The organism is Streptomyces sp. NK08204, from assembly GCF_020400585.1.
Lineage (GTDB): Bacteria > Actinomycetota > Actinomycetes > Streptomycetales > Streptomycetaceae > Streptomyces.
This window is the reverse complement of the sequence record NZ_JAINVF010000028.1, coordinates 1-57,671: the sequence shown is the minus strand read 5'-3', so window position 1 is coordinate 57,671 and position 57,671 is coordinate 1. Positions and strand designations below refer to the sequence as shown.

At 71.9% G+C, this 57,671-nt stretch carries 46 protein-coding genes and 2 pseudogenes (1 of these 48 running past the window's edge); 30 read left to right on the top strand and 18 right to left on the bottom strand.

The annotated features are described in order from the left end of the window. Positions 1-251 carry the end of an L-threonylcarbamoyladenylate synthase gene (locus tag K7G59_RS29670; RefSeq protein ID WP_225839610.1) on the top strand. Its footprint begins 727 nt before the window's first position, so only the last 251 of its 978 coding nucleotides appear in the window; its start codon lies beyond the left edge, outside the window; it ends in the stop codon at positions 249-251. Positions 252-473: 222 nt separating this feature from the next. On the opposite strand, the gene K7G59_RS29665 is transcribed toward K7G59_RS29670, so the two are convergent. From K7G59_RS29665 to K7G59_RS29650, 4 genes are all read right to left on the bottom strand, one after another. After that, entirely contained in the window at positions 474-1,115 is a 642-nt protein-coding gene (locus K7G59_RS29665; RefSeq protein ID WP_225839608.1) for a carbonic anhydrase, read from the bottom strand. 9 nt (positions 1,116-1,124) lie between these two features. After that, positions 1,125-1,256, bottom strand: coding sequence for a hypothetical protein (locus K7G59_RS34815; protein WP_263976952.1), 132 nt, complete (start codon positions 1,254-1,256; stop codon positions 1,125-1,127). Between the two features lie 387 nt (positions 1,257-1,643). Beyond that, on the bottom strand, positions 1,644-3,029 hold the full coding sequence (locus K7G59_RS29655) for a pyridoxal-dependent decarboxylase (RefSeq protein WP_225839667.1): 1,386 nt from the start codon (positions 3,027-3,029) through the stop codon (positions 1,644-1,646). Positions 3,030-3,157: 128 nt separating this feature from the next. Further along, positions 3,158-3,745, bottom strand: a complete 588-nt coding sequence (locus K7G59_RS29650) for an ABATE domain-containing protein (protein WP_225839605.1) — start codon at positions 3,743-3,745, stop codon at positions 3,158-3,160. An 83-nt stretch (positions 3,746-3,828) separates the two neighbouring features. Here K7G59_RS29650 and K7G59_RS29645 point away from each other — a divergent pair, with 83 nt between their 5' ends. The 11 genes from K7G59_RS29645 (at position 3,829) to K7G59_RS29595 (ending at position 16,415) form a co-directional block, all read left to right on the top strand. Continuing rightward, positions 3,829-4,722, top strand: a complete 894-nt coding sequence (locus tag K7G59_RS29645) for an alpha/beta fold hydrolase (RefSeq protein ID WP_225839603.1) — start codon at positions 3,829-3,831, stop codon at positions 4,720-4,722. 647 nt (positions 4,723-5,369) lie between these two features. After that, complete coding sequence (locus K7G59_RS29640) at positions 5,370-6,167, top strand: peptidoglycan-binding protein (RefSeq protein WP_225839601.1); 798 nt, start codon at positions 5,370-5,372, stop codon at positions 6,165-6,167. A 472-nt stretch (positions 6,168-6,639) separates the two neighbouring features. Next, positions 6,640-7,845 carry a sensor histidine kinase gene (locus K7G59_RS29635; RefSeq protein ID WP_225839599.1) on the top strand — a complete coding sequence of 402 codons (1,206 nt, stop codon included), beginning with the start codon at positions 6,640-6,642 and terminating at the stop codon, positions 7,843-7,845. 80 nt (positions 7,846-7,925) lie between these two features. Further along, on the top strand, positions 7,926-8,750 hold the full coding sequence (locus K7G59_RS29630; RefSeq protein WP_225839597.1) for a LytTR family DNA-binding domain-containing protein: 825 nt from the start codon (positions 7,926-7,928) through the stop codon (positions 8,748-8,750). Further along, positions 8,743-9,117, top strand: a complete 375-nt coding sequence (locus tag K7G59_RS29625; protein ID WP_225839596.1) for a hypothetical protein — start codon at positions 8,743-8,745, stop codon at positions 9,115-9,117. Before K7G59_RS29630 ends, K7G59_RS29625 begins: the two co-directional genes overlap by 8 nt. A gap of 16 nt (positions 9,118-9,133) precedes the next feature. Next, positions 9,134-10,699: a cation acetate symporter gene (locus K7G59_RS29620; protein ID WP_225839594.1), complete on the top strand. Its 1,566-nt coding sequence runs from the start codon at positions 9,134-9,136 to the stop codon at positions 10,697-10,699. 297 nt (positions 10,700-10,996) lie between these two features. Next, entirely contained in the window at positions 10,997-11,650 is a 654-nt protein-coding gene (locus K7G59_RS29615) for an acetate uptake transporter (RefSeq protein ID WP_225839592.1), read from the top strand. 49 nt (positions 11,651-11,699) lie between these two features. Beyond that, positions 11,700-13,655, top strand: a complete 1,956-nt coding sequence (gene acs, locus K7G59_RS29610; RefSeq protein WP_225839590.1) for an acetate--CoA ligase — start codon at positions 11,700-11,702, stop codon at positions 13,653-13,655. A gap of 131 nt (positions 13,656-13,786) precedes the next feature. Continuing rightward, on the top strand, positions 13,787-14,440 hold the full coding sequence (locus K7G59_RS29605; protein ID WP_225839588.1) for an adenylate kinase: 654 nt from the start codon (positions 13,787-13,789) through the stop codon (positions 14,438-14,440). Then, the gene (locus tag K7G59_RS29600) at positions 14,437-14,826 is read left to right on the top strand and encodes a DUF485 domain-containing protein (RefSeq protein ID WP_225839585.1); all 390 of its coding nucleotides are present in this window, start codon (positions 14,437-14,439) and stop codon (positions 14,824-14,826) included. Before K7G59_RS29605 ends, K7G59_RS29600 begins: the two co-directional genes overlap by 4 nt. Beyond that, complete coding sequence (locus tag K7G59_RS29595) at positions 14,823-16,415, top strand: cation acetate symporter (protein WP_225839583.1); 1,593 nt, start codon at positions 14,823-14,825, stop codon at positions 16,413-16,415. The genes K7G59_RS29600 and K7G59_RS29595 overlap by 4 nt, the downstream gene beginning before the upstream one ends. 53 nt (positions 16,416-16,468) lie before the next feature. Here K7G59_RS29595 and K7G59_RS29590 read toward each other — a convergent pair. The 4 genes and pseudogenes from K7G59_RS29590 to K7G59_RS29575 all read right to left on the bottom strand — a co-directional run. After that, positions 16,469-16,744: pseudogene (locus tag K7G59_RS29590) on the bottom strand (transposase); the annotation flags it as partial. After that, positions 16,731-17,156 carry a pantetheine-phosphate adenylyltransferase gene (gene coaD, locus K7G59_RS29585; protein WP_225839581.1) on the bottom strand — a complete coding sequence of 142 codons (426 nt, stop codon included), beginning with the start codon at positions 17,154-17,156 and terminating at the stop codon, positions 16,731-16,733. The pseudogene K7G59_RS29590 and the gene coaD, both read right to left, overlap by 14 nt. Before the next feature lie 65 nt (positions 17,157-17,221). Continuing rightward, positions 17,222-17,644, bottom strand: coding sequence for a hypothetical protein (locus K7G59_RS29580; protein ID WP_225839579.1), 423 nt, complete (start codon positions 17,642-17,644; stop codon positions 17,222-17,224). 108 nt (positions 17,645-17,752) lie between these two features. After that, entirely contained in the window at positions 17,753-18,058 is a 306-nt protein-coding gene (locus K7G59_RS29575; RefSeq protein ID WP_225839577.1) for a hypothetical protein, read from the bottom strand. 236 nt (positions 18,059-18,294) lie between these two features. Here K7G59_RS29575 and K7G59_RS29570 point away from each other — a divergent pair, with 236 nt between their 5' ends. Then, positions 18,295-18,909 carry a DUF1326 domain-containing protein gene (locus tag K7G59_RS29570; RefSeq protein WP_225839575.1) on the top strand — a complete coding sequence of 205 codons (615 nt, stop codon included), beginning with the start codon at positions 18,295-18,297 and terminating at the stop codon, positions 18,907-18,909. Next, positions 18,906-19,664, top strand: coding sequence for a DUF2182 domain-containing protein (locus K7G59_RS29565; protein WP_225839573.1), 759 nt, complete (start codon positions 18,906-18,908; stop codon positions 19,662-19,664). Before K7G59_RS29570 ends, K7G59_RS29565 begins: the two co-directional genes overlap by 4 nt. A 90-nt stretch (positions 19,665-19,754) precedes the next feature. Here K7G59_RS29565 and K7G59_RS29560 read toward each other — a convergent pair whose 3' ends face one another. After that, complete coding sequence (locus K7G59_RS29560) at positions 19,755-20,102, bottom strand: VOC family protein (protein ID WP_225839571.1); 348 nt, start codon at positions 20,100-20,102, stop codon at positions 19,755-19,757. A 57-nt stretch (positions 20,103-20,159) separates the two neighbouring features. Between K7G59_RS29560 and K7G59_RS29555 the strand changes: the two genes are divergently transcribed. From K7G59_RS29555 to K7G59_RS29545, 3 genes are all read left to right on the top strand, one after another. Beyond that, entirely contained in the window at positions 20,160-20,657 is a 498-nt protein-coding gene (locus K7G59_RS29555; protein WP_225839569.1) for a MarR family winged helix-turn-helix transcriptional regulator, read from the top strand. Further along, positions 20,654-21,433 carry a class I SAM-dependent methyltransferase gene (locus K7G59_RS29550; RefSeq protein ID WP_225839567.1) on the top strand — a complete coding sequence of 260 codons (780 nt, stop codon included), beginning with the start codon at positions 20,654-20,656 and terminating at the stop codon, positions 21,431-21,433. The genes K7G59_RS29555 and K7G59_RS29550 overlap by 4 nt, the downstream gene beginning before the upstream one ends. A 662-nt stretch (positions 21,434-22,095) precedes the next feature. Then, positions 22,096-22,560: an SsgA family sporulation/cell division regulator gene (locus K7G59_RS29545; protein WP_225839566.1), complete on the top strand. Its 465-nt coding sequence runs from the start codon at positions 22,096-22,098 to the stop codon at positions 22,558-22,560. Between the two features lie 215 nt (positions 22,561-22,775). Here the strand turns inward: K7G59_RS29545 and K7G59_RS29540 are convergent, their stop codons facing one another. Continuing rightward, positions 22,776-24,419, bottom strand: coding sequence for a DUF6351 family protein (locus tag K7G59_RS29540; protein WP_225839564.1), 1,644 nt, complete (start codon positions 24,417-24,419; stop codon positions 22,776-22,778). 790 nt (positions 24,420-25,209) lie between these two features. Here K7G59_RS29540 and K7G59_RS29530 point away from each other — a divergent pair. The 3 genes from K7G59_RS29530 to K7G59_RS29520 all read left to right on the top strand — a co-directional run bounded on the left by K7G59_RS29530 (position 25,210) and on the right by K7G59_RS29520 (position 29,218). After that, entirely contained in the window at positions 25,210-26,844 is a 1,635-nt protein-coding gene (locus K7G59_RS29530; protein WP_225839563.1) for an ABC-F family ATP-binding cassette domain-containing protein, read from the top strand. Between the two features lie 79 nt (positions 26,845-26,923). After that, a complete protein-coding gene (locus tag K7G59_RS29525) occupies positions 26,924-28,543 on the top strand; it encodes an ABC-F family ATP-binding cassette domain-containing protein (RefSeq protein ID WP_225839561.1) in 1,620 nt (539 codons plus the stop codon). Positions 28,544-28,654: 111 nt separating this feature from the next. Further along, entirely contained in the window at positions 28,655-29,218 is a 564-nt protein-coding gene (locus tag K7G59_RS29520) for an ABATE domain-containing protein (RefSeq protein WP_225839559.1), read from the top strand. A 244-nt stretch (positions 29,219-29,462) separates the two neighbouring features. On the opposite strand, the gene K7G59_RS29515 is transcribed toward K7G59_RS29520, so the two are convergent. From K7G59_RS29515 to K7G59_RS29505, 3 genes are all read right to left on the bottom strand, one after another. After that, positions 29,463-29,657, bottom strand: a complete 195-nt coding sequence (locus K7G59_RS29515; RefSeq protein WP_225839557.1) for a hypothetical protein — start codon at positions 29,655-29,657, stop codon at positions 29,463-29,465. 109 nt (positions 29,658-29,766) lie between these two features. Continuing rightward, positions 29,767-31,209: an aldehyde dehydrogenase gene (locus K7G59_RS29510; protein WP_225839555.1), complete on the bottom strand. Its 1,443-nt coding sequence runs from the start codon at positions 31,207-31,209 to the stop codon at positions 29,767-29,769. A 32-nt stretch (positions 31,210-31,241) separates the two neighbouring features. Next, complete coding sequence (locus K7G59_RS29505; RefSeq protein ID WP_225839552.1) at positions 31,242-32,318, bottom strand: alpha/beta fold hydrolase; 1,077 nt, start codon at positions 32,316-32,318, stop codon at positions 31,242-31,244. Positions 32,319-32,787: 469 nt separating this feature from the next. Here K7G59_RS29505 and K7G59_RS29500 point away from each other — a divergent pair, with 469 nt between their 5' ends. Then, positions 32,788-33,633 (top strand): alpha/beta fold hydrolase, encoded by an 846-nt coding sequence (locus K7G59_RS29500; RefSeq protein WP_225839550.1) that lies wholly within the window; start codon positions 32,788-32,790, stop codon positions 33,631-33,633. A 605-nt stretch (positions 33,634-34,238) separates the two neighbouring features. Continuing rightward, the gene (locus K7G59_RS29495; RefSeq protein ID WP_225839665.1) at positions 34,239-36,980 is read left to right on the top strand and encodes a LuxR family transcriptional regulator; all 2,742 of its coding nucleotides are present in this window, start codon (positions 34,239-34,241) and stop codon (positions 36,978-36,980) included. A 19-nt stretch (positions 36,981-36,999) separates the two neighbouring features. Here K7G59_RS29495 and K7G59_RS29490 read toward each other — a convergent pair whose 3' ends face one another. Beyond that, positions 37,000-37,797 carry an alpha/beta hydrolase gene (locus tag K7G59_RS29490; RefSeq protein WP_225839548.1) on the bottom strand — a complete coding sequence of 266 codons (798 nt, stop codon included), beginning with the start codon at positions 37,795-37,797 and terminating at the stop codon, positions 37,000-37,002. A gap of 438 nt (positions 37,798-38,235) precedes the next feature. Here K7G59_RS29490 and K7G59_RS29485 point away from each other — a divergent pair, with 438 nt between their 5' ends. The 3 genes from K7G59_RS29485 (at position 38,236) to K7G59_RS29475 (ending at position 40,636) form a co-directional block, all read left to right on the top strand. Beyond that, positions 38,236-38,667: an organic hydroperoxide resistance protein gene (locus tag K7G59_RS29485; protein ID WP_225839546.1), complete on the top strand. Its 432-nt coding sequence runs from the start codon at positions 38,236-38,238 to the stop codon at positions 38,665-38,667. An 88-nt stretch (positions 38,668-38,755) separates the two neighbouring features. After that, positions 38,756-38,947, top strand: a complete 192-nt coding sequence (locus K7G59_RS29480; protein ID WP_225839545.1) for a hypothetical protein — start codon at positions 38,756-38,758, stop codon at positions 38,945-38,947. A gap of 213 nt (positions 38,948-39,160) precedes the next feature. Then, entirely contained in the window at positions 39,161-40,636 is a 1,476-nt protein-coding gene (locus tag K7G59_RS29475) for an FG-GAP and VCBS repeat-containing protein (RefSeq protein WP_225839544.1), read from the top strand. Positions 40,637-40,833: 197 nt separating this feature from the next. On the opposite strand, the gene K7G59_RS29470 is transcribed toward K7G59_RS29475, so the two are convergent. Next, positions 40,834-42,087 carry a cytochrome P450 gene (locus K7G59_RS29470; RefSeq protein WP_225839543.1) on the bottom strand — a complete coding sequence of 418 codons (1,254 nt, stop codon included), beginning with the start codon at positions 42,085-42,087 and terminating at the stop codon, positions 40,834-40,836. A gap of 295 nt (positions 42,088-42,382) precedes the next feature. On the opposite strand from K7G59_RS29470, the gene K7G59_RS35120 reads away from it, so the two are divergent. The 4 genes and pseudogenes from K7G59_RS35120 to K7G59_RS29450 all read left to right on the top strand — a co-directional run. After that, positions 42,383-42,739, top strand: a complete 357-nt coding sequence (locus K7G59_RS35120; RefSeq protein WP_225839542.1) for an integrase core domain-containing protein — start codon at positions 42,383-42,385, stop codon at positions 42,737-42,739. A 197-nt stretch (positions 42,740-42,936) separates the two neighbouring features. Next, the gene (locus K7G59_RS29460) at positions 42,937-43,698 is read left to right on the top strand and encodes a thioesterase II family protein (RefSeq protein ID WP_225839541.1); all 762 of its coding nucleotides are present in this window, start codon (positions 42,937-42,939) and stop codon (positions 43,696-43,698) included. 235 nt (positions 43,699-43,933) lie between these two features. Further along, entirely contained in the window at positions 43,934-46,708 is a 2,775-nt protein-coding gene (locus K7G59_RS29455) for a LuxR family transcriptional regulator (RefSeq protein WP_225839540.1), read from the top strand. 26 nt (positions 46,709-46,734) lie between these two features. Then, positions 46,735-47,258 (top strand): annotated as a pseudogene (locus tag K7G59_RS29450) (alcohol dehydrogenase catalytic domain-containing protein); the annotation flags it as partial. Positions 47,259-47,285: 27 nt separating this feature from the next. On the opposite strand, the gene K7G59_RS29445 reads toward K7G59_RS29450, so the two are convergent. From K7G59_RS29445 to K7G59_RS29435, 3 genes are all read right to left on the bottom strand, one after another. Continuing rightward, positions 47,286-47,531: a hypothetical protein gene (locus K7G59_RS29445; protein ID WP_225839672.1), complete on the bottom strand. Its 246-nt coding sequence runs from the start codon at positions 47,529-47,531 to the stop codon at positions 47,286-47,288. Between the two features lie 191 nt (positions 47,532-47,722). Continuing rightward, positions 47,723-48,178, bottom strand: a complete 456-nt coding sequence (locus tag K7G59_RS29440; protein WP_225839539.1) for a nuclear transport factor 2 family protein — start codon at positions 48,176-48,178, stop codon at positions 47,723-47,725. Between the two features lie 91 nt (positions 48,179-48,269). Beyond that, positions 48,270-49,460, bottom strand: coding sequence for a cytochrome P450 (locus tag K7G59_RS29435; RefSeq protein WP_225839538.1), 1,191 nt, complete (start codon positions 49,458-49,460; stop codon positions 48,270-48,272). 411 nt (positions 49,461-49,871) lie between these two features. Between K7G59_RS29435 and K7G59_RS29430 the strand changes: the two genes are divergently transcribed. Continuing rightward, positions 49,872-57,671: type I polyketide synthase (locus K7G59_RS29430; protein ID WP_225839537.1), on the top strand; the 7,800-nt coding region annotated here is incomplete at its 3' end.

Sequence of the window (57,671 nt, the reverse complement as noted above, 5' to 3'; positions counted from 1 at the left end):
CTCAGGAGCTGGGACACCGAGTGGGCGTCTTCCTGCCTGCCTCCTTCGCCGACGCTCCCGTGAAGGCGCACGCCGTGGTGGCGGTCCCCGCTTCGCCAGCCGCCTACGCGCGCGGGCTGTACGGGTTTCTGCGCGAACTCGACCAGCAGGGGTGCGACCTCATCGTTGCATCCTTGCCATCAGAGGAGGGGCTGGGACTGGCGATCGCCAACCGGCTCCGCCGTGCCGCAGGACCCCGCCCCACCGTGTGACCAGCACCGACGCCGTTCCCTCACTGCTCCAGGAGGACGGGGCCGGGCGGATTCCTGACGGGCTCGGCCGAGCGCCCACCACTCTGGCGAACCGGGCACGGCTCGTGCCGCCGGTCCTCGCTGTCGCCGCTTCCAGCCCCGGCCACTGTCCAGCCTGCGCCCCCCCGCCAGGTCGGCGCGGGGCGGGTGACTGGGCGCATGGTCGGCTCTGTGAGCGGATGGTCAGCACCCGGTAGAAACCGGGGTGTCAAGGCCACGGGCGGCGACGAACTGTGCACTGCCGTCGGCCAGGCGGTAGGAAAGCCCCACCACGCCGAGGCGGCCGGCGGCCACCCGCTCGGTCAGTACGCGGGAGCGTTCCAGCAGCAGGTCCACGGTGTGCTCGATGTGCTCGGCCAGGATCTCCTCGGCCGTGTCGCGTCCGGCGGCGCGGGCTGCCAGCACGCTCGGGGTCACCCGTTCGACGACGTCACGGACGAAGCCGCCCGGCGTCTGCCCGTCCTTCAGGGCGGAGCAGGCCGCGGCGACGGCGCCGCACGAGTCATGGCCGAGAACGACGACCAGCGGCGCGTTGAGGACGCTCACGCCGAACTCGATGCTTCCGAGCACCTCGGTACCAGCGACGTGCCCGGCGGTGCGCACCACGAACAGGTCGCCCAGGCCGCGGTCGAAGATGATCTCGGCGGCCAGCCGGGAGTCGGAGCACCCGAACAGCACGGCGAAGGGCTGCTGGGACGGTGCGATCTCGGTGCGGCGGGTGGCGTCCTGGTTCGGGTGCTCGGGGGTGCCGGAGACGAAGCGCTGGTTACCGGCCATGAGCAGCTCGAAGGCGTCGCGGGGCGTTGGGGCGTGGATCTCCGTCATGGTGGCAGCTTACGAGGCGACACCGGCTGTCGCACTGGCCAGGGCGATGTCGTCGCGGCCCTCGCCGGCTACCGCGAGCCGGGCCGGCACCGTGTCCGCGACCTGCCAGGCGGCTGGGGCCTGTGTGATGTCGTGATCCATCGGCTGCTGGCAGGAGATGTCCGAACCGGATCATCGAGGCGCGAGTTCGAGGCCAGCGAGGTAGCTCTCGGGCGCCTTGCCGAAGCGGGTGGCGAGGCCGCGCCAGTCCTTCAGCCGGTTGATCAGTCGCTCGACGGTGTTGCGATCACGGTGAAGAACGGAGTGGAGACACGCTGGTGAACCGCTTCCAGTGCGTCGCGGACCACCAGCGCCTCTTCGGCGTGAAGCGGCTGAGCACCATCCCCGACGTGGCCTGCAACAAGCCGGCGCGGGTCGCGTCAGCGGCAACGACGCGAACCCGGCGTGACCGAGCGCACCGGGAGCCGACCGGCACACGTCCGAGAACCCGTGACGGGCGGCTCCTGCCTCGAGTTCTCGGGCTCTCCGTCAGCGAGCCGTCGACACTGCCTTGTTCAGCGAGTCGACGGCTCGCTGGACGTCCTCGGGCTCGGTCCGCCAGTTGCTGAACGCCGCCCGCAACGCCGGGACGCCTCGGTAGACAGTCGGGGTGAAGAAGACCTCGTCACTGACCTCCCGGATGACCGCGGCGAGGCGGTCGGGCCGCGGATCCTCCGCGAGGGTGAAGCACACGACGTTCAACCGGACCGGGGCCAGCAGCCGCAGCGCCGGGTTCGCCGTCACCGCCGCCCCGAACACCCGAGCACCGTTGACGCAGCGCTCCACGATCTCGCGGTGGCCGTCGCGACCATAGGCGCGCAGCGTGAACCAGGTCGCCAAGGCCCGCAGCCGGTGCGAGTTCTCCGGCGTGAGGTGCACGAGATCCGGGGTCTCGCCGAGCGGGCCGAGGTAGGCCGCCGCGTTCTGGAAAACCCGGGTCTGCAGGTCCCGACGCCGCGTGAACTGGACGGCGCTGTCGTAAGGGACGTTGAGCCACTTGTGCAGATCCACGCACACCGAGTCGGCGGCATCCAGTGCCTGCACCAGATGCGCGTGCTCGGGCGAGAGCGCGGCGAAGGCGCCGAAAGCAGCGTCCACATGCAGCCAGAAGTCGTAACGCCCGCGGAGTCGCGCGATGGCGCCGAGGTCATCGAAATCGACGGTGTTGACCGTGCCGGCGTTGGCGACCACGATGCACGGCCCGCCGGCCTCAGACAGTTCACGCTCGAGCGCCGCGACGTCCACCGCCTCCCGGCCGTCCAAGGTCGGCACGGAGACCAAGGCGTCACGGCCCAGCCCGAGCACCGACAGCGCCTTGGACACGCTGGAGTGCGCCGCGCCCGACAGCACCGTCACCGGCCCCAGCGCGGCGAGCCCCTGCTCGGAAACCGAGACGCCGCGCCGCTCACCGACCCACTCCCGGGCGATGGCCAACCCCACGGTGTTCGACATGGTCGCGCCGCTGACGAACGCCCCGTCCTGCGCCGTGCTCAGGCCGAACAGCTCCCGCAGCCAGGCGACCGTCTGCCGCTCCAGCTCCTGGCCGGTGTTCTCGAACGACGAGTTCGCGTTCTGATCGGCGGCCGAGGTCAGCCAGTCCCCAGCCAGCGCCGCCGGGGTCGCGCCCCCGGTGACGAAGCCGAGATAGCGCGGTCCGGCACTCGCTGACAACCCCGGTTCCCACTTCTCGGTGAACTCCGCGAGCGCCGCCTCCAGGCCGCAGCCTCGGTCGGGCAACGCAGAAGGCTGCACAAGCCAGTCCGGCCGGATCACCGGCCGCTCGGCCAGCCCTCCGAGGACGGCCAGCGAACGTTCGCGGGTCAGGTCGAGCAGGCGCGACAGGTCTGTCAGGTCGGCGGCGAGACGATCATGCATGGACGGCAGGCTAACGAGCGGACGGACGCCGACGGCAGAGCCAAACGGCGACAAGTGGACCGCAAACGGCTCCCGGCAGGGCACCACGCGGACGATTCCACGCAGCTCGTGTCCTTCTGCGACGGCTGTCAGGCTCCCGGTGGCTCGGCAGACTTGTGGCGCTGGTAGTACCGCGCGACGCGGGCGCGATTGCCGCACCGGGTCGGCGAACACCAGCGGCGCCGGGGATGCGAGGGCAGGAACACCATGACACAGTCGTCGGCCTCGCACTTCCTGAGCCTGCTGACGGCGGGGTCGGTCAGCAGGTCGGCCGCGGCCTCCGCCAGCACGGCGGCGAGGCGGACTCCCAACGGCCCGGTCCGGCAGTCGGATGCCGTGACTCGGCTCCCGTCCCATCCCAGTTCCCGTACGGCCGGCGCGGCGCGCTGTGCCTCGGTGAGCCCGCGCAGAGCGGCGGCCGGGGGCGCGACGCCGTCGAGCAGCGCGCGAACGACGGCTTCGGTGTACGCCCTGACAGTGTGGACGGCGGCGAGGTCGCCGGGCGCCGGCGCCAGGTCGCACAGCGCCCGCGGGAGGCGGTCGGCCTCCAGTGCGAGCCAGTCGGCCAGCTGTCCCGGGGTGCCGAGCAGGTCGGTCCGGCCACCGGGACCTGCCGGGCGGGTGTTGACCAGGTCCAAAGCCAGGGGCTCGCCGGTCAGTGTCGCACTGTCACGCATGCTCTAATGCTACATCTTCCGCTGGACGCGTTAGATGTGCGAGCATGAGACTAATGCGAATTCCAACCAAAGAGGGATGTGAGATGGGCTCCTCAACCACGGCTCGCGTGACCGGCCCGGCCCGCACCGCCCACCGGTCCGTCGATGTGGACGGTGTGCAGGTCTTCTACCGTGAGTCCCTGCCGGAACGGGCCGACGCCCCGGTCGTGCTGCTGCTGCACGGCTTCCCCTCCGCCTCGCACCAGTTCCGCCGCCTCATCGACGTCCTGGGCGCGCACTACCGGCTCATCGCCCCCGACTATCCGGGGTTCGGGCACACCCGCGCCCCGGAAGGATTCACCTACTCCTTCGAGCGGCTCGCCGACATTGTCGAGGGCTTCGTCGAGCGACTCGGGCTCAACCGGTTCGCCATGTACCTCTTCGACTTCGGCGCACCCGTCGGGTTCCGTCTCGCCCTGCGTCGCCCGGACTCGGTCACCGGCCTGATCGTCCAGAACGGCAACGCCTACGAGGAAGGACTCTCCGATGCCGCCCGGGACTTCATCGCCCTCAGACCGGACACTCCGGGCAGCGTGGAGACCATCTCCGGCCTGCTCACCCTGGAGAGCACCCGGGCGCAGTACGAAGGCGGCAGCACCGATCCCGAACTGGTGGCGCCGGAGGGATGGCTGCTGGACCAACACTTCCTGGAACAGCCCGGCCGCAAGCAGGCCCAGCTCGCTCTCGCTTACGACTACCACAGCAATGTCGAGGCCTATCCGACGTGGCAGGGATGGCTCCGCGAGCACCAACCGCCGACACTGATCACCTGGGGCACCGGCGATCCGTTCTTCCTCGTATCCGGGGCCCACGCCTACCTGCGCGACCTGCCCGACGCCGAACTGCACCTCATCGAGGCCGGGCACTTCGCGCTGGAGGACCGCCTGCCGCAGATCGCCCAGCTCATCGCCGACTTCCTCGACCGCCTCCGATCCTGAACCCGGCTCCCGGGACGCCCGGCCGACACCTGCGCCGGGCGCCCTCCTCGATGCTCCCGGAAAGCCGCAGCGGTGCCTCTGGTTTGCACAACACCCCTCATGGGCCCGCACCCGGCCACCCGGCACCGGGCCATCGCCGACAGCCTCCGCACCACCCACGTGGACGCCGCCGGGATCCCCGGCGCGCCGAGCGGGCGGTGAGCGGCGCCGTGATCGAGAAGGCAGACATCTCGCTCGGCCCCGAGACCCGTAACCGCCTGCACCAGGCCCGCGCGGTCAAGCAGCAGAGGACGGAGGGAGGTCCGCCGTCCCGTGTGCGCCGACTACGGCACCCGGTACACCGACGAACGGTGGAAGGCCGTCGAACCCGCTGGATGGGACGCCCCTCGAGAGACCCGCCCACACCTGTGCGACGACTGTCGGCAACTGGTCGCCATCGCGCAGCGTTCGGTAGCTCCTCCGTGTCCTGCGCCCGGCTTTTCCCGGACACGACTCGACAATTGATCTGCTCGCGTCAAGAATGACGCGACGCGAATCGCATCACGGCACCAGCACCACAAGGCACCTCTGAGCCCGACTCCGCACTTGCTCGCGCTACGGAACCGGACTGCACTGCGATCCTTCCCGACGACCATCAGGAGCCCACCATGTGCGACCCGACAGACGCGATCCCCGCCGCTTCCACCACCCCCGGCCTCAGCCGCCGCGGCCTGCTGCGCTACGGCGCAGGCGCGCTCTTCGGCGCCGGCCTCGTCGCCGCATCCGGCCTTGCTCTGGCCACGCCTGCCTCGGCGTACTCCTGGAGCCGCACCCTCCAGCAGGGCATGACGGGCTCCGACGTCAAGGAGCTCCAGATCCGCGTCGCGGGCTGGGCCGCCGACTCCGCCTCCAACACCTACGTCGCCCTCGACGGCGACTTCGGGCCGGGCACCTACGACGCGGTCAGGCGTTTCCAGTCCGCCTACGGCCTCAGCGCCGACGGCATCGTCGGTCCACAGACCCAGTCGGTTCTCAACTCGCTGGAAAGCAGCGACGGTTCGACCGCCCACTTCGACTGGAGCGAGTTCTACAGCCACGACGGCTCCGGGTTCTCCGGCGGCAAGGTGGACGCCACCACCGTCAAGGAGAACGTCCGCCGCCTGATGTACAAGCTGGAGGCGGTCCGCAAGAAGGAGGGCAACAACTCGGTCACCATCAACTCCGGATTCCGCAGCGTGGCCTACAACACCAGCATCTACGGCTACCCCACCAACTCCATGCACCAGTACGGCATCGCCGCCGACATCGTCGTCTCCGGCGTCTCCACCAAGACCCTCTACCAGATCGGCGAACGCAGCGGCTTCTCCGGCCTGGAGTCCTACAGCCACTCCTGGCAGCACATGGACAGCCGAGTCGAGTACCCCTACGGCGCCCAGTCCTGGTGGTGGGAGGACGGCACGGTCTGAGCAACCCTGCGCACCGTACCGCGTAGCGGTGGTGCCCAGGGGAGGGGGCCGGCCGTGCTGACCTGTCCGTACCCCAGGCCGGGCGCAGCCGCCTCGGAGTGTCCGCCTCCCACACTGCACTGTCCCACCTGGGTTGAGAGGCCGGTGCTGGTGCGGGCACCGCCGTCGCGGGCCTCCTGCCACCCCGACGGACACGGCCATCGCCTCCGCGGTGGCCGCAGCGGAGGCCGCGGCAGCCGGTGGACCGATCATACGGATGCCTGATCCACTCCAGCGGGAGACTGCCGAAAGCGACGGCTCCCGGCGACGGCACCGACCCGAAGGCGCCTTCGGTACGGACACCGAGTGGCGGTCGTGGCGGCTGACCTCACGCCCCTCCCGGCCGCCGAGCCCTTTCGCACCCCGAGGGATCGAGCCCTTTCGCACCCCCCGAGGGATGATGTCACCGCCATGGAGGGCTACCGTGTCCGGCATGGCGGGCATATTCCGGCACCGGAGGTGGCTGCGTCGGCACGCCGGTTTCGACGGGCGGGCCGGGCAGGCGGCCTTCGAGGCGCTGCACCAGGCGTCCCTCGCGGCGCCGGCGCTGCGCGGCGGGCTGACCGAGGCGTCGGCCGGTGTGGCCGCGCGCCATCTGCGGGAGTTGCTGGGCGTTCCGGCGTTGGCCGTCACGGACACCGAGCGCCTGCTCGCCTGGGACGGCGCCGGGAAGCACCACGGCGCGGCCGCGGTCGACCTGGCCGCGGACGTGCTGGCCGGCGGTGGGACCGCCGTACTGAAGGCCGACCGGGTGTGGTGCGGCGAGGCGCGCTGCGAGCTCCGGGAGGCCGTCGTCGCCCCACTGGTGGTGGAGGACCGGGTCGAGGGCGCGCTGCTCGTCCACGCCCCCGGTGTTTCCGCAGGTCTGGTCCGCGCCACCGGCGAGGTGGCCCGCTGGACCTCCGGCCAGCTCGAACTGGCGGAGCTGCACCGTTCCCGCACCCGCCTGGTGGAGGCCGAGCTGCGGGCGCTGCGCGCGCAGATCTCCCCGCACTTCTCATGCAACGCACTGACCGCGATCGCCTCACTCGTCCGCACCGATCCTGAGCGGGCCCGCGAGCTGTTGCTGGACTTCGCCGACTTCACCCGCTACTCCTTCCGGCGGCACGGCGAGTTCACCACGCTGGCGGAGGAGTTCCGCTCCATCGGCCAGTACCTGGTTCTGGAGCAGGCGCGCTTCGGCGACCGGCTGCGCGTCGAGGTTCAGGCAGCCGTGGAGGTGCTGCCGGTCGCGGTGCCGTTCCTGTGCGTGCAGCCGCTGGTGGAGAACGCCGTCCGGCACGGTTTCGAGGGCAGGACCGGGCCGGGGAAGATCACGGTGCTGGCGTGGGACGCGGGCGCCGAGGCGCACGTCACCGTGGAGGACGACGGGGTCGGTATGGACCCCGAGGAGCTGCGGCGCATCCTGGCCGCGGGCGGAGCCAGGACGTCCGGCTCCACCGGTTCGGGAGGTGTGGGCATGGGGAACGTCGACGCCAGGCTGCGGCAGGTGTACGGGGACGCGTACGGGCTGGTGGTCGAGACCGCGCCCGGGGCGGGCACCAAGGTGCGGATCCGGGTGCCCAAGTACCGGGTGGGAGTGACGGCTCCGGCGACGGGGGAGCGGCGGCCGGGCGACGGGCTCAACGCGCTCAGGTGAGCGTTACCCTTCACGAATGTGGCCGATGCCACACCCGTAGGGAGATTGACCCGTTGTGTGAGAAATGTACACACTCATGCATGCTGAGCATCCTGGTGGTCGACGACGAACCTCATGCCCTGGAGGAGCTCGTCTATCTGCTCGGCCTTGAGCCGAGCGTCGGCCCGGTGGAGTCCGCCGCGGACGGCGCCGAGGCGCTGCTGGCGCTGGACCGCGCGCTGGAGCAGGGCAGGTCCGTGGACGCGGTCTTCCTCGACGTGCGTATGCCAGGCCTGGACGGGCTGGGGGTGGCCAGGGTCCTGTCCCGGTTCGCCGAGCCGCCGCCGGTGGTGTTCGTCACCGCCTACGACGACTTCGCGGTCCCCGCCTTCGAGGTGCGAGCCCTGGACTACCTGCTCAAGCCCGTGCGCGCCCAGCGGCTCTCCGAGACCGTTCGGCGCATCGCCGAGCGGCGGACGGACCCGGCCCCCGCGGACCGCGAGTCCGCACCCGTCCCGCTCCCGCCCCCGCCCGCACCCCCGGCCGTCGCCGAGCCGCCCGCCGACGACGAGACGATCGCCGTCGAGCTGTCCGGCGTGACGCGGTTCGTCCGGCGCTCCGAGGTCCGGCACGTGGAGGCGTGCGGCGACTACGTGCGTCTGCACCTCGCCTCCGGCAGCTGTCTGCTGAGGGTGCCGCTGTCCAGCCTGGAGGACCAGTGGCAGGACGCCGGCTTCGTGCGCGTGCACCGCCGCCACCTGGTCGCCACCGGTCACATAGAGGAACTGCTGGCCGACTCCGGGCGGCTGTCGGTGCGGGTTGCCGGCACCGTGCTGCCGGTCAGCCGCCGCAGCAGCCGCAGGCTGCGCGAACTGCTGCTGCCCCCGGCCGGCTCACCGAGGAGAAGAGGAACTGCCGATGGGTGAGCCGTCCCGGCGCGTGAGCGTGACCCACCCGCGCACCCGCGCCGCCCGGCCCGGCCGGCGGGACGCGGCCGTACGCGACGTCCACGAACAGACCCCGCTCGGCGAGGTGTACGTGAAGGCGCTGATGCGTACCCAGCTCCGGCTGGCGCTGCTCGTCTGCGCCGCGGTCTGCGTGCCGCTGGCCGCCCTGCCGTTGCTGATCGGACGGTCAACGATGCCGCACGAGGCGCGGGTGTGGGGGATCGGCCTGCCCTGGCTGATCCTGGGACTTCCGGTCTACGCGCTGCTGGTGACCGCCGGAGCCTGCTACGTGCGCCGGGCGGAGCGCCACGAGCGCGACTTCGTCGAGCACGTCCACCGCTCATGACACACCGGCACCGCTCATGAGCACACCGGGAAACCTGACCGCCGTCCTGCTGGTCGTCGCCGTCACGGTGGTCGTCGGCGGCTACGGCCTGCGAGCCCGTTCCACACCGGACTTCTACGTCGCCTCCCGTACGGTCTCGCCGCTGCGGAACGCCGCCGCCGTCAGCGGCGAGTACCTGTCGGCCGCCTCGTACCTGGGCATCGCCGGGCTGCTGGTGGCCTACGGAAGCACGATGCTCTGGTACGGCATCGGGTACACGGCCGGCTACCTGCTGCTGCTCGTCCTGGTGGCCGCGCCGCTGCGCCGGTCGGGGGCCTACACGGTCTCCGACTTCGCCGAGGCCCGCCTCGGGTCACTGGCGGTACGGCGGACGGCCACCGCCTTCGTGGTACTCATCGGGTGGCTCTACCAGATACCGCAGCTCCAGGGCGCGGGACTGGCCCTGCACGCCGCCCTCGGAGCACCCGCCTGGTCGGGAGCCGTGCTGGTGACCGCGGTGGTGCTGGTCAGCGTGATCGCCGGAGGCATGCGCAGCGTCACGCTCGTCCAGGCCGTCCAGTTCTGGCTGAAGCTCGCCGCGCTCGCCGTCCCGGCGATCGTCCTGCTGCTCGTCTGGCGCGGCGCCTGGCACCCGGGCGGCAGCCCGCCCCCCGCCCACGCGCCCCCCGCCCACGCGGCGGCCGATCAGGGCGGCGGGCAGGCGCTCTACACCGTGTACTCGCTGATGGTGGCCACCTTCCTCGGAGCGATGGGACTGCCGCACGTCATCGCCCGCTTCTACACCAACCCCGACGGCCGGGCGGCCCGCCGGACGACGGTGGGCGTCCTCGGCCTGCTCGGCGCCTTCTACCTGCTGCCCGAGGTGTACGGCGGGCTGGGACGGCTCTACGCGCCCCATCCCGCCGGAGCGGACCAGGCGGACACCGTGGTGCTGCTGCTGCCCGGACGGCTGGTGCCGGGCACCGTGGGCCAGCTGCTGACGGCTCTGGTGGTCGCGGGTGCCTTCGCCGCCTTCCTGTCGACATGTTCCGGGCTGGCCCTGTCGGTGGCCGCCGTCCTCTCCCAGGACCTCCTGGGCGGGGACGTACGCGGCTTCCGCCGGGCCTCCGCGCTGGCCGTGCTCGCGCCCTGCGGGATCGCGCTGCTCCTGTCGAGCGGCGGAGTCTCCGTGGCCCACGAGGTCGGTCTGATCTTCTCGGTGGCCGCCTCCACGTTCTGCCCGCTGCTGGTGCTGGGCATCTGGTGGCGGCGGCTGACCGCCCTCGGAGCCGTCACCGGGATGCTGGTCGGAGGCGGGCTGTCGGTGACGGCAGCGACGTTCACGCTGCTGGGAGCGGGCGGGCCGGGCTGGGCCGGGATCCTGCTCGCCGAGCCCGCGGCCTGGAGTGTGCCGGCGGCGTTCGCGACCATGGTGGGGGTGTCACTCGCCACGCCCGGCAGGGTGCCCGCGGGAACCTCCGTGATGCTGGCACGCCTGCATCTGCCGGAGGCACTGGAAGCCGGCACGCAGGGCCGCTCGACCGTGGCAGGCGACCGTTCGTCCCCCAGCGCCGTCCGTCGGTCGCGCGACGGGCACCACTGACCGACAAGTTCTGCAGGGGGGCTCCCGGTCACGGCGTGCGTGCCGCACAGTAACCGCCCAGAGCGAGACACACGGAAACACCCGGCCGCCAAGCCGCGCTCCCAACAGGGAGCGGCAGCCGGACGTTCCGCTCCTCACCCAGCGGGCTTCAGCGCGTTCCAGGCCACGAACCCGAGCCGACCCGCCGCCTGCTGCGCACCACACACCGCACCTCCCGCCACCGTCCCCATCCGTGGCCCCGCACCGCCCCGTCCCCGCACCCACGCCGAACAGGCCTCCCGACCCCAGGACTGCGCCATGACCCAGATTCAGACGCCTGTCACCGACGAGCGGCCCGCCGCCTCCTCCCAGCCGGCCCCGGCCGCGCCCGAGGTGCAGCACCCCCCGATCGCCGACCCCGGTCCCCTGGGCCTGGCGGCGTTCGCCCTCACCACCTTCGTGCTCTCCGTCTTCAACGCCGGACTGATCAAGGACGCGTCGCTGGAGGCCGTGGTGCTGCCGCTCGCGCTGTGGTACGGCGGCACCGTCCAGGTGCTCGCCGGAATGTGGGAGTTCCGCAAGAACAACACCTTCGGCGCACTGGCGTTCACCTCGTACGGCGCCTTCTGGCTCTCCTTCGCCAGCTACGTCCAGTTCGTCGCCCCGAAGCTGCCGGCGGCCCACGCCTACCAGGCGACCGGCCTGTTCCTGCTCGCCTGGACGATCTTCACGGCCTTCATGACGATCGTCGCCGCCCGGATCAACGGCGTCCTGCTCGCTGTGTTCTCGGTGCTGTCGGTCACCTTCGTGCTGCTCACCGCCGGAAAGCTGGGCGAGAACGCGGAGCTGGGGCACGCGGGCGGCTGGGCAGGCCTGATCACCGCACTGCTCGCCTGGTACGGCTCGTTCGCCGGGGTGGCCAACGCCACCTGGAAGAACAAGTCCCTGCCCACGTGGCCTTTCTCGGCCTGATCACCCCCACCGACCTGCCGACCGCCCGCCCGACCACGAGGGAGTTCCCATGAGCAACGACAGCCTGGCCAACCTGCTGAAGGAGGAACGGCGGTTCGCCCCGCCGGCCGAGCTGGCCGCCGCCGCCAACGCCACGGCGGAGGCGTACGAGCAGGCCGAGGCCGACAGGCTCGGCTTCTGGGCCGCGCAGGCCCGGCGGCTGAGCTGGGCCGAGGAGCCTGCTCAGACGCTGGACTGGTCGAACCCTCCGTTCGCCAAGTGGTTCGCGGACGGCAGGCTCAACGTGGCGTACAACTGCGTGGACCGGCACGTCGAGGCGGGCCTCGGCGACCGCGTCGCCATCCACTTCGAGGGTGAGCCCGGCGACAGCCGGGCGATCACCTACGCCGAGCTGAAGCAGGAGGTGTGCAGGGCGGCCAACGCCCTCACCGAGCTGGGCGTCGGCGCGGAGGACCGGGTCGCCGTCTACCTGCCGATGATCCCCGAGGCCGTCATCGCGATGCTGGCCTGCGCCCGCATCGGCGCCGCGCACTCGGTCGTCTTCGGCGGCTTCTCCGCCGACGCGATCGCGACCCGTATCGAGGACGCCGACGCGAAGGTCGTCATCACCGCCGACGGCGGCTACCGCCGCGGCAAGCCGTCCGCGCTCAAGCCCGCCGTGGACGAGGCCCTCGGCCGCGCCGCCGGCGTGGCGAAGGTGCTCGTCGTCCGCCGCACCGGCCAGGAGGTCGGCTGGACGGAGGGCCGCGACGTCTGGTGGCACGACATCGTCGGGCGGCAGTCGGCCGACCACACCCCGGAGGCGTTCGAGGCGGAGCACCCGCTGTTCATCCTGTACACCTCCGGCACCACGGGTAAGCCGAAGGGCATCCTGCACACCTCCGGCGGCTACCTCACCCAGGTCGCCTACACCCACCACGCGGTCTTCGACCTCAAGCCGGAGACCGACGTCTACTGGTGCACGGCGGACATCGGCTGGGTCACCGGGCACTCGTACATCGTGTACGGGCCGCTGGCCAACGGCGCGACGCAGGTGCTGTACGAGGGCACGCCGGACACCCCGCACCAGGGACGTTTCTGGGAGATCGTCGAGAAGTACGGCGTGACCCTCCTGTACACGGCACCCACCGCGATCCGTACGTTCATGAAGTGGGGCGAGACCATCCCCGCCAAGTTCGACCTGTCCTCGCTGCGGGTGCTGGGCAGCTGCGGCGAGCCGATCAACCCCGAGGCGTGGGTCTGGTACCGCGAGCACATCGGCGGTGGCCGCTGCCCGATCGTGGACACCTGGTGGCAGACCGAGACCGGCGCGATGATGATCTCCCCGCTGCCCGGCGTGACGGAGACCAAGCCGGGCTCCGCCCAGCGCGCGCTGCCCGGCATCGCCGCGACCGTCGTCGACGACGAGGAGGCCGAGGTCCCGAACGGCTCCGGCGGCTACCTGGTGCTCACCGAGCCCTGGCCCTCGATGCTCCGCACCATCTGGGGCGACGACCAGCGCTTCCTCGACACCTACTGGTCCCGCTTCGAGGGCCGCTACTTCGCCGGGGACGGCGCGAAGAGGGACGAGGACGGCGACATCTGGCTGCTGGGCCGGGTCGACGACGTGATGGTGGTGTCCGGGCACAACATCTCCACCACGGAGGTCGAGTCGGCGCTGGTCTCGCACCCGGCGGTGGCGGAAGCCGCCGTCGTCGGCGCGGCGGACGAGACGACCGGGCAGGCGATCGTCGCCTTCGTGATCCTTCGTGCGACGGCCGCGGAGGACGACGGTCTCGTGGCGGAACTGCGCCATCACGTCGGCGCCACGCTCGGCCCGATCGCCAAGCCGAAGCGGGTCCTGTCGGTGGCGGAGCTGCCCAAGACCCGCTCCGGCAAGATCATGCGCCGTCTGCTGCGCGACGTCGCCGAGAACCGCGCACTGGGCGATGTCACGACTCTCACCGACTCCGGCGTCATGGACCTGATACAGGCCCAGCTGCCCGCCGCGCCGGCCGAGGACTGAGCCACGGACCGGGCCACGGACCACAGGCCGGACCACGGACCGGGCCACGGACCACAGGCCGGACCACGGACCGGACCACGGAACGAACCGAGGGACTGAACCACGGAAATGATCACCAACCAGGGACTGAGATGCGCATCGTTCTGATCGGCCCACCGGGAGCGGGCAAGGGCACACAGGCCCGTATCCTGGCCGACCTCCTGTCCGTACCGGCGATCTCCAGCGGGGACCTGTTCCGCGCGGAGATCGGCCGGGGGACCGAGATCGGTGACCTTGTGCGACGGCACACGGAAGCGGGCGAGCTGGTGCCCGACGAGCTGACCACGGCCGTCGTCACCCGGCGTCTGGGCGAGCCCGACGCGGCGGACGGCTTCCTGCTCGACGGCTTTCCCCGCACCGTACGGCAGGCCGAGCTGCTGTCGGAGGCCCTGGCAGAGAGCGGGACCGCACTCGACGCGGTGATCGCCCTCGACATGCCGGACGAGGAGATCGTGCAGCGGCTGACGGGTCGGCGCATGTGCCCTGCGTGCGGGACGACCGTGCACGCCGTGTTCTCTCCGCCCCGCGTCGCGGACCGGTGCGACGGGTGCGCGGGCCCACTCCTCAGACGTGCCGACGACACCGAGGAGACCGTGGTGCGGCGTCTCACGGTGTACGGCGAGCAGACCGTCCCGCTGCTGCGCTGGTACGCGAACCGGGGACTGCTGTCCCACGTGGACGCGACAGGAACGGTGCCGGAGGTCTTCGGCCGGATGCGCTCGGCGCTGGCGGCGGTGACAGTGTGAGCGGGTTCTTCCAGCCCGCGACGCACCACGAGCCGGGCGGTCACCCGGGGACGGCGGCCCAGTTCGGGCCGCCGCCCGCACCGGCGAACGGCGGAGCGGACGTGCGCGAACTGCGTCGCATCCGCCTCGCCTTCGGAACGCCGGCCGCGGTCGCCGTCGTGGGCGGATATCTGCTCCTCATCCTGCTGTCCGACCTCGTGCCCGGACTGATGGACCTCCCGCTGTTCGGGCATGTCACCCTCGGACTCGCGCTGGGACTGGCGCTGTTCGCCGCCCTGTTCCTCACCGCGTGGTACTACGAGAGGTACATGCGCACCCGGTTCGACCCGCTCGCCGAGGAACTGCGCGCCCACCACCGAGTGGGCGCCACAAGGAGTGAGCGGTGACCATCGCCTGGGGCGCCATCCCCCTCAGCCAGACGCGGCTGCCACTGGTGCTGTTCCTCGTCTTCCTCGCCGTCACCATGTTCACGGCCATCATCGCCAGTCCCCACCGCGACGAGCTCAACGCGTTCTACATCGGCAGCCGCAAGCTGTCACCGCTGCGGTACGGCATGGCGATGTGCGGCGACTACATCTCCGCCGCGACGCTGCTGGGCAGTACGGGGCTCGTCTGCCTGACCGGCTACGACGGTCTGCTGTACCTGGTGGGCACCGCCGTCGGCTGGATCATGGTCCTGCTGCTGATCGCCGAACCGCTGCGCAACTCGGGCCGGTTCACCCTCGGCGACACCGTCACCCTGCGGATACGCGCCGGCCAGCGGCCGGTCCGGCTCGCCGTCGGGGTATGCGCACTCGTGGTGTCCCTCCTCTACCTGGTGGCCCAGCTGGTGGCGAGCGTCGCTCTCCTGGCCCAGTTCACCGGCATGCCGGGGAGCACCGCGCGCGCCGTCTGCGTGACCACCGTCGGCTGCCTCGTGGTCTTCTACGTCGCGGTCGGCGGCATGCCCGGAACGACGTTCATCCAGATCGCCAAGACCGTCATGCTGGTGGCCGCGGTGGCGGTGGCCGTCGTCCTGGTGCTGGCACACTTCACGTGGAGCGGCGACAGCCTGCTCGGGGCGGCCGCCGTGAACAGCGGTCACGGGCAGGCCTTCCTGCGGCCCGGTCTGCGATTCGGGGTCAGCACCACCAGCAAGGTCGACTTCTTCAGCCTCGCGCTCTCCATGGCCCTGGGCGTGGGGGGACTCCCGCACATCGTCATGCGCCTGCTGTCCCCGGCCACCACTCGTCAGTTGCGCAGGGCGGTGTCGTGGACGATCGGCCTGGTCGGCGCCGTGTGCCTGGCGGTCGGCGTACTGGGACTCGGAGCGGCCGCGATCGTCGGCACCGGCACCGTCAAGGGGACCGATCCCACCGGCAACTCCGCGGTGCTCCTGCTCGCGCAGTCGATGGGCGGGACCCTGCTCATGGCGGCCTTCTCCTGCCTGGTCTTCGCCACGGTCCTCTCCGTGGCCGCCGGGGTCACACTGGCGGCGGCCTCGGCGCTGGCCCACGACGTGTACGCGCACGCCATCCGCAGGGGCCGGACGCACGACCGGGAGGAGGTGGCCGTCGCGCGCGTCTCGGCGGCCGCGGTCGGTGTGCTGGGCATCCTGTTCGCACTGCTGGCCTGGGACTGGAACGCGGCCTCGCTCGCCTTCCTCGCCTTCGCCATCGCCGCCTCGTCCCTCGTGCCGACCATCGTGTACACCCTGTTCTGGCAGCGCTTCACGGCGGCCGGCGCGCTCCTCGCCCTCTACGGGGGCCTCGGCTGCTCACTGCTCCTGGTCGCGTTCGGCCCGCTCGTCTCCTCCACGCCGGCCTCAGTGCTGCCCTCGGCGGACTTCGCCTGGTTCCCCCTGCAGAACCCGGGCATCGTCTCCATCCCGGTCGGTTTCCTGCTGGGCTGGCTCGGCACCGTCATGAGTTCCAGGACGGCCGACGTCGCCACGTACCGCGAGTTCGAGGAAAGCTGCCTGATCGCAGCGGAGTGACCCGGGCGGACGGGCCCCGCGATGCCGCGAGAAGCCCCGGGCCAGGTGCCGTCTCGCTGCCGTCGGCGAAACAGGTCGTAGATCCGGCCCCATGGCCCGTACTCGACGGGCACGTTCCGCCATGGCGCCCCGGTGCGGACCCGGAACCGTATGCCGCCGATCAGCTGCCGCCGGGACCCGATCGGAGGCCGCCCCCAGCCCTGACTACCTGGCCTTCCCCCGGCCTCGCTGCAGCCCTCTGCTGCGACAGACGGCTCGTCCGCCCAGGAACCCTCGCTGCCGCCCCCAGCTGCTGGAAGAGGCTCGCACAAGTCATCATTCGGGGACACGGTCCTGTTGACCCATCGCGGTGACGAGGGTGGAGGAGATGTGTGCCAGGGTGGGGTCGGCAGCGATGAAGAACGTTTCGACTCCGGCCAGTTCGTGGTTCATGCGGGCCATCGGCATTTCGTAGTCCAGGTCGCGAACGCCACGGACTCCGCGGATGACGACGTCGATTCCCGCCCGGCGGCAGTAGTCGACCAGCAGGCCGCCGGTGTGGGAGTCGACCGTGACGTTGCTCAAGTCAGCTGCTGCCGCGCGGAGCCGGTCCAGCCGTTGCGTGATGGGGAAGCGGCCGGTCTTGTTCGCATTGAACATCACACACACGACGACCTCGTCGAACAAGAGGGCAGCGCGCCGGAGTACGTCCTGGTGCCCTTGAGTGACCGGGTCGAAGGATCCTGGGAAGAGGGCTCGCATGATCGGAAAGAGTAACAAGCGGTCGCCCCCGGTAGTGAAGTGCCAGGGCAGCCGAACCACCAAGATCAAGCGTGACAGGGAGAACGTCTGGCGGGACGGGACAACCGCAACGCCTGCGCGCTGTGCTGTTCGGCAGGGTCCAGCGGGCGGCCCCAGCCGAGGACGTGGAGTCCCGTGCTGTGCATGAGGCCGGCGTCGAGTTGCAGGAGCCGGATGGGGGAGCGTCCGTGCCGTCGCAGCCATGTGAGGCGGCGGTGTTGTTCCGGTGTGCTGAGGGTGTGCCAGTGGTCGTAGTGGACGCCGGGGGCTGCACCGTGGTTCTCGTGCGCCCAGGCGCGTACGAGGGCGGTTTCGTCCGGTGCGCCGTGCAGGGCGATCAGGGCCCAGGCGGTGTCATACGGCAGGGTCGGCCCGTGCCGGGCCATGAGCTGGCGGGTGCGCAGCTGTCGCAGGGGCGTCAAAAGCCAGCGTGCGGTCGGGAGTTTCATACCGGTGTGCTCCCGGGATCGTGAGGACGGTGCCGGAGGACAGGTGCAGTGGCTAGGTCGTGGTGGTCGAGAGCCCTGAGGGTTGGAACGAGGGCCTGGACGAAGACCTCACGCTGCCGCGGGGTGCGCCAGGCGGTGATGAGCGGTGACGAGCTCGTCAGTGAAACGCTGGTCTTCGAGGTCGTTGAAGCGGTCGGGAAACCGGGCGATCCACCACACCCGGCGCAGGTTCGGGTCGGCTAGCACCCGCTGCAGCTGCATCAGGCGGTGCAGCTTCACGTTGTGTTCGAGGTCTGCCGCCTGCTGTCGGCGGGCGTGTTCCTCGGCCAGGCGGCCTTCGCTTGCGACGTCCAGCTCGACCGCGCCGGCGACCTCCACCCGGGCATGCACCTGGCCGAGCAGCTCGGCCAGCACGTCGGAGGCACCGTTGCCGGCATGGTCCTGCTGGAGCCGACAGGCCCCGCCGCCCCTGCCCGGGATGCACGCTCCCCGGGCCGGAGGCACAGCGCCGAGGCGTGTCGGTTCCCTTGTGCGATCTGCGCTGCGGGGGGCGCCGGGAATAGCCTGGAGACGCGCGGCACCGGGATGCCAGCGGATTCTCCCGATGCATTGCGTTCACCGAGGGGGACGCAACGAAGGGAGGAATAACCATGCCCTGGAATCTGAACGGCACGTATCTGGAGAGCTGCAACTGTGACGTGGTGTGCCCCTGCACCACCTCGGGTTTCGCCGCCCCGGCTGACCACGAGCGCTGCCAGGTGACCTTCGCGTTCCATGTGGACAGCGGGAACGTGGACGGCGTGGACGTCTCCGACCGCAGCGTCGCCGTCTTCATCGATGGGCCCCGGGTGATGGCGGAGGGCGACTGGCGGGTGGCGCTGTACATCGACGCCTCGGCCGACGACAGCCAGGCGGAGGCGCTGGGCAAGGTCTTCTCCGGCCAGGCCGGCGGGCCGATGGCGGCGCTCACACCGCTCATCGGTGAGGTCCTCGGCGTGGAGCGCGTCCCCATCGACTACCGCGACGACGGCCGCCGCCACGCCGTGCGGGTGGGCGACGCCATCGACATCGAGATCGAGGACCAGGTCGCCCCGCAGTTCGGCGAGGAGGGTCCGGTCATGGGCCTGACCGGCATGTCCCACCCGGCGAACAGCACGCTGACGATCGCACGCTCCACCCGGGCGACGGGCGACGGTGTGCACGGCCGGTCCTGGGACTTCACCGGCGGCAACGGACACTCGGCGCCCTTCACGTGGTCCGCGTGACCCATCGGCTGGTCACCATCGGCCGCCGGGCGGGCCCCGCGGGACTGCTGCTGGCCGCGGCGGCCGGCGCCTGGGTCTGGGTGGCGGCGCACTGGGGCGGCATGCAGGCGATGCCCGGCAGCATGGGCCTGGGCCTGCCCGCTTTCCTGGCCGTGTGGACGCTGATGACAGCTGCGATGATGCTGCCTGCCACGGCGCCCGTCGCCGCGTTGTACGCGCGCACCATCATCGTGCGCCGAGCGCCGCGCATGGTCGTTTTCACGGTCGCCTACCTGCTGGTCTGGGCCGCGGCCGGATTGCCGGCGTACGGGCTTGCCGTCGGCCTGGGCCGGGCGGCGAGCCTCCACACCTCGGCGGGGACCGCGGTGGCCGCCGCCGTCTTCGCTGTCAGCGGTGTCTACCAGCTCACGCCCCTCAAAGACCGCTGCCTGGCGAAGTGCCGCTCGCCGATCGGGCTGGTGCTGCGCTACGCCTCGTACCCGGGGCCCTCACGCGATCTGCGTGCTGGAGCTCACCACGGGGTCTTCTGCCTGGGCTGCTGCTGGTCGCTGATGGTGCTGCTGGCGGCGTTCGGTGTGATGAACCCGTGGGCCATGGTGGTCCTGACCGCGGTGATCACCGTCGAGAAGCTGGCTCCGGCCGGCCGCCTGGTGGCCCGTGCCGTGGGGATCGTCTCGATCGCCCTGGCCGTCGCCGTCTTCTGGGTCCCGGCGCTGGCTCCGGGCCTCACCGGTGGTGGTGTCTCCGGGATGTGAGGACGGGCGGTCCCGCCGGGACATCACGCGTCGGGCGACGCACCGCATCCGTCCCGCTCGCCCCGGGTCGCCGTGTGCGAGCGGGACGGCTCACGATCGGCAGATGCAGAACTCGTTGCCTTCGGGGTCCTGCCACACCTGCCACAGGTTCTCGCGGAGGCCGCCCTGAGCGCTGGCGCCGAGTTCGGCGGCCCGTGCAGTGGCGGCGGTGAAGTCGTCGGCGACCAGGTCGAGATGGACGCGGTTCTTGCCGGTCTTGGGTTCGGCGACTCGTTGCAGGGCCAGCTGCGGGCCCAGACTGATCCAGTCGTCCTCCCGGCGGGTGATGTCCAGACCGAGCAGGCTGCTCCAAAAGCGAGCGAGGAGGTCGAGGTCGGTCGCATCGATGACGACTCCGCTCACGTCAATGCCCGTACCGCCCTGCCGGCGTACCCTCATGCTCCCGCTCCGTATCATCCGGGTTTACTTGCTTGGGCAAGCAGATAGTATCGCCGCATGAACGCGCCGCCCGTCCCCGATGCCCTGCCCGCCGACGACGAGCAGGACGACCGCTGGTGCATGGCCGTACGTCTGCTGGGCCGGGTGGAAAAACACCTGGACGAAACGCTTCAGCGGCGGCACGGGCTGCCGTTGTCGGAGTACCGCGCGCTGTGCGCGCTGGCCCGGCCGGACAGCGGGCCGGCATTGCGTATGGGGGAACTGGCGGACCGTATCGGTCTCAAGGACAGCACCGTCACCCGGCTGGTCGCCCGGTTGGAGAGCCAGGACCTGGCCGTGCGGGCCGCCGCCCCCTCGGACGGGCGGGCGGTGGCCGCGAGCATCACCGAGGCCGGCCGACGGCGCTACGCCGAGGCGACGCCGACCTACCGGGCCGCGCTCGGCGCCGCCCTGGACGCCTCGCTCACCAACGTCTATCTCGCCGACCTCGCCGCCTGGGTCCTGTCCGGACAGTCGACGGCAAGCGGCGACCGCACCGAAGGGACACAGCCGTGACCACCGCCGCGGAACACTACGAGCGCCTGCTCGCCGAGCACTACACCTGGATGCTCGGCGGCGACATCGAGGCTGCGGCCTCCGGACAGGCCGCACTGCTGGCGGATGCGGGCCTGCCGGTCGGCACCGGCGAGGGCGGCGGGGACATTGCGGTCGATCTCGGCTGCGGCCCCGGCCCGCAGACTCTGGCGCTGGCCCGCCACGGCTATGCCCGGGTGATCGCCGTGGACACCAGCACCCGGCTGCTCGACGAACTCACCGCACACGCCGCCGACGCGGGCCTCGCCGGAACAATCCGGCCGGTGCACGGCGACATCCGCCAGGCGCTTCCCCAGGTGCTGGACGCCGCGAAGGCCGCCGTGATCGTGTGCATGGGCGACACCCTCCCTCACCTGCCCTCCAAAGCGGACGTCTCCCGGCTTCTGCACGACGTCGCCACCGCCCTTCGCCCCGGCGGCCGGTTCCTCGCCACCTACCGCGACCTGTCGCGGGAAGTGCAGGGCACCGACCGCTTCATCCCCGTGCGCGGCACCGACGACCGGCTGCTCACCTGTTTCCTCGACTACACCGACGACGACACCGTGCAGGTCCACGACCTGCTGCACCTTCGTGGCGCGGACGGTGGCTGGGAACTGCGCACCAGCAGCTACCCGAAGCTCAGGCTCGACCCGACCTGGTTGGCGAACCAGTGCCGCGAGGCCGGCCTGGACGTCCGGCACGCGGCCCCCGGGCCGCGGGGACTGCACATCCTGCACGCCACCAAACCGGACAGCTGAACGGCCAGTCCGGCGCAGGCCGACGCCTCGGCCGGCCAGGGCCTCGCCGTTGTCCGATCCGACGAGACCGGGGTCCTGGTGAGGACGGGACCCCTGGACGAGGGCCGGATCGCCGAGAACGCGCCGGCCTGAAAGTCGGGTGCTCCGGGCGGCCCCGCGTCCCTGTCACTCTGCCTGCCCGCACTTCGCCCGACCGTGCCGGGCCTCATGGTCCGATCCGAGCCCGGTCCCTGTGCCGTGAGCGCATCACGCTCGATGAGGGCATGAGGTCACCGCGCCGGACGGTTCCACGGTTCGACCACTGTGCATACGTGCGGGGACCGCTGGTCACCCGAACGCGAGTGACAGAGCCCCCCGCAGCACTGTCGCCGCAAGGCGTGGCGCGGCCCGCGCGACGTGGGATGACTGGTACGCGGCTCTGGAGACAAGGGTTCGCTGTTGACTTAGGTCATGTTGACTTACGTCATGTTCCGCGCGGCGCCGGGCTTCGGTGGCGGAATTTCCCCTTCTGCTCGCGCACGTGTGGCGCGGCGATATCAGACACGCTGACAACCCCTTTCGCCCACTGTCTTCTTCGACCGTCAAGTGACCGATGTGCGCGTCTGGACCCCTGCCGAAGAGTTGTCGGCGCAGGCTTCGTCCTACGGAGGGGAACTCCCGTCATGCATTCTGATCAGCCGCAGCTGCCGGTGTGTTCGGTTCGCGAGCAGGTGCCGTCGCTGTGTCTGGAACTGGTCCAGATGCTCGATGAATTCACCCGGCTGCCGATGCGGGCCACGTTCCGTTTCGACGTGGCCGTGCCCGCGGTGGTCACGGTCGAGTTTCTCGCGGAGCGTGGCCCGAGTCTCGTGTGGCGTATCGGCCGTGAGCTGCTCCACGGCGGTCTGACATCGATGAGCGGCAACGGCGAGATACGGATGTGGCCGACGCTGCCCGGCGAGCGGCCGTCTTCCTGGCTGCTCCTGGAGTCACCGGAGACGGAGGCTCTGTTCGAGGTGCCGACGGCGCCGTTGGCCGAGTGGCTCGAGGCCACGTATCGGGTCGTCCCGGCCGAGGCGGAGCTGGATGATCTGAACTGGGACGGTTTCCTCATGGATCTGCTCGACGGGCCGACGGCGTCCGGGTGACTTGCCCATCGGTTCATCACCCGTCAGGGTGGTGACGCCTGGGGGTCATTGCGCGCCTGCAGCGGTATACGGGTGATGGGGGCACCTCAGACGCCGCGCGGAATGCTCCGTCGGCGTGCCGCGGTGCCCGACGACCGCCCGCCGTCGGACGAACGTCCCGGCTCGCGACGAAAGGGCGCGGGCCGGGACGGGGCGGGGGGCTGCCAGGGGTTCGGTCAGTGGTGGTCCGGGGACACGCAGTGGAAGCTGGAGGCGGAGGTCGGGTCGCCGTGGCCGTCGTAGCGGGACACCTGCGGATAGCTGCACAGGTTGCGGGTGATCTGTCCGCCGGAGGCGTTGCGCAGGGCAGCGGGCAGGGTCCGGGGTGCCTTGCCGTGTTCCACCCAGGTCCTCAGCGCACCGAGGTCGTCGACGGCAGCGCCGCTGCCGTTGTTGAGGCCGCAGTGCGGCGTGCCCGGGGCGAGGAAGAGGCGGTAGAAGCCGTCGACCTTCTTGGCGCCGCCCATCTTCCGCTCGACCTGCTCGCGGTACTCCACGGTGCCCTGGGTGGGGATGTACTGGTCGGCCTGGCCGTGCCAGGTCAGGAGCTTGCCACCGGAGTTGCGGAAGGCGGACAGGTCGGGGTCGTCGGTGCCGATGATGCGGTCGTACTCGGCCTGGGACTGCTTGAACAACTGGGTGAACTGGCTGTAGGTGATGGTGGAGACGTCGAAGGACGGCTGCTTCTTGAGCCACGTGGCGATCCAGGCGGCGGGCACGGGGAACGGCGCTCCCTTGACGTTGCCCTCGGCGTCGGGCTCGGTGGTGCCGGCCAGGCCGGGCAGGGCGGCGCCGACCGGGACGCCGGACCACAGCTTCCGGCCGGACGTGGTGCGCGGGCCGTCCCAGATCTTGCCCACCACGGCCGCGTCGGCCGCCGTGATGGTCAACTCCCGGCCTGCGCACAGCACCTTGGTGCCGATCAGGCTGCGCGGGTCGAAGCCGCACCGCTCGGGGGCGTCGATCAGGCCGTCCTCGGCGCCGTCGAGCGGGTCGCAGGCCTTGACGGCGGCGTTCGTGAAGGCGTCCAGCTCGCAGGGGGTCGGATAGGTCTTCTCCTGGTTCATGACCACCTGCGGCCACAGGGTGGCAACCTCGAACTCGTCCCAGTTGACGGCGGGCGCGTTGGCCAGGATGCCGTCGTAGTCCTCGGGATAGCGCTGGGCCTCCATGTAGCCCTGGCGTCCGCCGGTGGAGCAGCCGTTGAAGTACGCATAGGAAGCGGGCCTGCCGTAGAAGCGGCCGATGACCTCCTTGGCGATCAACGCCGCCTCGTGCTCGGAGCGACTGGCGAAGTTCTTCAGCAGCGCCGCATTGACCTGGCCGTCGCTGTTCAGGGCCCAACCGGTGTCGAGGTAGGTGCTGACGCCGGCGTCTGTGGTCGCGGCGGCGTAGCCGTTCTTGACCGCGTTGGCCAGGTCCTTGCCGTAGTCGCCGGCGGCGTAGGCGCTGCCGCCGATCGTCTGCAGCCGGCCGTTCCAGCCCTGCAGGGGCAGCCATATCCGGACCTTGGCGTGGTCACCCGCTCCCGGGTGGGTCAGCGTGACCGTCACATCGCAGAACGCCGGGACGTCGTCGACGTGGTTTCCGGGCAGCGGCCAGACCGCGGGCACGTCCACGGTGCCCGCCGCGTGCCGTACCGCCGTCACGTTCGCCACCATGGTGCCGGCCGGCGCCTTGACGGATGGCGGGGAGCACGTGGGCGCGGTGGAGGCGAAGGCGGGGCCACGCTGCGGCTGCGCGGACGCTGTCGGCAGGTACACCGCCGCCGTCATCAGCGGTACGCCGGTCGCGAGGACAGTCAGAAGTCGTCGTCTCATGGTGTTTCCCCAATCAAGGAGTACGTGTCAGGTCATGAACGAAATCGCGCTGGTGCGGGAGAGGCGGGGCGGCAGTTCCACGAACCGCATCAGCAGGCCGGTGAAGGGCATCACCAGCAGGGCGCCTGCGAGGTAGCCCGTGTAGGTCTTCTGGCTCGCGTTGAACTCGCCGGCCGGACGGGCCTCGGGCGGTGGCGCGCCGGCGGGCGGCGTTCAGCCGCTGCCCGGGGTGAGCCGCGCAGCGGTTGAGTCTGCGCACGACCATGTGCCAGGCGGTGCTGAAGCGGCGGACGCGCCCGGGGAATCCAGGCTGCCTCGCCGTGCCGGTGCTCCGCGCCGTCGAGTCACCCGTCGACGGCGGCTCGCCGTGCCGGCGCTCCCCTCAGCCGCTCGTTTCGACGTTCCTCCTGCCATGGTCGCTGCGCTCCTTCACCCGAACGTGTGAACACGGCCGGCCATCGCCCAAGTCGTCACCGGTTTAACTGGTGACGATGCTGGCATGGGTGTGATCGGGCTGTCAACACGTCTGTCGGGTGCGGCGGGCCCACGGGGGCAGAGGGGGCAAGTGAGTGCGCCCGGCGGCCTGTTAAGCTGCCCGTGACGTAGACCGTGTATCGAGGAGTCGCAGACGTGGTGGGTGACGACGACATCTCCGGGTGAGATCCGGATCTGACGGCCACCGGACGCGCTGAAGAAGCGCCGCCGAAGTGGCCGGTTCGTCGTACCCCCTTTCCCCCCGTCTGCCCGGGGCGGAGCTGTCTTCGCCCCCAGCCCTCTCAAGGTCGCTTCCATGTCTGACGCCACCATCGTCTGCTCGAACCTGTCGTTCGCCTGGCCCGACGACACCCCGGTCTTCCACGACCTGTCCTTCACCGTGACCACTGGCCGCACGGGCCTGGTCGCCCCCAACGGCTCCGGCAAGAGCACCCTGCTCAAGCTGATCGCCGGCCAACTGCGGCCCGTCACCGGCTCGGTGTCCGTCAGTGGCACGCTCGGCTATCTGCCGCAGAGCCTCCCCCTGACCGGTGACGTCACTGTCGCCGAGGTGCTCGGCGTCGCCGCGGTGATCCGTGCCCTGGACGCCGTCGAGTCCGGGGACGTGAGTGAGGAGCACTTCACCACCATCGGCGACGACTGGGACATCGAGGAGCGCACCCGCGCCCAGCTCGACCGTCTCGGGCTGGCCGGCCTCGCCCTGGACCGCAGCCTGAGCACGCTCAGCGGCGGCCAGGCCGTCTCGCTCGGCCTCGCCGCACAACTGCTCAAGCGCCCGGACGTCCTGCTCCTCGACGAACCGACCAACAACCTCGACCGGGACGCCCGGCACAAGCTGTACGACGTGCTGACGGACTTCAAGGGCCTGTTGCTGCTGGTCGCCCACGACCGCGCCCTGCTCGACCGCATGGACAGCATCGCCGAGCTCGGCGGCGAACAACTGCGTTTCCACGGCGGCAACTTCACCGCGTACGAGCAGATCGTGCGCGCCGAGCAGGAGGTCGCCGAGAAGAACGTCCGCAACGCCGAGCAGGAGCTGAAGCGGGAGAAAAGGGAGCTGCAGCAGGCCCGCGAACGCGCCGAGCGCCGCGCGAGCAACGCCGCCCGCAACCTCAAGAACGCCGGGCTGCCGCGCATCTTCGCCGGCAACATGAAGCGCGGCGCGCAGGAGTCCGCGGGCCGGGCCGGCCAGATGCACGCCTCCCGGGTCGGCGAGGCCAAGGCCCGCCTCGACGAGGCCGGGCGCGCGTTGCGCGAGGAGCAGCGCATCACCCTGGACCTGCCCGACACCCAGGTGCCCGCCGGACGTAACCTCTTCCTCGGCGAGGGGATGCGGGTCCGGCACGACGGGAAGGACCTGTTCACCGAGGACGGCGTCGACCTCTCCGTACGCGGACCCGAGCGCATCGCACTGACCGGGCCCAACGGCGCCGGCAAGACCACCCTGCTGCGGCTGATCACCGGCGAACTGGTTCCGGCCGGCGGGGAGATCAGGCGCGGCGACGGCCGCATCGCCTATCTCTCGCAGCGCCTGGACCTGCTGGACCTGGACCGCACCGTGGCGGAGAACTTCGCCGCGTTCGCGCCCGAGCGGCCCGAGGCGGAGCGGATGAACCTGCTCGCGCGCTTCCTGTTCCGCGGTCCCCGGGCGCACCTGCCCGTCGGCGTGCTCTCCGGCGGCGAACGGCTGCGTGCCACCCTGGCCTGCGTGCTGTGCGCTGAACCGGCCCCGCAGCTGCTGCTGCTCGACGAGCCGACCAACAACCTCGACCTGGTCAGCGTGGGCCAGCTGGAGAGCGCGCTCAACTCCTACCGGGGCGCGTTCATGGTGGTCAGCCACGACGAGCGGTTCCTCGCGGAGATCAGGGTGAACCGCTGGCTCCGGCTGGCCGACGGAACGCTCGAGACGACGGGAGTCCCCGCGGTGTGAGCCGCCGGCGTGTGCAGCGGCCCGTGTCCGAGGCCCCGTGCCCGGCGGGCGGACCACCGATCACCTTGGAGGGTTCCCTGTGCCCCATCCCGCTCTGCTCGCCCATGACCTCGTCCGCAACCTGGACGGGCGCCGCGTCCTCGACGGCGTGTCCCTGACCGCGTCACCCGGCCACCGCATCGGCCTGATCGGGGAGAACGGCGCCGGCAAGTCCACCCTGCTGCGCGTGCTGGCCGGTGTGGACGAACCCGACGCCGGCAGCGTCTCGCGCCCGGCCGACCTCGGCTTCCTGCACCAGGAGATGCCCTTCGACACCGAGTCCACCATCGCCGCGGTGCTGGACGAGGCGCTGCGCGAGGCCCGCGAGGACCTCGAACAGCTCGAACGGCTCAGCGAGGAACTGGCCCGGGTCCCGGAGGACGACCCGGGCCACCCCGACCTGCTCGACGCTTACGGCAGGCGGCTGGAGCAGGCGCAGGACCGGGAGTCCTGGGACGCCGACCGCCGGGCGGCCCTGGTGCTGGGAGGGCTGGGTCTCGACGCGCTCGCCCCCGACCGGACGCTCGGCTCGCTGTCCGGCGGGCAGCGCGGCCGGCTGGCCCTGGCGGCCCTTCTCGTCCGGCGGCCGTCGGCGCTGCTGCTCGACGAGCCGACCAACCACCTCGACGACGGCGCTGCCGCCTTCCTGGAGGAGCAACTGCGCGGCCTGCCCGGGGCCGTGGTCGTCGCCAGCCACGACCGGGCGTTCCTCGACGCCGTGTGCACCGACCTGATCGACCTCGATCCGGCGGTGGACGGCCCGGTCCGCTACGGCGGCAACTACAGCGCCTACGTGAGCGAGAAGCGCGCCGAACGGGAGCGCTGGGAGCGCCGGTACGCCGAGGAGCAGGAGGAACTGGAGGAGCTGAGGCACGCGGCGAGGGTGACCGCGCACCGGGTCGCACCGGACCGGGGGCCGCGCGACAACGAGAAGATGGGCTACGGCCACCGTTCGGGCCGCGTGCAGAGCCAGGTCTCCCGCCGGGTGCGCAACGCGAGCCGGCGGCTCGAGGAGCTGGAGCGCACCCGGGTTGCCGAGCCGCCGCCCCCGCTGCGGTTCGCGGCGCCACAGCTGGCTGCGCGGGCGCAGGACGGCCCGGGCCCCGTGGTCTCCCTCCGGGACGTACGGGTGCCGGGGCGGCTCGCGCTCTCCGGCCTGGACGTGTCGGCGGCCGAGCGGCTGCTGGTCACCGGGGGCAACGGGGCGGGCAAGTCGACCCTGCTTGCGGTGCTCGCCGGACGCCTTGTGGCCGAGGGTGAGGTACGCAGGCGGCGCGGGCTGACGGTGGGGCTGCTCACCCAGGACACCGTGTTCGACCGGCCCGACCGCACGGTCCGGGCCACGTACGCGCTGGCGCTGGGACCGGAGCGGTCCGAGAGGGTGCCGCTGGTCAGCCTCGGTCTGCTGGCCGAGGCGGAGCTGGACAAGCCGGTCGGGCAGGTGTCGGTGGGGCAGCGCCGCCGGCTGGCGCTGGCCCTGCTGATGGCCCGGCCGCCCCAGTTGCTGCTGCTCGACGAGCCCACGAACCACCTCTCGCCGCGTCTGTGCGACGAGTTGGAGGCGGCGCTGGGCAGCGGCCCCGGCGCGATCGTGGTAGCGAGCCACGACCGCTGGCTGCGTCGCCGGTGGCAGGGCCGTCAGCTGCGGCTGGAGGCGTGACAGGGGCAGCGGGAGGGCGGGGCGACGGTCCGTCCGGTTGAGCTGCGACGGCGCCGGCTGCAGCAGCGACGAGTCTTGCGTCTGATTGCAGTCACCTGTCAAGATGGTGATGTGAATCTTGACCACGTCTTCGTGTGCGGGCACCCGGTGCTCGACTTCGCGGCCACGCTGCGCGCCCGGCGCTCGATCCGGTTCGAGATGTTCGTGACGCCGGACCGGCTCACCGCCTGGTACCTGGAGTCCGGGCTCGTGGACACGATCATGCCCGGCGAGGAGAGCGACGTCCGGGAGGCGATCGCGGTGCGCGAGGCCGTCTACCGGCTCATCACCAACCGCCGCCTCGGCGAGGAATTCGACCGGGAGGCCCTCGCGGTGGTCAACGCCGCCGCGCGCCAGGTCCCGGCGACGCCCCAGCTCACCCTGGCGGGCCGGCACACCGACGCGACGCCCGCACAGGCCCTGGCCACCGTCGCCCGGCAGGCCGTCGAACTCCTCAGCGGCCCGGACGTCCCGCTGCTGAAGGAGTGCGGCAACCCCGAGTGCACGCGCGTCTACATCGACCGCTCGCGGGGCATGCGGCGGCAGTGGTGCGGCATGGAGTCCTGCGGCAACAAGATCAAGGCGGCGGCCTACCGGGCCCGCAAGAAGACGGCGCCCGTCGCGGCCGGAAGCTGACCCGGCGGCGACAGGTGTGCCCGTCTGACGGGCCATGCGTCCGGCCACGTCCGCGGATAGTCCCCGGTACGGGCGCCATGCGCACCACCGCCCACATCGAGGAGTGCGCGAACCAGGCTTGCGCGGCCCCGCCCCGGCTGTCCGGGCGGGCGCCGCATCCGGCGTCACGGGAAGCAGCGCTCCCTCACGTGCGCCGTGGTGAGGCCCGGCCGGGACCGGGGAGGCGGGGCAAGCCGAGGGCTGTCTACAGCCCCAGATCCAGGGCGAGGCACGAGTAGTGCTTCCACGAGCCCTCGGGGTCGTACGAGGCACCGATCCTGCCCGGCGCGGCCTCCACCTCTTCGGTCATGTCCTCGAAGTGAACGCGCTCGGGGAGCCTGCCGTAGCGTGCGTGCCGCGCCGCTGCCGCGGCGGCGTCCGCCGCGAGTTCCTCGTTCATGGCCCGTACTCCATTCGTAGATCTGCCGGCACCCCCGACCCGTCACCCGTCACGAGAGTGACGGTCGAGGAGGTGTGCACACGTGTGGCGCCGGATGGGCCGACGGCCGTCAGATGGTGATGGTCTTGTACTCGGTGTAGGTCCCGAGGCCCACCGCGCCGTACTCGCGGCCGATGCCGCTGGCCTTGAAGCCGCCGAACGGGCCGTCGAAGGCGACCGGAGCGCCGTTGACCGTGACGGTCCCGGTGCGGATGCGGCGGGCGATCTCCAGGGCGTGCTCCTCGTCGGAGGACCAGACGCCGCCGGACAGGCCGTACGGGGAGTCGTTGGCGATCCGCACGGCTTCGTCCTCGTCGTCGTACGCGATGACGACCAGGACCGGGCCGAAGATCTCCTCCTGCGCGATGCGCATCGAGTTGTCGACGTCGGCGAAGACGGTGGGGGTGACGTAGTTGCCCTTCTCCAGGCCGTCGGGGATCTGCGGGCCGCCCGTGACCAGGCGGGCTCCCTCCTCGATGCCGAGCTGGATGTAGGTGCGCACCCGCTGCTGCTGGTCGGGCCGGATCATGGGGCCGATGAAGGTGCCGGGGTCGTTCGGGTCGCCCACCTTCAAGGACTCGACCAGTTCCTTCAGCGCCGCGACGACCTCCTCGTACCGGCTGCGCGGCGCGAGGATCCTGGTCTGCGCGATGCACGACTCGCCGTTGTTGAGCAGGGAGCCGAACTTCAGGCCCGCGACGGCCTCGTCGACGTCGGCGTCCGGCAGGATGACGGCGGCGGACTTGCCGCCCAGCTCCAGGCTGACCCGCTTGAGCTGCTTCCCCGCGATCGAGGCGATGCGGCGGCCGGCCCGGGTCGAGCCGGTGAAGGCGATCTTGTCGACCTCCGGGTGCGACACCAGGTACTCGCTGGTCTCCCGGTCCGCGGGCAGGACGCTGACGACACCCTCGGGCAGGCCGACGCGCTCGAGCAGCTCGGCCAGGAAGCCCATGCTCAGCGAGTTCTCCGGAGACACCTTGAGGACCACCGAGTTGCCGGCGACCAGCGCCGGGATGATCTTCGAAGTGGCCGAGGAGAAGGGCGAGTTCCACGGGATCACGGCCGCAACCACACCGACCGCCTCACGGCGCACCACGCTGCGGACCGGTGACGCCGGGTCGGAGGGCGCCGACGTCTCCTCCCAGGCGAACTCCTCCGCAGCCTTCAGGTAGGCGTTCGCCTGCCGGGTCAGGCCCGGCTGCCCCGCGCGGGTGAACCAGAGGGCCGAGCCGTTCTCCGACGAGATCAGATGTGCGACCTTTTCCGCGTTCTCCTCGCGCAGCGCGTTGAACCGCCGCAGGAGCGCGATCCGCTGCGCCGGCGGGGTGCCGCGCCACACTCCGGTGTCGAACGAGGCCCGTGCCGCGGCCACCGCGCGGTCCACATCCGCCGGCCGCGCCTGGGCGGCCCGGCCGATCACCGACTGGTCGTGCGGCGAGGCGAGGTCGAGGAGCGCCGGGTCGCTCGGATCCGCCCAGGAGCCCCCGATGAAAAGCCGGTCGTAGACGATCATGCGTTTGTCTCCTTCGGTTCGCCGGCGCACCATCAGAGGCGGTCGGCGTCGACGACGGCCTGCGCGAAGGCGGTCGGCGCCTCCTGCGGCAGGTTGTGGCCGATGTTCACGACGGCGCGGTGCTCATAGGGGCCCGTGAAGTGGTCCCGGTAGGCGGAGCCGTCACCGGCCGGGGTGAAGGGATCGAGGGTCGGGTCGAGGGTGATCGCGGGGACGCGGACGGGCGGCTGGGCGGCAAGCTGCGCCTCGTAGCGGCTGTAACGGTGGTCCCCCTCGATCAGGCCGATGCGCCAGCGGTAGTTGTACAGGACGATGGCCGCGTAGTCGGGGTTCTTGAAGGCCTGGGCGGTGCGCTGGAAGGTGGCGTCGTCGAAGTCCCAGTTGGGCGAGACGAGCGTCCACACGTAGCGGCACAGGGCGATGCGTTCGTCGACGTTCTCCATCGCCTTCTTGCCGCGCTCGGTGGCGAAGTACCACTGGTACCACCAGTTGTGCTCGACGGCCGCGGCGGCGGGCTCCAGCTGCGCCTTGCGGTTGGTGATGAGGTAGCCGCCGGTCGAGACAAGGGCCTTGACGCGTTCGGGCCACAGGGCCGCGATGATGTCGGCGGTGCGCGAGCCCCAGTCGAACCCGGCGAGCACCGCCTTGTCGATCTTGAGGGCGTCCATCAGGGCGATGATGTCGAGCGCGATGGCGGACTGCTCGGCGGTGCGAGGGGTGCCGGGGGACAGGAAACGTGTGCTGCCGTGGCCGCGCAGATAGGGAACGATGACGCGGTAGCCCAGGTCGGCGAGGAGCGGGGCGACGTCGACGTAGCTGTGGATGTCGTAGGGCCAGCCGTGCAGGCACAGTACGACCGGGCCATGGGCGGGCCCGGCCTCGGCGTAACCGATGTCGAGGACGCCGGCCCTGACCTGCTTGAGCGTGCGGAACGCGGTGTGGGCGCCGGGGGCGACGGCGGGCACGGCGGGGACGGGTGTGCCGCCCGGTGTGTGCTCGGCCGGCGCGCCGCCCGCGGCGGCCGCGGTTGACCGCAGGCCGGCCAGAGAGACCGTGGCCGCGCCGGTGCCCAGGCCGACGGCCTTGGTGAACGTACGCCTGTTGATCATGAGAAACCCTCCGTCGCGTGTTTCCGGTGACCGGCCCGCGGCCGGGAGACCTCCCGTCCACACCCTCGGATGCGAGGTCACCGCGACCTGCGGCACTCCGACCCTCACACATGGCGTCGTCACCTGTCAAACCGGTTACGATAAGAGTGGCCCTTGAGTTGCGTAGCGATGGACGGCGACGCCTTTCGTGATCCACCCCCGCATCGCACACTCTCCCTCGCCGCAGCGCTGGGCGCATCAGTCGTATGACGTAATAACCCAGTTGGCGGCATCAGGGGGGCGGCGTCGCGGGCTCGAGTCGTCCGAGCGGGGTGACGCCGCCCGGAGTGGGAGGAGCTTCTGTTTTCGTCACCATCTTGACAGGTGACGAATGTGCGTGGTGACATTCGTTGCCGGTCAGGGCGGTGACGAATGTGACTCGCCCCACCGACGAAACGGCTGGAAACCGAAAACGTGGAAGGGACTTGTCGTGGTGAACACCAAGGGTGGACGCGAGCGGCGGATGACGGGTGTGGTCGCAACGGTCACGGCGGGGCTCGCGCTCAGCGCGTTCGCCCTCAGCGGCACCGCTGACGGCGCTCCCAGCACCGCCGGCGGACACGCCAGGCCGACCGTCGTCCTGGAGCACGGCGCCTTCGCCGACGGCTCCAGCTGGAACGGCGTCATCGCCGAACTTCGCGCCGACGGCTACCCGGTCGTCGCCGCCGCCAATCCGCTGCGCGGTCCCGCCGCCGACGCCGCCGCCCTGCGCACCGTCCTCGACCACGTCAAGGGGCCCAAGATCCTCGTCGGCCACTCCTACGGCGGCAACGTCATCAGCGAGGCCGCCACCGGCGACCCCCAGGTCAAGGCCCTCGTCTATGTCGCCGCGTTCCTCCCGGCACCGGGGGAGACCGCCCTGGAGCTCACCGACAAGTACCCCGGCTCCACCCTCCCCGAGGCCCTCGATCCGGTCACCTACCAGCAGGCCGACGGCACCACCGCCACCGACCTGTACATCCAGCTGGACAAGTTCCGCCACCAGTTCGCCGCCGACGTCCCCGCCGGCCAGGCCGCGCTCATGGCAGCCGCGCAGCGCCCCATCGCCCAGTCCGCACTGGAGGAGAAGGCCACCGGCGCGGCCTGGAAGACCAAGCCCTCCTGGGACATCGTCACCACCCGCGACCTCAACATCCCCGCCGCCGTCCAGCGCTTCATGGCGAAGCGCGCCCACGCCCGCACCACCGAGGTGGCGGCCTCCCACTCGGTCGCCGTCTCCCACCCCCGCCTCGTCGCCGACGTCATCGAGCGGGCCGCCCGCGCCACCGCCGGCTGACCGCGGGGACGAGGCGGCTTGACCTCACCCCATCACCCCGTGCCCTGAGGAGTTCCTCGGGGCGCGCCGGGCCCAGCTGACGCCGCACGACTGCGGGCTGCCCCGACGACCGGATCCGTACACGGAGTCAGCGGGCCGCGGCGCGACGACGTCGCCCGACTCGCCGGGATCAGCGTGTCGCAAGCCGCCTGAGATCGCCGAGGTCCCGCGGTCGCTCCCTCTGCACGGCCTGGCCTCCGGGGCCTTCGTGCCGGCGACGGAACGGTTCCTCGGCGGCTCCACCGGCTGGAACACGCGCGAGCGCGCTCCAGCGAAAAGCAGCTCCCCACTCCGCGCACGACCGCGCCGGCACGACCGCGCTGAACCCGTACTGCCCGCCGTACGACACCTCCTCGAGAAGCCGAGCCCCGCGCGGGCGGCGGACGGTTCGTCGTCGCACAGGTTCCTGCGCGGCCTCGGCGCGGCCTGACACTGCCTCAGCATGCGATCACCAGGTGACGGCGCCCCGGGCGGACATCTACTCTCGGGATCACGCCACCCGGCCGAGGCCGTCGGTTCCGCGGTGAAGCAATGCAGGGGGGACGGTGGAGTTGAGCACTCGCGTCATGGTCGGTCGTGAGAGCGAGCAGGAGGTGCTGTCATCGTTCGTGGCGGCCTCGGAGGGGCAGGCCCTCGTCCTGCGCGGGGAGCCGGGCGTGGGCAAGAGCACGCTGCTGGACCACGTCGCGGGCCTCGCGGCACAGCGGCACCGGGTGATCAGAGCGGCCGGCGTCGAGGCCGAGTCGGGGCTGCCCTTCGCCGGTCTGCACCAGTTCCTGTACCCGCTGTTCTCCGTCATCGACCAGCTGGACGATGTTCACCGCAAGGTCTTCGACGTCGTCTTCGGCAGGAGCGTGGGAACTCCTCCCTCGGTCATGACGCTGGGTATCGCCGTCCTCGACCTCCTCTCGCTCGCGGCCTCGCAGCAGCCCGTCCTGCTGGTCCTCGACGACGGCCAGTGGCTGGACGCCTCCAGCACCGAGGTGTTCGGGTTCGTGGGACGCCGGCTCACCGGCAGTTCGACCAAGCTCCTCATCGGGCTGCGCTCGGACGTGAGGTCGGGCTTCGACACCGCCGCGCTGCCCGGACTGGCGGTGAACACCCTCTCGGAGGAGGCCTCCGAGCAGCTCCTGGACCTGCGTCATCCCGGCCTCGACCGCCGGATCCGGCGTCTCGTCCTGGACGAGGCGCGGGGCAACCCACTGGCGCTGCTGGAACTTCCGCCCCAGGTGCGCGCCGGGCGGGCGGGGCGCACCGCGGAGGAGCTGTTCGGGTACACCGGCGTCCCGCTGCCCCTGCGCGTCCAGCACGTGTACGGGGCGCGCATCGAGGCGCTCGGTGACGCCGTGCGCGCCGAGCTGCTGCGCGGCGCCCTGGACGGCGTAGGAGCCGGCACGGCGGCCGGTCGCCCGCAAGGCTCGCGTTACCGCATGAGAGACGTCGACGAGGCCGCGGCCTGCGGCCTGTTGGACATCGATCCGCTCAGCGGCGACTTCGTCTTCCGGCACCCCCTGGTGCGGTCGACCGTCGTCCAGGTGGCGACCCCCAACGAGCGGCGCGCGGCCCACGCTGCGCTCGCCCGGGTGCATCAGGACGATGTCGAGCGGCGTGCCACGCATCTGGCGGCGGCGACGGTCGACCCGGACGCGGAGGTGGCGGCGGCGCTGGAGGCGGCGGCCGAGTCCGCGACCCGGCGCGGCGGCGCCGTGACCGCCGTGGCCTGGTTGACCCGCGCCGCGGAACTGAGCGAGAGCCGCGAGGAGCGGTCCAGGCTGCTGGGCGACGCGGCGTTCATCGCCGGGCACACCGGACAGCTGGAGCAGGCTCAGGAGTTGGCCCGTTCCGGAACCGCGTCCAAAACCGCCGAGTCCCCGGCCTCGGTGGTCACGTCGGCCTATGTCGCGCTGTACGAGGACGGGGACGTCCGCTCCTCGCAGCGCCAGGTCTTCGCGGCGATCGATAGCCTGCGCGAGGGCGGCGTACGCGAGCGGGGCGAGGTGCTGGCCCGGCTGGTCAATCTGCTGCTGGCCATCAGTCAGTACGCGGGCGACGAAGCCCTGTGGCAGCGCACGCATGAGCTGCTCGGGTCCCTGGGCGACCTGGTGCCCGCCGACTCCCGTATCTACGAGGACACGTGGAGCGACGTGGTGCGTCGCGGCGCCGGTGCCCAGGAGCGGCTGGAGCGTGCCTTCACCGGGCTGCGCGAGCTCGAACCGTGGGACGTCACCAGGCTGTCCGTCGCCGCCTACCACGTGGACACGCTCAGCCAGTTCCGGCCGCTCCTGCAGCGCACCGTGGACCGCGAGGTGGAGACGGGTGCCCTGTCGACCGGCATGACGATGCTGCACCTGATCATGCTCGACCAGATCGCGGTCGGTGAGTGGGTCGAGGCTCGGCAGACCGGGCAGCGCTGCCTGGACCTGGCGACGTCGCATCGGCATGCCCTGTTCGCCCATCACACGCGTGCGTATCTGGGTCTGCTGGCCGCGCTGCGCGGTGAGCTCGAGCAGGCCCGCGAGCTGCAGGCCGCGGTGGACGCCTGGGCGCGTCCGCGCGGGGTGGGCTTCCTCACGCAGATCGCCGACGCCATCGGCACCACCGCCGCGCTCGGCGAAGGCGACTACGAAGCGGCCTATCTGCACGCCATCGGCATCACACTCCCCGGAACCTTCGAGCCCTGTGCCCACCAGGCGTCGCGCACCCTGCTCGACCTCGTCGAGGCGGCCCTGCACACCGGCCGCTCCGAAGAGGCCCGCCGTCACGCACTCGCCGCCGAAGAGGCCGGCCTTCCGGCCGTCTCCCCCCGGCTGGCCCTGCTGACGTACGGCGCCCTGGCGATGACCGCCACCGACGCCGCGCAGGCCGACGTCCTGTACGAGCGCGCGGAAACGCAGCCCGTCGCCGACCGCTTCCCCTTCGAACTCGCCCGCATCCGCCTTGCCCACGGCGTCCGCCTGCGCCACAGCCGGGGCAGGAAGGAGGCCCGGCCGTTGCTGGCCGCGGCGGCGGAGACCTTCGAACGGCTCGGCGCCCCCGCCTGGACCGAGCGGGCTCGGGCCGAACTGCGGGCGTCCGGGCCGGCCGCACCCCCACGTTCGGCCCCTCTTGCGGCGCTGACCTGGCAGGAGCGCCGGATCGCGGACCTCGCGGCGGGCGGTCTGACCAACAAGGAGATCGGCGAGCGGATGCACCTGTCGCCGCGCACGGTCAGCTCCCATCTCTACCGGGTGTTCCCCAAGCTGGGCATCACCTCCCGCGCCGCCCTGCGCGACGCCCTGGGCAGGATCTCCGGCGACCAGGCCGTGTGACCGGGTCGCGCGGCGGCGTTCAGCGGCCGGCGGGCAGCGCATGGATGCCGCGTTCGTCCAGCCAGCCGAGAACGTAGTCGGCGACGGATCGCCAACCGCCGTCGAGGACCAGCGAGTGGCCGCGGTCCGCGAACTGCTTCAGGTCGGTCACGGCCGTGGAGTCGCCGTACTGCTTGTACACCGCGCGGGTCACCGAGTCGGGCACCAGCCGGTCCTCCTGCCCGGAGATCAGCAGGAGCGGGCCCCGGCCCGCGTTGCCGGTGTCCGCCACGGCGCGCGGGCTGGGCAGCGTGCCCGTGCACCCGAGGTCGGCGAGCAGCCGCCGTGGTGTGGGCGTCGCGTAGCGCTCGAAGAGCCGGTCGGACTCTTGTGCTTCGACGGTGTTCGCGAGGACGTGGTGGAACTGCCGCGGTGTCAGGGACACCAGCGGTTCCGATGCCTCCGTGGGTGTCCACAGCCGGGCCGTGGAGGCGGGCAGCGCAACGCCGTTGACCGGGGCCGGCGCGATGGCCACCGCGGCCCGGCCGACGTTGGCGCCGATGAGATGCTGCGCGACGAGCCCACCGACCGAGTGGCCGACGATCACGGGGGAGATGTCGAACGACCGGGCGATCCCGGCGTAGTGGTCCGTCAGCGCGTCCAGTCCGACGCCGCCGAGCGCCTCCAGGGACGTACGCGCGTCGGCGGTGCGGGGTTCACCCGGCCAGCCGGGTGCGAAGGTGACGAACCCGCGGCTGGCGAAGCGTTCCGCCCATGACTCCCAGGACAGCGCGTGCAGCCACGCGCCATGGATGAAGACGACGGGAGTACGGTTCACGGCTGGTCCCTCCGAGCATGCCGACCGACCGCGCACCTACGCGGGCGACCGTCCCAGGATCGTTCCGTCACCGGTCAAAGGCGACAGTCGAATGACTTAAGTCGCCGTTCCGCGCCGGGCGTTGTCGCGGATGAAGCCGGACGGTCAAGAGACGGATGTACGGGAATCCGACGCGCGCGAGCGTGCGTCGGCTCGGCCTGACTGTCGTTGCGAACCGGTGCCGGACGTCGAGCGCGTGCCGGACATCTCCGCCCGCGATCCGATGACGCGGCAGACGAGGGAGCCGCTAGGGGACCGCGAAGAATCGACACGTCACCCACTTGACCGGTGACGCATTTACTTGCCACGATGTCATCACCACCTCAACCGGTGACGCGCGACGGGCGTCCCGGATCTGAGGCCAATTCAAGTCTTCGACCCGGATGGGGAGCACGAGCCATGGCAGTCACCTACACCGCCCACGTCGACGTCGACGGAGAGGGCCGCAACGGCGGTCACGTCCGCTCCTCCGACGGCCTCCTGGAGACCCGGCTCGCCATCCCCAAGGAGTTCGGCGGCGCGGGCGACGCGACCAACCCCGAGCAGCTGCTGGCCGCCGGCTGGGCCGCCTGCTTCCTCGGCGCCCTGCGCCGCGCCGCAGCCATCCGCAAGATCCGGCTCACCAGCACCACCATCACCGCCGAGATCACACTCACCCACGGCGACGACGGAGAGTTCTCCCTCTCCGCGGTCCTCAGCCCCGTCCTCGGCGGCGTGGATCAGGCGACCGCCGAGCAACTGGCGCACGCCGCCCACCAGATCTGCCCGTACTCCAAGGCCACGCGGGACAACATCCCCGTGACGCTCAACGCCTCCGCCACCGCGGCCTGACCCACCCTCAACGCGGGTTCCGCGCCCTCACCCTCCGGCGCGGGACCCGCCCCACGCATTCCGGACGCGAACGGACGAGGACATGCCCGTGACGGCCCGAACCCCCAGCCACCCCACCCACCCGGCCCGGCACATCGGCCACGCGACACCCGGTTCCGCGGTCAGCGGTCCGCTTCCCACCCCCGCTGACCGCGAATGGCCGACGGGCACCCAGGTCTGGAACCGGGCGGAGAGCGCGGTGCTGTTCGGGTACGGTCCGGCAGCTTCGAACTTCCTCTGACGGCACGGGCGGTTCGGCGTTCGGGCGCGCCGAACCGGCGCCGGTCGGCCAGGCCGGCGGTAGGTGCCCAGTCCAGTGCCATGCCGTGTTCCGCGCCTGCGCAGCCCGTTCAAGTGCCGTTCAGCGCACAACCATCAGCCGTTTCCGCATGTCTCACAGGTGAATCACATCCGCGCACGCGTATGGATATCGCTGGCGCTTTGAGGAGGAACCGTGGGCATCCGCCGACCCGCCATATCGACCGCCGTAGCCGCCGCCCTGATCGGGTCGTTCGGCGTGCCGATCGTCGCGGGCACTGCATCTGCGAAGGACGGCGCAGCCACCGTACGCGAGGACTTCGACGGCGACGGCTACCAGGACGTCGCCGTCGCCGCCCCCGGCGCGAAGGTCGGTGGGCACGCCTGGGCCGGCTACATCACGATCAGCTACGGCTCGGCGCACGGCATCGACCCCGCGCGCACCACGGTCGTCACCCAGGACACCCCCGGTGTGCCCGGCGCTTCCGGTGACAACCACGTCTTCGGCTATGCGATGATCTCCCGCGACCTGGATGGCGACGGCCTGACCGACCTGGCCGTGGTATCCCGCGGTTACCGACCGGAGGACAACGTCCAGGGATCGGTGATCGTCCTGTGGGGCCGGAAGACCGGCATCTCCGGCCGGGGCGCCGTCCGTATCAGCGCACCGGCGAACGCCCAGGTCGGCGACGACATCACCGCGGGCGACTTCGATGGCGACGGGCACGCGGACCTGTTCATGGGCAACGGAGAGGACTACGACTACCACGACGTGCTCTACGGCCCCATCGGCCGCGACGGCGTCCCCGCCCGCGAGCAGCAGGTGAAGGTGTACAGCACCGACAACGTCATCAACTCCACCGCCGCGGGGGACTTCAACGGCGACGGCATCGAGGATCTCGCGACCTTCTACGTCTACGAGAACCACGCCGAGGGCGGCAAGCTGTGGCTCGGCACCAAGACCGGCCTGTCCACCGTCCCGCAGCGGCTCACCTCCGCGGCCGGCACCGCCGTCGCCGACTTCGACCGGGACGGCTACGCCGACCTCGCCACCCGGATCTTCCCGAACGGCGACACCGAGGGCACCGAGGAGGACCCGGGCACCGTCAAGATCTACTACGGTTCGCCGTCCGGCCCCAGCCAGACCCGTACGCAGACGGTCACGCAGAACACGGCGGGCGTGCCCGGGACGAACGAGAAGGGCGACCAGTTCGGCGGGCGGCTGAACACGGGCGACGTGAACGGTGACGGATATCCCGACCTGGCCGTCGGCGTCCCCGGCGAGGCGATCGGCTCGAAGGCGAAAGCGGGCGCCGTGGTGCTGCTCAAGGGCGGCAGGGGCGGGCTCACCGGCCAAGGCGCGCAGGCCGTCCACCAGGACACGACGGGAGTGCCGGGTGTCGCGGAGTCCGGCGACGTGTTCGGCGGGTCAGTGCGACTGCTCGATGTGACGGGTGACGGCAAGGCCGACCTGGTCGTGGGTGCGCCGGGCGAGAACCTGGGCAGCGTCGTGAACGGTGGCGCGGTGTGGCTGCTGCGCGGCGCTGCCTCGGGCGTGACGGCCTGGAAGTCGGTCGCGGAGAACCCGACAGACATCGGGGCACCGGCGGCGAAGGCGTTGTTCGGTCAGAACCTGAGCGGCGACAACGGCCCCGGAGTGGTGATCCCCTAGAGCCCGCGACGCGATCACGAGCGGGCCCGCGACAGCGGCGCCCCGGGGGCGTGCCCCCGCCGCGCCGTCGCCGCGGACACACCCCGCTCGTGAAGCAGCCGGCCGTGGACGGGATTCCCGTCACGGTCACGTTTCGGGTCCTCGAGCTCGCCAGGCAGCCCTGCTACCGCCGGCTCGGTCGCCCGGTGGTGTCCGGATCAAGCCGGAGCGGCCGGGGCCGTGCCGTCGGGGATGCGCCCGGGTGTGAACGTGACGGGCAGGCGCCCGGGGCCGCGCAGACCACTTGGTCTCCACTGCAGCTCGTCCGGTGGCACGGCCAAGGTGAGACCGGGAAGGCGGCGCAGGGCAGTCCCGATGGCGACCTGCCCCTCCAGTCGGGCCAGTGGGGCGCCCAGGCAGTAGTGGATTCCGTGCCCGAACGCGAGGTGGGCGTTGTCCCGACGGGTGATGTCCAGACGATCGGGGTCCGGGAACCGCGCCGGATCCCGGTCGGCGATGGCGGAGGCCACCAGCACGGTGGCGCCGCGCGGGATCCTCACGCCCGCGATCTCGATGTTCTCCCGCGCGAAGCGGGCGATGCCCGGGTTCACCGGTCCGTCGTAGCGCAGGAACTCCTCGATCGCGTCCGGCAGCAGCGTCGGATCGTCCCGCAGCAGCTCGAGCTGGTCGGGATGGGCGAGCAGCGCGGCGATGCCGCCGCTGATCAGGTTGACGGTGGTGACGTATCCGGCCACCAGCAACAGGAAGGCCATGGCGATCAGCTCGTCCTCGTCCAGCCGCTGCTCCTCGTCCCGAGCGTTGATCAAATCGCTGAGCAGGTCGTCTCCAGCGTCGGCTCGTTTGGCTTCCAGAAGCTTGACCAGGTACGCGCGCATCTGCTGCCAGGCACCGTCGACCACGGTCGGGTCCGGGGGCTCGGGTCCCTGGAGGATCATGTCGTCGGTCCACCGCTGGAAGTCGTACCGGTCCCTGGTGGGCACCCCGAGCAGTTCGCTGATCACGGTGACCGGAAGCGGCAGCGCGAAGTCGGCGACGAGATCCGCGCGGCCGGCGTGCGCGATGGCGTCGAGCAGGCCGTCGGTGATGGCCTGGACGCGGGGCCGCAGCTCGGCCACCCGGCGCGCGGTGAACGCCTTCGAGACCAGGCGACGCAGGCGGGTGTGGTCGGGCGGGTCCGCCCGGAGCATGTTGCGCACCAGGGACTCGCGCTCCGTCGCGGGCAGCTGTTGCACGAGACGGGGGTCCGACGCGTCGCGGATATCGCTGCTCAGGCGCGGGTCGCCGAGTGCGGCGAGGCCGTCCTCATAGCGTGTGACCAGCCAGGCCTCCAGGCCGCCGACGATGACCGCGCGCCGCACCGGGCCCTCCTCGTACAGCTGTCGGTAGAACGGGAACGGGTTTGCCACGAAGGCCGGATCGCCATAGGGAAGGAGGAGCGGCTGCTTGCTCATCGTCGTCTCCCGAAGTACGTCGAAGTGCTGCACAGAACGTCTGGGCTCGCCACAGACTAATTCGCGGATTCAGCAAACTTTGAGTACATATATCCCAATATAGTGACTCGGTGATGTACGCCGAACGGAGGGCAGATGGGCCTGGAAGGCGTGATCCGCGGGCAGCGGCGCCGCCCCACGACGCCGGAGCCGTCGGCACCCGGGTCGCCGAACCTGGTCGACCGCGACGTCACGGCCTCGCGCCCGGACCAGTTGTGGCGGGCGGACTTTCGCTGGACGCCCTGGAGATGGCCGCGTGGAGACGCAGGACCAAGGAAGGGGAAGGGCTCCGGCCTCATCCGCCACAGCGGCCGCGGCGCGCCATGAGTATCGCCATACCGACCGACTCGCCGAGATCGGCGCCGCCGCGTCGGTCGGCTCGGTCGCGGACAGCTACGACAACGCCATGGCCGAGGCGCTCAACGGCCCGTTCAAGGCCGAGCTGATCGAGACGCGAGGACCGTGGCGGGATATCAGCCAGGTCGAGCGGGCGATCTTCCCGCGGGCCACCTGGTACAACGAGGAACGGCTCCACTCCGTCCTCGACGACGCGCCGCCCGCCGAGTGCGAACGCGACCGGCGGCGAACACAAAGCCACTCGCGGTCCGCTTGAGCAGGATCACCGGACTCCATGAAACCGGGGCAGCTCAGGGCGTCATTCACCCCTGTTCCCGGGCGTCGGGCACCCTTGTGCATAGGGGTGGTGGCCGCCCGGGTAGGGGTTACTGGCTAGTGCGGGGCCGAACTACTTTCGAGAGGGCCTGTGTGGCGCTCCCGGAGTAAATTGGGCGGATTTGGATCGAATTGGAGATGTGTGTGGACCGCGATGCCTGGTTCAGCCGCTATCACCCTGCTCCGCCGGGAAGCGAACCCCGCAGACTTGTCTGCTTTCCGCACGCCGGAGGCTCGGCCAGTTTCTACCTCCCGGTTTCCCGCGCACTGCACCCGGATGTCGAAGTCCTCGCCGTGCAGTATCCGGGCCGGCAGGAGCGCAGGACCGAGCAGCCGGTACGGGACCTGCATGATCTCGCCGACCGGGCGGCCGAGGCGCTGGCCCCCATGGTCGACCGGCGGACGGCGTTCTTCGGCCACAGCATGGGAGCGGTGGTCGCCTATGAGGTGGCTCTGCGGCTGAAGCGGAACCACGGGGTGGAACCGTCCCGGCTCTTCGTCTCCGGGCGCCGGGCGCCGTCCGTACACCGCCCGCTGCCCGATCCGGTCCATCTGAGGGACGACTCGGGCGTCGTCGCCGAGTTGCGGCGGCTGGCCGGGACCCACGCCGACCTCCTGGCCGACGACGAGGTCGTACGGATGATCCTGCCCGCCGTACGCGGCGACTACCGGGCCATCGAGACCTACGCGCCGCGCCCGGCGGTGCCGCTGGGCTGCCCGGTCACGGCGCTCGTCGGGGACCGCGACCCGCAGGTCGAGGTTCCCGAAGCGGAAGCATGGGCCGGGCACACCACCGGCCCGTTCGACGTCCAGGTGTTCCCCGGCGGCCACTTCTACCTGGTGGCCGAGGGACCGGCCGTGATCGCCGCGGTCCGCGACCGGCTCGGCGTGCGGGTGTGACGGCGGCGCCGGCCGCCGCTGATTTCTCCCGCCTTCTTGACAGGCCGGGTTGCCCGGTCTCGGGGAAGCCGCGATAGAGTCGAACGATCTTTCGGGGCCTGTGGAAGTCGGATATTGGGAGTATGTCAGGAGCATCTATGCCACGGGCCGCGAGCCCAGCGGGCACCTTGTCGCGTGCCCGGTTCTTATTGGGTAAGAGTGCGAATTGAATGGTTTGAACGGGGGCTGTTCACTCGTGGAATTTATTCAGCGTGAAGCACAGTTAGACTTTCTGCGAACCGCTATGAGGGAAGCCGCTTCGGGGAGCGGGGGAACGGTTCTGGTCGAAGGCGGAATCGCCTGCGGGAAGAGCCAGATCCTGGAATGGGTGATCGACGAGGCGACCCGCGCCGGGGTGACCCTGTTGAGCGCGGCCGGGTCGCCGGCCGAGGACGGCACGCCCCTGGGCGTCGTCGCCCAGTTGCTGGACGGCGCGCCGCCGCTGACCGGTCTGCCGTCCGCGGTGGAAGGCGCCGCCGACCAGCGGCCCGGCCGGTTCGCCCGGCACCTCGCCGCGGCCGTAAGGGACATGGCCGAGCAGGCGCCGGTCGTCATAGGTGTGGACGACCTGCAGCACGCGGACGCCGAGTCGCTGCACTGCCTGCTCCAGCTGGCGAGGCTGACCCGGCGCAGCCGGGTCCTGATGGTGCTCACCCAGCCGCTGTACGGCGGGCCGCGGGATCCCCAGTTCGCCGTCGAGCTGCTGCGCCAGCCCGCGGTGCACCGGCTGCGGCTGCCGCCCCTCGACCCGGCCGGCGTCGCCGAAGTCCTCGCCGGGCACAGCGACATGCCCGCCGGCGCCGTGGACGCCGCCGAGCTGCACCAGCTGACCGGCGGCAACCCGCTGCTGCTGCGGGCGCTCATCGAGGACTGCCGGCGCTCGCAGACCTACTGGTCCTCGGGCGTCGCCCGGCTGGCGGCAGGCGAGCTGTTCGGGCAGGCGCTGCTGACCTGCCTGCGCCGCGGCGGCGAGGGCACCTGGGAGGTGGCCGCCGCCCTCGCGGTGCTGGGCGAGGCGGCCGACACGGAGTCCCTCGGCCGGGTCGTCGAGGCCACCTCCTGGAGCGTCGACGAGGCGCTGCAGGCGCTGGAGTCAGCCGGCATTGTCGTCGGCGCGCGGTTCCGTGACCCGGTGGCCCAGTCGGTGGTGCTCGACAGCCTCGACGCGGCCGAGCGCGGCCGGCTGCACCGGCACGTGGCCTGGCTGCTGAAGGACCAGGGCGCACGCCCGTCGGACGTGGCCGCGCACCTGCTCGCGGGGGGCGAGGTGCCCGGCCCGTGGGGGGCGGCCGTGCTGCGCGAGGCCGCAGAGGCCGCGCTGCACGAGGACGACGCCCAGCTCGCCATCGACTACCTGGAGCTGGCCTGCGCCGGCTGCGACGACGAGCGGGCGCGGATGGACATCCGGTTGCGGTTGGCCGCCGTGCTGTGGCGGGTCAACCCCGCCACGGCCGAGGGCCGGCACCTTACGGACCTGGTCGCCGCCGCGACCCGCACCCGGCTCCCGGCGCACACCGCGGGCCAGCTGGCCAACCTGCTGATCGCCCACGGCCGGGTGGAGGAGGCCCGCGAGATCATCGGCGGCCTCAGGGCGAGGGCGTCCTCGGGCCAGTGGGCCGCCGCGCAGGCGGCCCTGGACCTGGTGGCCCCGCTGTCGGGGCGGTGGTACGCCGAAGGCGGCGACGAGGGGCCGCTGGACCACCCGGCGCCCGGCGACGTGGCGGCCCCGGCGGCGCCCGACGCACTGCCGCGCTTCCCCGTCCTGGCGCCCGACAGCGGCGGCGAGGCATCGGCCGAGCGCTTCCTGCGGGTGTGCCCGCTGATCGACGCGACACTGACGCCGATCGTCAACGCGGTGGTGTCGCTGTACTACGGCGACCGGCTCGAAGCGGCCGAGGACGCCTGCCGGAAGTTCCTGGAGGAGGCCGACCGGCGGCGCGCACCGGGCTGGCGGGCGGTGTTCGCCGCCCTGCGGGCCGACATCGCGCTGCGCGGCGGCCGGCTGGAGGCCGCCGCGCAGCACGCGCAGGAGTCGCTGCGCGGCGTTTCCGAGTACAACGGGAGCTTCTTCCTCGGCGGCCCGCTGGCGGTGCTGGTCCTCACCCACACCGCGGCGGGCGACTACACCGCCGCGGCGCGGCGGCTCAACCAGCCCGTGCCCGACGCCCTCCTCAAGAGCGTCTACGGGCTGGGATACCTGCGCGCCCGTGGCCACTTCCACCTGGCCACCGACCAACCCGAGGCCGCGCTCGCCGACTTCACGACCGCCGGCCGGCTCGCCGTCCGTTGGGGCGTGGACCGGCCGGTGCTGCTGCCCTGGCGTACCGACGCCGCCCAGGCCCTCTACCAGCTCGACCGGGTCGACCAGGCCGAGCGGTTGATCATCGACCAGATGCGGATGCCGGACGCGGTGTATCCGCGGGTGCGCGGGGTCACGCTGCGGCTGCGGGCGCAGACCGTCGACCTCAAGCTGCGGCCGTCGCTGCTGGCCCGTGCGGTGGAGGACCTGCACCGGTCGGGCGACCGGCTGGAACTGGCGCGTACCGTCGGCGTGCTGGGCGAGACGTACCGGGAACTGGGCGAGACCACCCGGTCGATCGCGGTCACCCGCCGGGCCCTGCACCTGGCCCGCGAGTGCGGCGCCGAGCCGCTGTGCGCGGAGTCCGGGCAGCGGCTGCGCGAGGGCGAACGCAAGCGGGTACAGGGCCTCGGCCCGGCGGGAGGCGCTCCCGCGAAGCCCGTGGCGGGCGACGTTTTGGGTGCGGAGGCCGAGGCCAAGCTCAGCGACTCCGAGAAACGGGTCGCGGCCCTGGCGGCCTGCGGATACACCAACCGGGAGATCTCGGCGAAGCTGTTCGTGACGATCAGCACCGTCGAGCAGCACCTGACCCGGGTCTACCGCAAGCTCAACATCGCCAGGCGGCACCAACTCCCGCTGGAAGTGCACCTGCCGGCCAACGAGATCGCCTGACCGCCGTCAGCGCAGGAGGACCGCTCATGCAGCAGATCGTCGACGCCGTGCCCGCGGGAGCGGGAGCCGAGGACTTCCTCACGCTTCCGGTGCCGGAGAGCCATCGCGGCGCGGCCGTGCTCCGCGCGGAGCCCCCGGGCCCGGCGAGGCGCTGATCGCCGTGATGTCCGGATGGGTCAACCACACCACGGTGGGGAGCGCAATCTTCGAACCGCTGCCGACGTTCACGTTTCTGCACCGGTACGCGCGCAGCAGCCCCGGTGCGGCCCGCCACGCGCAGCGGTGCCACGTGCTCGGTTCGGACCTGGCCGGCGTGGTGCTGCGCACCGGGCCACGGGTGCGGAACCGGAAGCCGGGGGACAGGTGGTCGCGCACTGCCTGAGCGTGGATCCGGAGTCCGCGGACGGGTACGACGACACGCTGGTGAACCCCACCGCCCACCGCCGGTTGGTGTCGCGCAACGCGCCGCGCTCGAGCAGGCGACGTGGTGCCGGTCTGGGGCGCGGGCGGCGGGCTCGGCTCGGGCGCCGCAGCGCAGCGTCGGGCGGGAAGGCGTGCAGAGCGACCAGCCGCGCCGTCAGGCGCCCGTCCGCGGACCCGACGGCCGGCGGGAACACGGCCGGCGGGAACACGGCCGTCTCGGGTCCGCGAACGCCACGTCCCCGCTGCCGAGTTCCATGATCCGGCGGAGCGCCGCGGCCTTGACGTCCAGGCGTCCGGTCAGCACCTCGCCGACCAGATCGGCGCCGACGGCGTCCGTCGGCCGGAAGGACCGCGCGATGCGGCCGTACGCCTCCGGTTCACTGACGAGCGCGCGGTGCACGGCGCGGCGCCGCAGCTCGCAGCTCTCCTCGTCGCCCCCTCGATCACCACCACGGACCTGTCGTGCCGGGCCAGCAGCGCGGCCGGACGTGAGCCGACCGGCCGGGCCCCGATCACACTGCGGCGCGCGGGAAGGGTCCGCTCACCGCCGAGTCCCCTCCGGCGCGGCTCCTGTCGGTCCGGTGCACCACGTCACTTCCTGTCGATGACGCTGACGTCGGAGCTTCCGTAGAGCGCCATCATCCGGTCGACCAGCCCGACCTCGTTGACGTGGATCGTCATCACCATCTTGACCTGGATCATCTTCTCGGCCGGGTTGTCCGGCGGGGTGGCCGGCAGCAGCCCCGACTCGGCCATCGCCGGTCCGGCCAGCGGCAGGTAGTTGAAGGTCGAGACCATCGGAACCGACGCCCACTGGCCGTCCATGGACGCCACCGGCGCGGCCGCGTCCTCGAACGCGCCGGAGAAGACGGCGGCGGCGGCGCGCTGGCTCAGCGCGTGCAGGCCGTGCTGCTTGCCGTTGCCCACCGGGTCCTCGAACGTGCAGTCCTCGGCGTACAGCTGCAGCAAGTCCTCCACGTTGCCGTCATTGATCATCCGGCAGTGCTCGAGTATGAGCCACTTGGCCCGTTCCTCGTCGGTCATCATGTCTGCTCCGGTGGTCGTGGAAGGCGGTCAGGCGGTCGGGACAGCGGGTACAGCAGGGGGAAGGGAGGGCCGGGCGGAGCCGGCCACCCGGTCACGCGTGGGTGACCGAGACCGGCAGCGACTTCACGCCGAAGAAGTTGCGGTCGTAGAACTCCAGCGGCTCGGCGCGTTCGAGCCGCACGTCGCGGTAGCGGTCGAAGAGGAGGTTGAGGGCCACCTTCCCCTCCAGGCGGGCCAGCGGGGCGCCGATGCAGAAGTGGATGCCCTTGCCGAACGCCAGGTGCGCGTTGGGTGTGCGGGTGATGTCGAACCGGTCCGGCTGGTCGAACTGCCGCTCGTCGCGGTTGGCCGACGCCAGCCACGGGATGACGATCGACCGCTCCGGGATCACCACGCCGCCGATCTCCACGTCCCGGGTGGTGTACCGGCCGGTGATGGTGAACGGCGGCCGGTACCGCATGACTTCCTCGAGCGCGGCGGGGATCAGGGAGCGGTCGGCGCGCAGCGCGGCGGCTGCCTCCGGGTGCTCCTCGAAGCACAGGACCGAGCTGCTCAGCATCATCGTCGTGGTGATGTGGCCGGCGATCAGCAGCAGCCGGGCGAAGTTGACGGCCTCCTCCGACGAGATCGGCTCGCCGTCCACCTCGCTCGTCGCCATCTTGCTGAGCAGGTCGTCGCCCGGACGGGCACGCCGCTCCTCCAGCATGCCGTCGAGGTAGTAGTCCATCTCCTCGATCGCGGTCCGCAGCCGCTCGTAGTTCTCCGGCAGGTCGATGCCGACGATCTTGGCGGCGATGATGCGGTCCGCCCAGTGCCGGAAGATCGGCCGGTCCTCGGCCGGCACGCCCAGCAGCTCGGCGATCACGATCACCGGCAGCGGGTGCGTGAGATGCCGCACCAGGTCGAACCGGTCCATGTCCGCGGTGGCGTCGAGCAGTTCGCGGCCGATCTCGGCGATCCGCGGCTCCAGCGCGGCCACCGTCCGGGGCGTGAACACCCGGCTGATGCCGCGCCGCAGATGGTGGTGCTCGGGCGGGTCGATCTGCGCCAGGTCACCACGGGCGATCTCCGCCGCCTTCGGCGACACCGGGGTGGGGTCGGAGGAGAAGTCGCCCGGGTCCGACAGCACCCGCTGCACGTCCGCGTATCGCAGGACGTGCCAGCTGCCGTTGTCGTCGCGGAACACCGGACGGTCGTCGCGCATGCGACGCAGCCACTCGAACAGCTCCCTGCCGCCATCGGCGGCCGACGGCGGGCTCAGCGACACAACGGAATCGGTCACGCAAGGCTCCCAGCGTATGACGAGGCCATTGGCGTCGGCCTTTTGTTCACGCCGCGAATGAGGCAGTTTTGCCGACTTCGGTTCGCCAGTGGACGGTAACAGCGTGCGGCAGTGGACCGAACCCCGGAATAGGAATAGGGGGTCGGCGCGGGGCTCTAGGGGGGACTCCGAGGGGGCTAGGGGTCGAGGGGCCGAGGACCTCGGTTGACGGGCCTGTTCTGCCCTGATGGGATCGGGAATCGGTCCACGCCCGCCCCTTCCGGAATCACGCGGACGACGGCGCGCGGAGAGCGGTCAACCGAGCGATCGGACGCGCGCTCCGCATTCCGTCCCGGCGGTGAGACATTCGTGTTTCCGTGCGGCCCGCACCACCCCCTGGTCATGGGATTCCAAAGGAGCTCTGACGTACTGGTGGCGTACACAAGTGCCGACAGGAATTCGCTGGACGGACACGGCGGCGACCCTGCCGGACCGGGCGAACCCATCGCCGTCATCGGTGTCTCCTGCCGGCTGCCGGGAGCCGCCGACCCCGCGGCGTTCTGGGACCTGCTGCGGCGCGGCGGCGAGGCCGTGACGGAACTCGCCGGCCCGCGCTGGCCCCTGGACGGCGACCAGGACCCCCGCCCGCAGCGCGGCGGGTTCCTCGACGCGGAGCGCATCGAGGGCTTCGACGCGGAGTTCTTCGGTGTCACGCCCCGCGAGGCCGCCCTCATGGACCCGCAGCAGCGGCTCGCGCTCGAACTGGCCTGGGAGGCCCTGGAGGACGCCGGCATCGCCGCCCTCCACCCCGCGTCCCGGTCAGAGGCCTCCGGAACACGGGAGCAACGGGCAGGCGCCTGCGGGGTGTTCCTCGGCGTCATCGCCGACGACTACGCCACCCTCAGCGCCCGGACCGCCCCGGCCACCGCCCACACCCTCACCGGCCTGCACCGCAGCCTCGTCGCCAACCGCATCTCCTACGCGCTGGGTCTGAGCGGCCCGAGCCTGACCGTCGACGCCGGACAGTCCTCTTCGCTGGTCTCGGTCCACCTCGCCTGCGAGAACCTGCGCTCCGGCGAGTCGGCGGTCGCCCTGGCCGGCGGCGTCAACCTCAACCTCGTCACCGAGACCACCGAGCGGATCACCGCCTTCGGCGCGCTCTCGCCCGACGGGCGCTGCTACACCTTCGACGAGCGCGCCAACGGCTACGTCCGCGGCGAGGGCGGCGCGGTCCTGGTCCTCAAGCGGCTGAGCGACGCGGTCGCCGACGGGGACCCGATCCGCTGCGTGCTGCTCGGCAGCGCCGTCAACAACGACGGCGGCGGCCCCAGCCTCACCACCCCGCACCAGGCCGCGCAGGAGGACCTGCTGCGCCGCGCGTACCGGCAGGCCGGCGTCGCCCCGGCCCAGGTGCAGTACGTCGAACTGCACGGCACCGGCACTCGCGTCGGCGACCCGGTCGAGGCCCGCGCGCTCGGCGCCGTCCTCGGCGCGGACCGCGACCCGGGGACGCCGCTGGCCGTCGGCTCGGTCAAGACCAACATCGGCCACCTGGAAGGCGCCGCGGGCGTGACCGGCCTGCTCAAGCTGGTCCTCAGCATCCAGCACCGGTCGCTGCCGCCGAGCCTCAACTACCGCCGCCCCAACCCCGAGATCCCGCTGGCGGACCTGCGCCTGCGGGTGCACACCGGCAGCGGGGCGACCGCCTGGCCCGACGCCGGCCGGCCGCTGCTGGGCGGCGTCTCGTCGTTCGGCATGGGAGGCACCAACTGCCATGTGGTGGTGGGCGAATGGCCCGCGGCTGCCGTCGGCCTCTCCGTCGCCCCCGCGGCGGCCGACGCGCCCCGTACCGAGCCGGACCCCGCCGCCCCCGAACCGGCGCAAGGACCCCTCGGCGACCTCAGACTCGTGCCCTGGCCGATGTCCGCGCGCTCAGCCGCCGCGTTGCGCGGCCAGGCCGAGCGGCTCCGCAGCGTCGCCGACGCCTGCACCGGCACCGCGGACGACGCGCCCGGCCTGCGGTCGGCCGGCCGCTCCCTCGCCCTCGGCCGGGCGGCGTTCGAGCACCGCGGCGTCGTCCTCGCGGCCGAGCCCGCGGACGCCCACACCGCCCTCGGCATGCTCGCCACCGGCATGCCGACGGCCGGCCTGGTGTCCGGGGTCGTCCGGCCCGGTGCCGGTCGGGTGGTGTTCGTGTTCCCGGGTCAGGGGTCGCAGTGGGCGGGTATGGCGGTGGGGTTGCTGGGTTCGTCGCCGGTGTTCGCGGCGCGGATGGCGGAGTGTGATGCGGCGCTGGCGCCGCATGTCGGGTCGTCGGTGGTCGAGGCGATCCGCACCGGTGCTCTGGACGACGTGGTGGTCGTCCAGGCGGCGTTGTGGGCGGTGATGGTGTCGCTGGCCGCGGTGTGGCGGTCGGTGGGTGTGGAGCCGGGTGCGGTCATCGGTCACAGTCAGGGTGAGATCGCTGCGGCGTGTGTGGCGGGTGCGCTGTCCGTGGAGGATGCGGCGAGGGTCGTGGCGTTGCGGGCGCGGGCGATCCGTGGTTCGTTGTCGGGCCGTGGCGGGATGGTGTCGGTGGCGTTGCCCGCCGGGGCTGTGCGGGAGCGGATCGCGGGCTGGGACGGCCGGATCGGTGTTGCGTCGGTGAACGGGCCGTCGTCCACCGTGGTGTCCGGTGAAGTGGGTCCGCTGGAGGAGTTGCTGGCCGCGTGTGAGGCCGACGGAGTACGGGCGCGGCGGATCGATGTGGATTACGCGTCGCATTCGGTGCAGGTGGACGCGATCCGCGGTGAGGTCGTGGAGGCACTGTCGGGGATCACGCCGATGCGGTCGGAGGTGCCGTTCTATTCGACGGTGACGGGTGGCCGGCTCGAGACGTCTGTTCTGGATGCGGAGTACTGGGTGACCAATCTGCGTCAGGAGGTGCGGTTCGACGAGACGGTCCGGGCTCTGCTGGCTGACGGGTTCGGTTACTTCGTGGAGTGCAGTCCGCATCCGGTGCTGGCGGTCGGCCTGGCTGAGACGTTCGAGGACGCGGGTTCCGACGCGGTCGCGCTCGGTACGCTGCGCCGTGACGAGGGTGGCCAGGAGCGGTTCCTGACGTCGTTGGCCGAGGGCTGGGTTCGGGGCCTGCCGGTGGACTGGAAGGCGGTCTTCGCCGGGACACCCGCCCACCGCGTGGACCTGCCCACCTACGCCTTCCAGCACCAGCGCTACTGGCTGGACACCGCGACCGCCCGGCGGTTCCCCCCGCGGCGGCCCGCCGCCACCGGCACCCCGGACCAGGACCCGGAGCAGAGCCGCGACCTGGACCACGACCTGGGCCAGGGCCAGGGCCAGGACCCCGGCGGCGAACCGGCCGCCTCGCCGTTCGCCGCGGAACTGGCCGCGCTGCGCCCGTCCGAGCAGGACACGGCCCTGCTCCGCTTCGTCCTCGCGCACGCGGCGGCGGTCGCCGGGCAGCCGTCCCCGGACGCGCTCGACCCCGAACAGACCTTCAAGGACCTCGGGTTCGACTCCCATCTGTCGGTGCAGCTGCGCAACCAGATCGCCGAGCAGGCCGCGGTCGCGCTTCCCGCCACCGTCCTCTTCGACCAGCCCACGCCCGCCGCGCTCGCCCGCTTCCTGCGCGGCGCCCTGCTGGACGGGCGGCCCGCCGCCACCGGCACGACCGACCCCTCCGCAGCCCGCCCGGAGAGCGCCGACGACCCCATCGCCATCGTCGCCATGGCCTGCCGGCTGCCCGGTGGCGTCGACTCGCCCGAGGCCCTGTGGGACGTCGTCGCGGAAGGCCGGGACGTCATCGGGGACTTCCCGGACAACCGCGGCTGGGACGTGGAGCGCCTCTACGACCCGCAGGGGCAGCGGTCGGCCACCAGCTACGTCCGGCACGGCGGATTCCTGGACGACGCCGGTGACTTCGACGCCGAACTGTTCGGCGTCTCGCCGCGCGAGGCCCTGGGCATGGACCCGCAGCAGCGGCTCGTCCTCGAGTCGTCCTGGGAGGTGCTGGAACGCGCCGGGATCGATCCGCTGTCGCTGCGCGGCACCCGTACCGGCGTCTTCTTCGGCGCGATGTACCAGGAGTACGGGCCGCAGCTGCAGTACGGCGCGGACGGCGTGGAGGGCCACCGCCTCACCGGCACTCTGACCAGCGTCGCCTCGGGGCGCCTGGCCTACACCCTCGGCCTGGAGGGGCCGGCCGTCACGCTGGACACGGCCTGCTCGTCGTCACTCGTCGCGCTGCACTGGGCGGTGCGGTCGCTGCGCTCGGGCGAATGCGCGATGGCGATCGCCGGCGGCGTCACGATCATGTCCACACCGGGCATGTTCGTCGACTTCAGCCGGCAGCGAGGCCTCGCACCGGACGGGCGCTGCAAGGCGTTCGCCGCAGGGGCGGACGGCACCGCGTGGTCCGAGGGCGTCGGCATGCTGCTCGTCGAGCGGCTCTCCGACGCCCGCCGCAACGGCCACCGCGTGCTCGCCGTCGTCCGCGGCTCCGCCCTCAACCAGGACGGCGCGTCCAACGGGCTTACGGCACCGAACGGCCCCTCGCAGCAGCGCGTCATCCGCGCCGCCCTCGCCAACGCCGGCCTCACCGGCGACGACGTGGACGCCGTCGAGGCGCACGGCACCGGCACGACCCTCGGCGACCCGATCGAAGCGCAGGCGCTGCTCGCCACCTACGGCAAGGGCCGCACCACCGACAGCCCGCTGTGGCTCGGATCGGTCAAGTCCAACCTCGGCCACACCGCGCACACCGCCGGTATGGCAGGCGTGATCAAGATGGTGCTGGCACTCCAGCACGAGAAGCTGCCGCGCACCCTCCACATCGACGCGCCGACCCCCAACGTCGACTGGACAGCCGGCTCCGTCCGCCTGCTGGAACAGCCGGTGGAGTGGAAGCGCGGCGACCGGCCGCGCCGCGCCGCCGTCTCCTCGTTCGGCATCAGCGGGACGAACGCGCACGTCATCCTGGAGGAGGCGGAGCCGGAGGCCGCACCCGCGGTCGAGTCCGCGTCACGGCCCGACGTCACGCCCGGTTCCGTGCCGGACGCATCCGAACTCGGACCCGCATCCACGTCCACGTCCGAGCCCGCGGCCGAGTCAGTGTCGGGGTCCGGGCCCGACACCACGGCCGCGTCCGAGCCCGGCGCTGAGCACGAGCCCGGGGCAGAGCCCGCGCACGTGCAGCCGCTCCCCGTCGTCACCGGCGCCGCCGTGCCGTGGCCGCTGTCCGGGCAGTCGCCGGCCGCCATGCGCGCCCAGGCAGGCCGCCTCGCCGACTGGGCGGCCGGAGCCTGCGGCGACGGGCCCGCGTCCACCCACCGGGGCCGCGTCGCCACCGGCCACGCCCTGGCCACCACCCGCGCCGTGCTCGAACACCGGGCCGTCGTGCTCGGCTCCGACCCCGACGGCACGCGCGGCGCGCTGACCGCGCTCGCCGGAGGCGCGCCCGCCGCGAACGCCGTCGCCGGTGCGGCCGACCTGCGCGGCCGGACCGTCTTCGTCTTCCCCGGCCAGGGCTCGCAGTGGCGCGGCATGGCGGCCGAACTCCTCGACAGCTCAACGGTGTTCGCCCGCCGCTTCGCCGAGTGCGAGAGCGAACTGGCCGACTACGTCGACTGGTCCGCCGCCGAGGTGGTCCGCGACGCGCCCGGCGCACCGTCGCTGGACCGCATCGAAGTCCTCCAGCCGGTGCTGTTCGCCGTCAACGTGTCGCTGGCCGCGATGTGGCGTGCCGCCGGTGTGGAGCCGGGCGCCGTCGTCGGCAGCAGCCAGGGCGAGATCGCGGCGGCCTGCGTCGCCGGCGTCCTCACCCTCGCCGACGCCGTACGCATCGTCGTCCTGCGCAGCGCCCTGTTCGCCGACGAACTCGTCGGTCACGGCGCCGTCGCCTCGGTCGCGCTGACCGCAGCCGCCCTGCAGGAGCGGCTGGCGGCCTGGGACGGCCGCCTCACCGCGGCAGGGCGCAACGGGCCCACCGCGCAGACCGTCGCCGGGGACGAGACCTCGCTGGCCGCGTTCGTCGCCGCCTGCAAGGACGACGGGATCCGGGCCCGCGTCATCGGCTCCACCGTCGCCTCGCACTGCGCCCAGGTCGACCCGCTGCGCGACCGCATCATGGACATGTTCGCGAACGTCACCCCCGCCGTGGGCGAGGTCCCCTTCTACTCGACCGTCACCGGCGGCCTGCTGGACCCGCGGCGGCTCGACGCCGGCTACTGGTTCGACAACGCCCGCCGGCCGGTGGACTTCGAGGCCGCCGTCCGCGCGCTCCTCGACGACGGCTTCCGGTTCTTCGTCGAGAACAGCGCCCACCCCGTGCTCACCCCCGCCATGCAGGAGACGTTCGAGGACGCGGGTTCCGACGCGGTCGCGCTCGGTACGCTGCGCCGTGACGAGGGTGGCCAGGAGCGGTTCCTGACGTCGTTGGCCGAGGGCTGGGTTCGGGGCCTGCCGGTGGACTGGAAGGCGGTCTTCGCCGGGACACCCGCCCACCGCGTGGACCTCCCCACCTACGCCTTCCAGCACCAGCGCTACTGGCTGGAGTCAGGCTCGCTGGGCAGCGCGGACGCCTCCTCGCTCGGGCTCGGCGCCGCCCACCACCCGCTGCTGGGCGCGGCCGTGCAGCTCGCTGACGGAAACGCCCTGCTGCTGACCGGCCGGGTCTCGCTGCGCACCCACCCCTGGCTGGCCGACCACACCGTGCGGGGCACGGTCCTGCTGCCCGGCGCGGCCTTCGTGGAACTGGCGTTGCGGGCCGGCGAGGAGACCGGCGCCGAGCAGGTCGAGGAACTGATCCTCGAGGCACCGCTGATCCTGCACGGCCAGGACGGCGTACAGCTGCAGCTCACCGCCGGCGCACCGGACGCGAACGGTCGCCGCGAGCTGCAGATCCACTCCCGGCCCGACCGCGGCGGCACCGACGCCCACGCCGATGCGGATGGCGGATACGCCGGCCCATGGACCCGGCACGCGGCGGGCGTCCTCACCCCTGAAGCGCCCTCCACCCCCGAACCGCTGGCCGCGTGGCCCCCGGCGGGTGCCCTGCCGGTGCCCGTCGCGGAGTTCTACGAGAGCCTGGACGCCATCGGCTACGGCTACGGTCAGGCCTTCCGCGGCGTCCGCGCCGCCTGGCGGTCCGGCCACGACCTCTACGCCGACGTCGCCCTCGGCGACGAGCAGGCCGACGACGCCGGGTCCTACGGCGTCCATCCCGCCCTGCTGGACGCCGCGTTGCACATCTCGCTGACCCATGTCGACGGGCTACGGCTGCCGTTCGCCTGGCGCGGGCTCGCCCTGCACGCCGTCCACGCCGCCGCGGCACGGGTCCGCGTCACGCCCAGTGGCCCCGACACGGTCGCCCTGACCCTCGCGGACGCCACCGGCGCACCGCTTGCGTCGATCGACTCCCTCACCCTGCTGCCCGTCAGCGAGGAGCAGTTGAGCCGGTCCGGCCGCACGGGCGCGCCCGTCGGCGAGGCACTGTTCCGGCTCGACTGGCAGCCCGCCCCCACCTCGCAGCCCGCGACCCCATGGCTGGCCATCGGCCCCGAGGCGGGCGACGAAGGCGTGACAGGCATCGCGGAACTCCTCGCCCGGATCGACGCCGGCGACGCCGACGCCCCGCAGACCGCCCTCGTCCGCGTCGGCGCTCACGGACTCGATGACGCGAGCGGGACGGCGGCCCGCACCCCGGTCGGCGCCGCACTTCCCGCCCGCGCCCGCGCCACGGCCGCCGAGGTGCTGGACCTGCTCAGGAACTGGCTCGCCGACGAGCGGCTGAGCGCCTCACGTCTGGCCGTCGTCACCACCAGGGCGGTGGCGACCGGGCCGGACGACGACGTCGCCGACCTACTCCACGCACCCGTGTGGGGCCTGCTGCGTACGGCCCAGTCCGAGGCACCCGACCGGTTCGTCCTGATCGACACCGACGACACCGCGGCGTCCCGGGACGCGCTGGCCGCCGCCGTCGCCACCGCCGTCGCGCAGGACGAGACGCAGGTCGCGCTGCGGGCGGGCGAGTTGCGGCTGCCCCGGCTGGTCCGGGCCACGCCGGGTGCCACCACCGGCGCGACCGGCGCCCCGGGCACCGTCGGCTCGCCAGACATGGTCGACCCGCACGGGACCGTGCTCCTGACCGGCGGCACCGGCACCCTCGGCTCCCTCCTGGCCGAGCACCTGGTGACCGCACACGGGGTGCGGCACCTGATCCTGACCAGCCGCCGT

What these genes read in the sequence shown, in the direction of transcription:
- K7G59_RS29665 (WP_225839608.1), bottom strand. Translation starts at nt 1,115, where the DNA reads ATGACGGAGATCCACGCCCCAACGCCCCGCGACGCCTTCGAGCTGCTC.
- K7G59_RS34815 (WP_263976952.1), bottom strand. Translation starts at nt 1,256, where the DNA reads ATGGATCACGACATCACACAGGCCCCAGCCGCCTGGCAGGTCGCGGAC.
- K7G59_RS29655 (WP_225839667.1), bottom strand. Translation starts at nt 3,029, where the DNA reads ATGCATGATCGTCTCGCCGCCGACCTGACAGACCTGTCGCGCCTGCTC.
- K7G59_RS29650 (WP_225839605.1), bottom strand. Translation starts at nt 3,745, where the DNA reads ATGCGTGACAGTGCGACACTGACCGGCGAGCCCCTGGCTTTGGACCTG.
- K7G59_RS29645 (WP_225839603.1), top strand. Translation starts at nt 3,829, where the DNA reads ATGGGCTCCTCAACCACGGCTCGCGTGACCGGCCCGGCCCGCACCGCC.
- K7G59_RS29640 (WP_225839601.1), top strand. Translation starts at nt 5,370, where the DNA reads ATGTGCGACCCGACAGACGCGATCCCCGCCGCTTCCACCACCCCCGGC.
- K7G59_RS29635 (WP_225839599.1), top strand. Translation starts at nt 6,640, where the DNA reads ATGGCGGGCATATTCCGGCACCGGAGGTGGCTGCGTCGGCACGCCGGT.
- K7G59_RS29630 (WP_225839597.1), top strand. Translation starts at nt 7,926, where the DNA reads ATGCTGAGCATCCTGGTGGTCGACGACGAACCTCATGCCCTGGAGGAG.
- K7G59_RS29625 (WP_225839596.1), top strand. Translation starts at nt 8,743, where the DNA reads ATGGGTGAGCCGTCCCGGCGCGTGAGCGTGACCCACCCGCGCACCCGC.
- K7G59_RS29620 (WP_225839594.1), top strand. Translation starts at nt 9,134, where the DNA reads ATGAGCACACCGGGAAACCTGACCGCCGTCCTGCTGGTCGTCGCCGTC.
- K7G59_RS29615 (WP_225839592.1), top strand. Translation starts at nt 10,997, where the DNA reads ATGACCCAGATTCAGACGCCTGTCACCGACGAGCGGCCCGCCGCCTCC.
- acs (WP_225839590.1), top strand. Translation starts at nt 11,700, where the DNA reads ATGAGCAACGACAGCCTGGCCAACCTGCTGAAGGAGGAACGGCGGTTC.
- K7G59_RS29605 (WP_225839588.1), top strand. Translation starts at nt 13,787, where the DNA reads ATGCGCATCGTTCTGATCGGCCCACCGGGAGCGGGCAAGGGCACACAG.
- coaD (WP_225839581.1), bottom strand. Translation starts at nt 17,156, where the DNA reads ATGCGAGCCCTCTTCCCAGGATCCTTCGACCCGGTCACTCAAGGGCAC.
- K7G59_RS29580 (WP_225839579.1), bottom strand. Translation starts at nt 17,644, where the DNA reads ATGAAACTCCCGACCGCACGCTGGCTTTTGACGCCCCTGCGACAGCTG.
- K7G59_RS29570 (WP_225839575.1), top strand. Translation starts at nt 18,295, where the DNA reads ATGCCCTGGAATCTGAACGGCACGTATCTGGAGAGCTGCAACTGTGAC.
- K7G59_RS29560 (WP_225839571.1), bottom strand. Translation starts at nt 20,102, where the DNA reads ATGAGGGTACGCCGGCAGGGCGGTACGGGCATTGACGTGAGCGGAGTC.
- K7G59_RS29555 (WP_225839569.1), top strand. Translation starts at nt 20,160, where the DNA reads ATGAACGCGCCGCCCGTCCCCGATGCCCTGCCCGCCGACGACGAGCAG.
- K7G59_RS29545 (WP_225839566.1), top strand. Translation starts at nt 22,096, where the DNA reads ATGCATTCTGATCAGCCGCAGCTGCCGGTGTGTTCGGTTCGCGAGCAG.
- K7G59_RS29540 (WP_225839564.1), bottom strand. Translation starts at nt 24,419, where the DNA reads ATGAGACGACGACTTCTGACTGTCCTCGCGACCGGCGTACCGCTGATG.
- K7G59_RS29530 (WP_225839563.1), top strand. Translation starts at nt 25,210, where the DNA reads ATGTCTGACGCCACCATCGTCTGCTCGAACCTGTCGTTCGCCTGGCCC.
- K7G59_RS29515 (WP_225839557.1), bottom strand. Translation starts at nt 29,657, where the DNA reads ATGAACGAGGAACTCGCGGCGGACGCCGCCGCGGCAGCGGCGCGGCAC.
- K7G59_RS29510 (WP_225839555.1), bottom strand. Translation starts at nt 31,209, where the DNA reads ATGATCGTCTACGACCGGCTTTTCATCGGGGGCTCCTGGGCGGATCCG.
- K7G59_RS29505 (WP_225839552.1), bottom strand. Translation starts at nt 32,318, where the DNA reads ATGATCAACAGGCGTACGTTCACCAAGGCCGTCGGCCTGGGCACCGGC.
- K7G59_RS29495 (WP_225839665.1), top strand. Translation starts at nt 34,239, where the DNA reads ATGGTCGGTCGTGAGAGCGAGCAGGAGGTGCTGTCATCGTTCGTGGCG.
- K7G59_RS29485 (WP_225839546.1), top strand. Translation starts at nt 38,236, where the DNA reads ATGGCAGTCACCTACACCGCCCACGTCGACGTCGACGGAGAGGGCCGC.
- K7G59_RS29470 (WP_225839543.1), bottom strand. Translation starts at nt 42,087, where the DNA reads ATGAGCAAGCAGCCGCTCCTCCTTCCCTATGGCGATCCGGCCTTCGTG.
- K7G59_RS29460 (WP_225839541.1), top strand. Translation starts at nt 42,937, where the DNA reads ATGTGTGTGGACCGCGATGCCTGGTTCAGCCGCTATCACCCTGCTCCG.
- K7G59_RS29440 (WP_225839539.1), bottom strand. Translation starts at nt 48,178, where the DNA reads ATGATGACCGACGAGGAACGGGCCAAGTGGCTCATACTCGAGCACTGC.